Consider the following 57291-nt stretch of genomic DNA (forward strand, 5'->3'; position numbering starts at 1 on the left):
TCGCCGGTGGCGGTCTGTTCGCGGCGCTGGGCCAGGTCAAACGCGACCGCTGTCCGCGCCTGCAACGCCGCGATCGCTGATTTCGCGTCTTCCAGTCCGCGAATCTGATCGATCAACTCGTTGCTGTCCGCGCTGACCCGGAAAGAGCCCAGCACGGCCAGCAGCTCCTGAACCCCAGAGCCACCAGGCACAGGCAATGAAACAGGCACGGCGGAAACCGCCGTAGCTGTTTGGCTCTCTCCGTTCCGCTCCATACCCATACTTTGGCACCACTGCTTTTCGTTAGGGACCTGCCAACATGCCTATGTGGAAAACCCTCGAAATCTTGTTCAGGATCGTCCGAATCGTGCCTCCCTGTGTTCACTCAGCGCAGTGAATTAGGATCAGATGCTAGGGAAACAAGCTTCACGCTTATCGAAGGATCATGGGATGGACGCAAACGGCCACGCTAAGGGCTATTGGTATGGCAAGGACCCCGGGCAGAAAGCCCTTGCCGTTGATGTCCTGAATGCCCTCCGGGATTATCGTGTCTCGGAACAGGCCATGCGTAGGCGGACCCGTTCGGCCATGGGCATGGGTGAAAAGGACCTCTTGGCCTTGCGGTACCTTTTCGAAGCGGAAGCGGCGGGCAAGGTGATGAAACCCAAGGACCTGGGCGATCGCTTGGGCATAACGTCCGCGTCAATGACCACCCTGATCGATCGTTTGGTGGAATCCGGACACATCCGGCGGGAACCGCATCCGTCGGATCGTCGGGCCTTGATTCTGCGGCCTACAGCAGGTTCGGACCAGGAAGTCAGGCACACACTGGGCGGAATGCATCGCCGGATTTTGGACGTCGCAAGCGCGCTGAGCCCGGAAGAAGCACGCGTGGTGATGGACTTTCTTGAGCACATGCGCCAGGCCGTGGACATGATCGACGAAGACCCAACTGATGAACAACCCCAGGGCCCGGAATCCAACTCTTCATGACGTCAGGTTCCACTGCAGGATCAGTATCAGCGTGACCAGGAAACCCGATCCGTAGTTGAGCCAGATGAAACGGCGCCATGCAGTGTTGGTGCGTGCCGCCGTCGTATCCGTGACGTTCCACCAGGGAGCGCAATTGGCGATATATGGGACGGCGATTGCCGCTGCGAGCGGCGCGGGCCACGGGGTGGCGAGCATGGCGAGACCCGCAACAAGCCAGAGTACGACGGCGAGCCGCACCGTTCGCCGGGCACCGAAGACTGTCGCTATGGAAGCGATATTTGCCTGCCGGTCCGGTTCGATGTCCTGGACGGCTCCAAACGCGTGAGCCGCCATGCCCCACAAGAAGAATGCGGCGAGCAGGATCATCAGTCCCGGCGTCATCTCGGCACCAGCCAACGTCAGAGCCACGACGGCGGGACTCACGAAGTGAGTACTCGACGTCAGTGAGTCCAGGACAGGACGTTCCTTGAATCGTAGTCCCGCCACGGAATAGGCGACCACGGCGAAGGCGCTCACAGCGATGCCCAGCCAAGTAGCGGGGCCACCCGCAACCGCCAGCACCACAAGGAATGGCACATTGGTGATGGCGGCGAGCCATAGCATTGGCCGGTGCAACCTCGGTTGAAGCAGGGCGCCTTCAATGCCGCCTTTTCGAGGGTTTTGCAGGTCCGAGGCGTAGTCGAACACATCGTTGATCCCGTACATCGCCAGATTGTAGGGGATGAGGAAATACAGCGTGCCGACCACCAGTACCCAGTTGACCTCTCGGGTGGTCAGGAACATCGCTGCAGCGAACGGATATGCCGTGTTGATCCAACTAATGGGGCGTGACGCGAGCAGGGCTTGGGGGATGAGACCTTTGAGGTTTCTGCGCGGTGCCGCCTCCCGCCCCCGCGTCAACCAAACCCAGAGCCCGGGAAGAACCAGCACGCCCGCCAAGGGGTAGGCGAAGTCCTCTACCGGCGCCAGCCCGATCTTCAGGCCCAGAATGTGTGAGGCGTCGTAGTGGAAGAGCTCCATCCCGATCATCACGGAGTCGAATACAGCCGTCAGCACCGCCAGGGCCCCGAAGGCAAGGCCAGTCGCCTTCCAATGCTGCCTGGCTTCGCTGGAGTTGGCGCCCTTCCGGACACAAACCACGCCCACAACGGCCGCTGCCGCAACGAACACGAGTGAGAGCCATAGGTAAGTCATAGGTTCTTCTTCTCAAGTCGCCGATCCTCAAGCCGCTGATCCTCAAGCCGCCGGTCGCCCTCACGAGGCAGCATGGAGTGGGCAAGCATCTTCCGCGCTCCTGTATAAAGCACCATCGTGCACAGCACCAGGAACAGCAGGAAGACAGGCTCTTCAAGGGGCAATTGCGGTCCGAGCATCACCCCGGTTGCGATTGCGCCCTCACCCCGCAGGAAGATTCCCAAACCGATTCCGGCCAGGTCCCAGCCGAGCAGGAACAAAACCCCGACGGCGGTCACGATCGCCGCAGCTCTGGCGTCGCGCCAGAAGAACAGTCGGAACCGGTGGTCCAGCAGCAGCATGCACATAGTGCCGATCAGCAGCACAGCAAGATAGACCATTCCCATCAGGGCAACCTGCCGGCGGTACGCTTCATGCGGCTGGGGTCGATAACGGTGGGCCCGGGGCTGTTGTCACCGCGAATCCTTTTCAGAACCAGTTCCGCACTGATGAGGCACATGGGCACGCCTACGCCTGGTGCGGTGGTGGCACCGGCATAGAACAGTCCCGTCACCCGCTTGGAAGCATTCTGGGCACGGAACATCGCGCTCTGTCCCAGGGTGTGTGCCGGGCCGAGCATGCCCCCGCGCCAGGAGTTGTAGTCGCGGGAGAAATCTCCGGGTCCGATGGTCTGCCGGACCACGATCCGTTCTCGGAGATCAGGAATGTTGGCCCATTCCGCGATCTGGTCGACGGCGGCGTCGGCAGTCCTCTCGATGAGGGAGTCGCCCGCGCCGTCCGGCCCGCCTGATCCGATCCCGGGGTCCGCGGGTATGGGGATCAGCACAAAGAGGTTCTCGTGCTCCGGCGGGGCAACGCCTGGGTCTGTGGCGCTGGGTTTGCAAACATAGATGGAAGCGGGATCCGGGATGCTGGGCTGATTGCCGAAGATCGACTGGAAGTTCGCTTGCCAGTCCCTGGTGAAGAACAAGGAGTGGTGCGGGAGTCCGGGCAACCGCCCCTTCACACCGAGCATCACCAGCACGGCACCAGGGCCGCTGGTTCGGCGCTGCCACCACGTGGCCGGATAACTCTGGTCCTCAGCGGCCAACAGGGCAGTTTCCGTATGGTGCAGATCCGCACCGGAAACCACGATGTCGGCAACGCTGAAATGCTCACTGCCGTGCTTCTCCCGCCAGCGGACGCCGGTCACCTCGCGTTTGGTGGTTCCAGGCAATCGACGACGGCGGCCCAAGCCGCCCAGATGCCCCTTGCCTCCGGCCCGGGCTGCTTCGCGGGTGGTGATCTGGACGACCTCCGCGCCGGTCTGGATGCGTACGCCAGCTTCACGTGCCAACGCTTCGAGACGCTCCACGAGCTGTGTGAAGCCCCCCATGGGGTACTGGACGCCGTCGCCAAGATCCAGTGCGCTCATCAAGTGGTACATGGCCGGCGCCTCAGCAGGATTGGTGCCCAGGAAGACGGCCGGGTAACCCAGGACCTGACGCAGCACAGGGTGGTGAAAACGCTGGGAGACAAACTTTTCCAGCGGAGTGAGCAGGAGGCGGGCCAGCTCCGGCAGGGCGCGCAGGATCTCGGGCTGCAGGAGTGATTGCAGCTTGGTGAAGGGGTTATAGAGGAAGAAGCGTTCAGCCATGTCGGAGGTGTGCTTTGCCGAAGCCAGATAGGTTGCGAGGCGCTGTGCGCTCCCTGGTTCAACCCGCTCGAACGTCCGCATGACTTGTTCACTGCCCAGTGGGATAGTGAGCGGATCCTGCCGCCCGTTGTCGTGCTTTGGTTCAGTGAACACACGGTAGGCGGGATTGAGTGTTTGAAGATCGAGCTGTTCCGCTGTGCTGGTTCCCAGCAGGCCGAAAAAGTGGTCAAAGACGCCAGGCATTAAGTACCACGACGGTCCGGTGTCGAAGCGAAAACCGTTCCGCTCCAACGTTCCGGCTCGCCCTCCCACGTGGTCGAGCCGCTCCAGAAGTTGCACCTCATGCCCTTCCCGCGCCAGGAGGGCGGCGGTGGCAAGCCCAGCAATGCCACCACCGATCACGACTGTCCGGGTCATTCGCGGCCGCATCATCATCGGGGCTCCAGCCAGGTTGCTGCGACTGCCCTGGCCGCGAGTCCTGCCTTGAAAACGTCAGGGACACGCACGCGGGACCGGTAGAGCTCGTCAATGTTTGTCTGTTCTATGCGGCGCGTCAGGGCAGCAAACAACGCCAGCGCACTTCTGACTGCGGCCCGGGCGTCATGCGGAAGAAGGGGAATGACGGCGTTGGCATCGTCCAATTGGGCGCGGATCGTCTTCACCCATTCCAGACGATCCCGGTCCTCAAGGTGGTCTGCCACACCCAGATAGTTGCGGCCCAGCCGGGCCGTGTCATCGGAGAGGTCGCGCAGGAAGTTGATGTTCTGGAAAGCAGCGCCCAACCTGCTGGCGCCATACCGCAAAGCCGCGGCATCGCCGTCGTTGATGTTCTCCCCGCGCATGAAGACGCGAAGGCACATCAGCCCAACCACCTCGGCGGAACCGTACACGTACCCCTGATGAGCCCCGGCATCAAAGCGGAGAGGAACGGCGCGCGTTGGCGTGCGCTCGCCGAGGTCCGTGCGCATTGAGGCGAAAAAGGGGTCAATCAGGGACTCATCTATCCCCGCAGCCCGTGCCGTCTGGGCGAAGGCGTGGATGATGAGATCGCTGCTGTAGCCGATCCGGAGCGCCCTATGGGTTTCATCGATGAAGTGGTCCAAGGCGTCGTTTTGCTGTTGGTGGCTCAGGCCGGCTTCGGCAGTGACGCCGTCAACGAGTTCATCGGCCACACGCACCAAAGCGTAGATGTTGCGAACATGCTGCCGGTGGCGGGGTCCAAGGATCCGGGTTGCGAGCCCGAATGAGGTGGAGTAGGCAGCAATGACCTGGTTTGCGGCGCGTTCGGCCGTCCGCGTGAAATGCGTGAAGGACGTCTCGATATCGATGCTCATGATTGGCGTCCTTCCAGTTGTGCGGCGAGATCGATCAAGACATTGCGTGCGGCTTCCGGAATGTTTGCTGCGTGACGCCTTAGGATTTCGTGGAAATCTGCCAGTTGCTCCTGGATCAGGCCTTGGACGAAGGCCTCGGCCCCGCAGTCGCTGAGCTGCCGCCGTACGTGTTCCGCCTGCGGGCCGCTGAGTTCGGACCGGCCAAACCAAGGCTCAATCGCCGGCCAGGCGCTGGTCATTCGCGCATAAGCAATGATGGCTGTTTGTTTGCCTTCACGTAGATCGGAAAAGGGATCCTTGCCGTGCTGGCGGGGATCCCCGAAGGTGGACAGGAAGTCGTCCTGGAGTTGGAAAGCCAGACCAAGATGGCGGCCCGCCGTGGCGAGGACCGATTCCATGGAAGGTTCAGCACCAGCCAGGGCGGCGGCCGCGCGAAGCGGAAGTTCGAAGGTGTAGGTGGCGGTCTTGTAGCCGCACATCAGGAGGATTGTCTCGAGTTCGGGGGCGATGACGCCGTCGCCCAGGCCAACATCTAGTTGCTCTCCGGCCACTGTCTCGTTGATCGTGTGTTCAAGAAGATCGAGGAGCCGGAGACGCAGAGGGTGGGGCAGGTTCGCCCTTGCGAAGGCCTGATGGGTGGCGGCCAGCAACAGATCGCCCATCAGGATTCCGCCCGTGCGGGCCCAATGGAGTATTGCCAGTTCTCCGGGCTGGCTATCGGCGTGGGGGAGTCCGGCTTCCGTCAGGAGGGACCCGATCAGGTTTGGCCTGCCGCGGCGGACGAGGTCGCCGTCGATCACGTCATCATGCAGGAGGAAGGCGTAATGAAGGAGCTCGACGGCGGCCGCGATGCTGATGGCGGTCTGCCGGTCTGGATGATGATCGGGGCGCATCCGGGGCTCTTGCAGGGCGTCGTACATTTCCATGAGGAGCAGCGGGCGGACGAATTTCCCGCCGAGCACGTTCTCGCCGGCAATGGCCCAAAGCCGGGCAAAACGGGGACCGTAGGGGGCCGCTGCAAGGGCTCTGCCGGACATAAGTCCACCCAGTTCGTCCTCGATGGCGGAGCAGAGATCGGTTCTGCTGCGGTCAGTCTTGATGCGCGTGGCACTGGACGTGACAGTCATGCTTGTGCTCCGAGCGCCAGGGCCTGGGCCTCGACGAGCCGGGGAAATTGCAGTGCCAGCCATGGGCTGAAGGCAGCAGGAGTCCTGTCCAAGGCTTCTGCAAGGAGTCCCGGCGACATCCAGGCGTAGTCAGACACTTCCAGCGGATTTGGCCGGAGCGTTCCCAGGACCCGGGCCACGTAGACAGGGCAAAGCTCATTCTCGACGATGCCCGAGGGGTCCACGGCGCGGTAACGGAAGTCAGGGAGAATCAACTCGATCCGCCGCACGTCCACTCCCAGTTCATAGTGCGCGCGACGGAGAACAGCGTCCTCGGGGTCCTCGCCGGGAGCCGGATGCCCGCAAAAGCTGTTGGTCCACACCCCTGGCCACGTCGTCTTCTCGGGGGAGCGGCGTGTGAGGAGGAGCTCGCCGAGGTCATTGAGCAAGTAGCAGGAAAAGGCAAGATGCAGTGGAGTTTGCTGGGTGTGGACTGCTGCTTTGGAGGTTTCGCCGATGGGCCTGCCGGCGTCGTCGAGAAGGACGACCATTTCTGTCGCGTTCATTCTTTGCCTTCCTCCGGCCCCTCGAACGTGGAGATCACTCCATTATTGCTAGACAAGCTAGCTAGAAGGCTACCATGTATGCAGTTAGGTGTAACATACTCAGAATGAACAGACCGGATGAAATCGAAGCCTCGGTTTCCACCGGCATGTACGACATGGACGTCAACGATCCCGGGCGTGAACTGGTAGACCGTGAGGGGCTATCCCGTGACGATGTCCGGCAGATCAGCCAACTCATGGCCTCGCTTGAAAGGTTGCGTGAGGCCGAACAGCGGCTCTCCGAAACCTCGCTGAAAATCATGAAGGTCAACCACTCGGATATGCGGGCCCTGCACTATCTGATCGTTAGCGCCAATAGTGGAGTCATTGCCACCCCGGGCGCCATTGCTGCACATCTGGGCATTTCGACGGCGTCCACCACCAAACTTCTTGACCGGCTGGAACGCGCGGGGCACATCGCAAGACAAGCGCACCCCACGGACAGGCGGGCCCTTGCGATCGCGATCACCCCTGAAACGCACGAGACGGCCATGCGGACCGTAGGGCGCCAGCAAGCCCGGCGTTTTCTGGCCGCCGCCCGCCTGACTCCAGAGGAGCGTGAAACCGTGATGCGCTTCCTGGATGACATGGCCAGGGAGCTTTCTGTGGGGGACGGTGCGGTTTAGTGCTTTAGGAATGGCCGGTGATAGTCAGTGTAATGAGCACTATGTTCAGCCCGACGATCAAAGTTGCACTCGTCCAGCCTGCTATCTTCAATGGCTTGGAGTCCGCATGGATGCCCATGACTTCCCGCTTGCCGGTGAGTCTTATGAGCGGGATCAGCGCGAAAGGAATACCAAAGCTCAGCAGGACCTGGCTCAGCACCAGGGCCAGGGTGGGCTCAACGCCTGCTCCCAGAACGATCAATGCCGGAATGAGGGTGATCACGCGGCGGGTCAGCAAGGGGATGCGTACTTTTAGCAGGCCGCCCATGATGGTTGCACCGGCATAGCAGCCTACCGATGTCGATGCGAGGCCGGAGGCCAACAAGCCGATTGCGAACACGACGCCGATAGCCGGACCAAGTGCCGACGTCACGGCCGCATGGGCACCGGCAATCGTGTCTGTTCCCTCAATGCCCCGGAGGCTGGAGGCGGCCAGCAGGAGCATCGAAATGTTCACCACACCGGCAAGCAAAAGGGCGCCCACAACGTCAACGCGGGTTGCGCGGATCAGCCGCGTCCGCACCGCCGGGTTTTCAGAAAAGCCGTGCCGATCCCGGGCCAAGGCCGAGTGCAGGTAGATTGCATGCGGCATCACTGTGGCACCGAGCATGCTTGCTGCCAACAGGACTGTATCGGTGCCCTCAAAGCGGGGGAGCAAACCGCCCAGTGCGCCTCCGGCGTCCGGAGGGTTGACGAACAGGCCGGATACAAACCCGACGGCAATGATTCCCAGCAATACCAGGATCGCGTACTCGAAGGAGCGCTGGCCGCGGCGGGACTGCAGCGCCAAGAGCATCATTGATGCGAGGCCAACGATGATGCCGCCAGCCAGCAGGGGTAGCCCGAACAAGAGATTGAGCGCAACCGCACCGCCAATCACCTCGGCCATGTCCGTGGCGCCGGCTACGATCTCGGCCTGCGCCCAGTAAAGACGCCGGCGCCTGGTGCCAAGCCGCTTGCCGAGAATCTCCGGAAGGCTCAGGCCGGTAGCCAGGCCAAGCTTCGCTGATTGGTACTGCACAAGGACTGCCATGGCGTTGGCTGCAACCAGCACCCACACCAGTAAATATCCGTAATTGGCTCCGGCCGTCAGGTTTGCGGCCACATTGCCGGGATCGACGTACGCGATCGCCGCCACGAAAGCAGGGCCAAGCAGGAGTAGCCGCGACCATAGCTTTGCTGGTGCGGGTCGTCTTTGCAGGGTGGGGACGGCCAATGTCTTATCCTCGTCTTCGCGGAGATCTGTTCTGAGGATAACCGAAAGTTAGGCATGCCGAAAAGTGTTCTTTAGGCGCACCGCCTCGGAGGCATCAGTACGGAGGCCTCAGTACCTAGGCCTCAGCACAGGAAGTTTCCGGGGTCAGTACAGGAAGATGGGCAACCAGTCGCGGTTGTGCGCATGGACCAGCGCCAGGAACAGGACGAAATCGAAGAGCAGATGAACTGACACCACGTAAGTGAAGGACTTCGTCAGCTTGAACGTATAGCCCTGCAGCAGCGCGAACGGGAAGGTAAGGAGGGGACCCCACGCCTGGTAACCGATCTCCCACAGGAAGGACGAGAAGATCACGGCTTGCAGGAGGTTGGCCAGCCAGTCGGGGAAGTGTTGGCGCAACAGCGTGAACGTGGTGCAGATGAAGAACAGTTCGTCCCAAATGCCCACGGAGTTCACTCCGAGGAAGAGGCGCCAGAAGATGGTGGGATCGGACGCGTCCGGCCAATTGTGGTAGACGCCCGTCCGAATGAGGTAGGCCGGGAGAATGAAGTATCCAAGGGCTACGACGCCTACCAGGTAAAGCTTCGCGGCGAGCGGCCATGGACGGCCTGTGTTGACCGGAAATTTGATGATCTTTTCGTTGTACACGTAACGGGATACAAGCCACGGAACCAGCACGGCCAAAGCAAGGGCGCCACCCATGAGTGCCATGTGTCCGATGCTGAGATCCGCGTTCAGGGGTACCAGGCTGATGATGACCATTCCGCCTGCTACCACTGCCAGGTGCCGCATCAGGCCGTGGTCGATGAACACAGCGGTGACAATGCTGGCCGCCACGAGTGCGTAACCGAGAAAGTCATTGCCCAGGGCGAAAAGTGGAAGCCCGGACAGGGATAGCAGCCCCGCTGGCAAAAGCTTCCAGGTGAGCGCGGTCCGGGATTCCGTGGAAATCGACATCACACCTCTAGCATCCCAGTGCTGGCTGCCGCACGACACGGTTTTCCTGGACTGCATCAGGCCCCTAACTGGAACGCGGAGTTTCTCTGTAAGATTCGTGGCAGGGCCCATGCTTTTTCGGGTTCAGGTCATGTCTGGCTTAGCCAGCGGGGGATACTCATAAAGGAATATTCAATGGCTCAAGAAGCGGGCTCTTTTCCACCGGGCGGCGGTGCTGACCACCCATCAGCGGAGGACGTCGAGGCGTCCACCTCTGCCCGGGACATGACCATGCGCGAACAGGTGATGGACATCATCGATGCCATCCTCGGTGATTCCGATCCGAAGAGTGAAGGGCCCAGGAACAAGCTCCGCCAGCTCATGGAGGCTCGTCCGGATGATCCCCAGGGCGCTTTGCTGGAGCACCTGCTGGAAACACGGAAGGTTCCGGCCCCGGAGCCGGCGGTTCCGCTTCTACGGGAAGTTTCCAGTGTCCACCTTGAGTCCTCCGATGCGGCGCGCACGGTGACCGTTCCCGTCAGCCAGGAGGTTCGGGAAGACATCCAGGCAATACTGGCGGACAAGCTTTTGTTGACGGCGTTCCAGCCGGTCCATGCACTGCCTGACGGAAATGTGGTGGGCGTCGAAGCGTTGACCAGGTTTGTAGGTGAGGATGGCGCGGGCGCGGATGTCTGGTTCCGCGAGGCCGCGGAAGCGGGCCTGGGGACTGAATTGGAGATTGCAGCCCTCCACTGCGCGCTGACTGCAGCCAAGGACGTCCCCCATGACATGTATGTTGCCTTGAACCTCACTCCGGCGACCTCCCGTGACCCAAGGGTACGGAACCTGCTTGCTGCTGCGTCGCTGGCGCCGGAACGGATCATCGTGGAACTAACGGGCAGCCTGGAACCCCTGGAAGGCCAAACGCGCGACGACGGACTCGGCCAGTTGCGCTCGCTCGGCCTGCGTGTTGCTGTCAGCGCTTCCGGGGCAGGTTTCGTTTCCATGGACCTCTTGAGCGAGCTGAGCCCGGACATCATCAAACTCGACCGCCATCTCATTGAAGGTATCGAAGGCAGCGAAGGACAACGGATCCGTGCCAGGGCAGTGGTCGAGCTTGCCCGGGAAGTTGGAGCTGCGGTGGTTGCGGAGGGCATTGAAACTCCCTCAGAACTCAAGGAAGTCACGGCCTTAAAGGTGACTGCCGCCCAGGGATATTTGCTCGGACGCCCCTCGGTTCACCCCCTGGACTGGTCGGCATGGAGCATCCGCGCGCAGGCTGAGGCCCAGCCGACGGGCTAGTTTCGTCAGGGTTCGCGATCACTGTTCGTGCGGATCCGTCCCCACGTACGTCCCCGGCGGCATCCCGGCGCCAAAAACAGGCCCGGGATCCGGCCGCTTGGGGTGTCGGTTGTCCTCGGCCAGCCTTTGCGTGAGACGTTGAAGAACCCAGGGAACCAGGTGTTCCCGCGCCCACACGATGTCGTCCGCCCTCGCCTCCCGCCACGTGCGTGGAGGCAGGGCCTTGGGAACCATCGGCTCCAAAGTGTGGGGGACATTGAGGGTATCCAGCACCATCATGGCGATAGTGTGCTGGCCCAGCGGTGAGAAATGCAGCCGGTCCGGATCCCACATTTGCGGGTTGGTGAGCTGGCGCAACGCCCAGAGGTCGGCGATCACGGCGTCATGGCGGGCGGCGATGATGCGCATGTTTTCGTTGAAGATGGCTACTTTGCCACGGGCATGTCCGAGCACTGGGGTTGCACCCCAGTCGGGGCCCGCGAACAGCAGGATTGTTGCGCCTGTGTCCGCCAGGACTTTCACGCCGGAATCAAGTTCGAGGGCGAGTTTGTCGGGATCGCTCCGGTGGAACAGCAGGTCATTTCCACCGGCGTTGAGCGTAATGAGATCCGGCTGCAGGTCAAGGGCCGGGTCCACCTGCTCTTCCAGGATCTGGTGGAGCAGCCGGCCGCGCACTGCAAGGTTGGCGTACGCGAAGTCCTCGTGGCCGGCGCTCAATTCTTCAGCGACCCTGTCTGCCCAGCCCCTCAGACCGCCGGGGCTGCCGGGCTCCGGATCGCCTACCCCTTCAGTAAAGGAATCGCCCATCGCCACGTAGCGGCTCCACGGGTGCAGGCGGGTCCCGAATCCGGCGGGACCACCCTGCGCCGGACTTCCATTCCGGCCACGACCGTCGGCGCTGGGCGCGTTCATTCCCCCATATTGCGCTCTCCCGCGGCGCAACGCCATGGGTTGTGCGGATCGGTAGTAAGTGTGCTTACCATGCAGGTTCGAGCGGGTTGCGTGGAAGGGCAAGAAATCATGCCGATGTGGCTGCAGGCGCTGATGTGGGGAACTGTTGCCGGAGGGGCGTTGGTCCTTGGATCCGGAATCGCCTGGCTATGGAAAGTCCCGCCAAAGGTTGTATCAACCATCATGGCCTTCGGCGCAGGCGTGCTGATTTCGGCACTCGCCTTCGAGCTCGTCGATGAGGCGGTGGAGGGCGGCGGCCTGTTGCCGACGATCGGAGGATTCCTTGCGGGGGCTGTGATCTTTGTCGGTTCGAACGTTCTCCTGAACCGTGCAGGCGCCAAGCACCGCAAGCGCTCCGGCGGACGGCAGCCCTCCGAGAAGGACTCGCCAGGCAGCGGCACGGCCATTGCGGTTGGCGCACTCATCGATGGCGTGCCCGAATCGGTGGTCCTCGGGCTTGGGCTTCTCGCTTCAGGCACCGTCAGCCCTGCCATGCTCGCCGCAGTTTTCATTTCCAATGTTCCTGAAGGGCTGTCCAGCACGGCGGGGATGAAGAAGGCGGGGCGCAGCCGGGTCTACGTTTTTGGAACGTGGACCGGGATAGCCGTCTTCAGCGGGCTTGCCTCCCTGCTGGGATATACGGCGCTGGAGAATGCACCCGAGGCCCCTGATCGCCTTCATCACCGCCATCGCCGCAGGCGGCATACTGGCCATGCTTGCCGACACGATGATTCCTGAGGCCTTCGAGGAACACCACAACCTGACCGGATTGACTGCAGCTGTAGGCTTCCTCACCGCATTCACCATCCACCGCACGGGAGGTTGAGGGGGCGGCACGGACGGGTGATAAGCCGCTAGGCAGAAGAACGACGGCGGGACGCACCTATGGCGCGTACCGCCGTCGTTCTGTCAGAAGCGGATGTGTACTGCGAAGCTGGCCTCGGGGTGGCCGGTGTAACGTGATGCGGCGTTGCGGGCAGCCTCCGGTATATCGATGAAGCTCCGGGCTGTAGTTGTGAGCCCCGGGTAGTCGTCGAATGCCAAGGTTAACCGGCCGTCAGCAGCGTGCTTGATATGCACCGTGATGACTGTTTTTGGTGTCTCCGGCGGAAGCCCGGCTGTGGTGAGCGAGTAGTAGGGCGTGGTTCTTCCGCGGATGTCGGCAGGAACGTTTGCCCGGATGGATCCTTCTTCCTCCAGTTCGGAGAGGCGGGCCTTGACGGTATCTTTGCATGCCGTGACGCCGTGGGTGATGTCTGATACTTTGCTTGCGCCATTGCGAGCAAGGTAGTTGAGGATTTGGCTTCTGGTGAGTTGGGTTCGGGTGGGGGCTTTGATGGAAGTCGTTGTCATGGCCGTATCCAAGCGGTCGACTTTTTTGTCATCATTTCCTATGGTCAGGCACCCCGCGGGGCGCAATGAGACGGGGCGGATTCGTCTTTGAACCCGTCCGAACGGTGTGGTGGGCTGCGTTGTTCGATCCAGGGCTTTAGGGCGCCGAGACCGGTAGGACAGCCCCAAGCGATCCTTCTACGCCATGAAGGTGCCGCATCATGGCGATCCCGGCATCTTGAGCCGAGCCATTTTCGATGGCTTCAAAAATGGCCGCGTGCTCGAGTCCGGATTCCTTCCTCCGGTCCACAACCTGGTTCAAGGTGCTGGACTGGTTGGCCATGGCCTCCTCGATGTCTGAAAGCATCGACGCGAAGACGCCATTGCCACTGCTGCGGGCGATGATCGCGTGGAACTCGGAGTTGAGGATGACCCACTGTTCCAGATCATCTTCTTCATCCATGGCCCGCAGGATTTCCCGGAGTGATTCCACATCCTGCTGGCTGCGGTGTTCCGCGGCCAAGCTGGCGGCCGGCACTTCAATGTGAGGCCGTGCCTGCAGGAGTTCGCGCGCCGAGTATTTGCCCAGTTTCAGGTCCTGGCCAACTTTGTCGGCGATGACGAAAGTGCCCTTGCCCGTCCGGGTTACGGTCAGGCCCAAGGCGTTTGAAGACTTCAGGGCCTCGCGCACCATGGTCCTGCTGACGCCGAACTGCTGCGCCAACGTGGCTTCCGAATCCAGGCGCGAACCTACTGGAAGGCTGCCGTCTTCGATGGCAGCCCTCAGGGTGGCAAGCACCGCCTCGGCGGCACCGACCCTAACGACTTTGGTTTGTCCAGCAGTCCAGCTGTCCAACAGGCTGATCATGGAACGAATATGGCATGGCTCACAGAGCGGGGCAAGTTGTTACGCGGGGAGTTGCACTGCTTGACGGGAACTCCGGCTGGGTGCAGGAACCAGGAGGCGCGGGCGCTGCGACTGATCCAGCTGAAAGCTAGGGCAACTTTACGAAGCTGCCGAGACTCTCCCACGTATGCGTCTGATTGTTGAGGACCGTTGTAGCGGCACCGGAACCTTTGGCTTCCCTGAGGCCGTACTGGTATCCGGTAATCAAATATTCGTGCAGGTTTCCATCAGTGGAAGACTCCGGTAGGAGGAGTGCCAGATATTCTTTGCCCACCTCAACATCGATGTCGTCCATGATCTTTGCTTGAACGTACTTCGTGTCGCCTGGCTTCCCGCCGTGATTCAAGCCGAGTATCTTGTCCTTTTGTGCCTGATTGAGGCTGCTCCAGTAATCCTCGTAAGTTACGGTTCCGCCGGCGCGGGAATATGTTACTCGTGCACCTGGCTTGGCGTCACCCTTATAAACTTCGCGAATCGTCATCTTGCCAACGGTCTGCGGGAAGACACTTTGGTTCGAAATGGGGCTGAATGTGCGTCCGCCGTCGATTGACTCGATATAAACGCGCGCAACGATCGGATAGTTGTTATATCCGTAAAGGGGATCCCCGAGATCCCATAGGAAATCAATGCCTGTCACCACCTCCTCAATTTGGTCAAGAGGGATATTGGCATAGGCATCCTTGGGTTGCATTGATGCAGTCACTCCAGGCTGCTGATTTAATTCTTGCCCGCGCTTCGGCGCTTCGGACGCGCAAGCTGTGAGGCCGACCATTATCGCCAGTCCCGCACATGCCAATGATGGTCCAAGCTTGTTCATTCGGCAGTTCTTCCCTTGGACTGTGGATGATAACCAGCAGGATTCAAAGCTTCCGTTATTGCCCAACCTGCCACGGTAGCAACGCGTGTGCAAAATCGACGAAGCGCCAGTTCTGCCAAGCAACCTGGCCGCTGGTTTCCCAACAATGTCGCTAGTTGCCGTTCCCCATCAGCCGCTGCATCTGCTCACCTGCATCGCTGCCGGGCGCCGGTGTGTAGACCACGATGTGGAGATCCGGCCTGTCAGACGGAGAGACCTGGTGGTGCTCCAGCTGCAGTACGCCCACCGCCGGGTGATGGAACAGCCGTTCCCGGGACTCGAAGCCCAGGATGTCGTAGCGGTCCCAGCTTTCCTGGAACTCCGGGCTGGCTTGCTTAAGCCGTTCAACTTGGAACTCAACATCGGGATCGCCAAGTCGCTGACCGGTCTCGGCGCGGAACTCGGCAAGGAACCGCTTGCTGGTCACGTCCCAATCGGGGAGAAGGTCACGGACGTACGGATCCGTGAACACGAGCCACAACAGGTTCCTATCGGAGGCGTCGAAGGTTCCAATGTTCGGGTACAGGGCCTCGTAGGCCCTTGTTCCAGCCGGCAACGCCCCAGTCCGGCGAAAGTGCATAGGCCGGGTTGGGATCCAGGGCGTCCAGTAGCCGTTGCACGTGCGGGGGAGCATCAGCCGCAACGGGCCCCTTTGGCATGGCGGACGAATAGCCGCCTAAGGACAGAACGTAGCTGAGGCCTGTGTCGGATAGATGCAGCGTGCGGGCTACGGCCTCGAGCACCTGCCGGGAAGGGCTGATATCCCGTCCTTGCTCAAGCCAGGTGTACCAGGTGACGCTGACTCCGGACAGGAATGCGATCTCTTCCCGGCGGAGGCCGCGCTCCCGGCTCCGCCCCACTGGAGGAAGACCATAGTCTGAACGCAGGGCTTGGTTCCGGCGCGTCCTGAGGAAAAGTCCCAGCTCCTTGCGCCTCTCATCTTTCACTCGTCCAACACTATTACTCTGGTACTTTTACTACTAGTAGCAACACCGTCTTCCGCGCCATAGCGCACCAAAGCAGGATGGTATACATGCCTGCACTTCGCTCCAGAACAGTTACCCACGGCCGCAACATGGCCGGTGCCCGCGCACTGCTGCGCGCGTCCGGCGTCGCCAACACGGACATCGGTAAGCCGATCATCGCCGTCGCCAACAGCTTCACCGAGTTCGTTCCCGGCCACACCCACCTTGCTCCCGTGGGCCGGATCGTCTCCGACGCGATCCTCGCCGCCGGTGCAGTGCCGCGCGAATTCAACACCATCGCCGTGGACGACGGCATCGCCATGGGCCACTCGGGCATGCTCTACTCCCTGCCGTCCCGCGACCTGATCGCAGATTCCGTTGAGTACATGGTCAACGCCCACTGCGCCGACGCACTGGTCTGTATCTCCAACTGCGACAAGATCACCCCGGGCATGCTCATGGCAGCCCTGCGCCTGAACATCCCCGTGGTCTTCGTTTCCGGCGGCCCCATGGAGGCCGGCCGAGTGACCCTCACAGACGGGTCCGTGCGCTCCCTGGACCTGGTGAACGCAATTGCCGACGCCGTGGACGAATCCATCTCCGATGAAGACATCAACCTCATCGAAGAAAACGCCTGCCCCACCTGCGGCTCCTGCTCGGGCATGTTCACGGCCAACTCCATGAACTGCCTCGCCGAGGCCATCGGCCTGGCCCTGCCCGGCAACGGCTCGGTGCTCGCGACCCACACCGCCCGTAAGGCGCTGTACGAGAAAGCCGGCGCCACAATCGTCGAGCTGGTGAAGCGCTATTACGACGGCGACGACGACTCCGTACTGCCGCGCTCCATCGCCACTGCCGAGGCTTTTGACAACGCGATGGCACTGGATATCTCCATGGGCGGCTCCACCAACACGATCCTGCACCTGCTGGCCGCGGCCCAGGAAGCGGGCGTGGACTACGGGCTGGCCGAGATGGACGCCAAGTCCCGCCAGGTGCCCTGCCTGGCCAAGGTGGCCCCGAACGTGGCCGGAGACAAGACCTACTACATGGAAGATGTGCACCGCGCCGGGGGCATCCCCGCACTGCTGGGTGAGCTGAACCGCGGTGGCCTCCTGCACAAGAACGTCCACTCCGTGCACTCCAACGATTTGGACGGCTGGCTGGACGACTGGGACATCCGCGGCGGCAAGGCCACCGAGGAGGCCCAGGCCCTGTGGCATGCAGCTCCCGGTGGCGTCCGCTCCTCCACGGCTTTCTCGCAGTCAAACCAGTGGACCTCCCTGGACACCGACGCTGAGGGTGGCTGCATCCGTTCCGTGGAGCACGCCTACTCCAAGGACGGCGGCCTGGCGGTGCTGCGCGGCAACGTAGCAGTGGACGGCGCCGTGGTGAAGACCGCAGGCGTGGACGAGTCCATCTGGACCTTCGAAGGCCCGGCAGTTGTGTGCGAGTCGCAGGACGAAGCCGTGGAAATGATCCTGAACAAGACGGTCAAGGAAGGCGACGTGGTGGTCATCCGCTACGAAGGCCCCAGGGGTGGCCCGGGCATGCAGGAAATGCTCTACCCGACGTCGTTCCTCAAGGGACGCGGCCTGGGCAAGAAGTGCGCCCTCATCACGGACGGCCGCTTCTCGGGCGGAACCTCCGGGCTTTCGATCGGACACATCTCCCCTGAGGCCGCCTCCGGCGGTGCCATCGCACTGGTTGAGAACGGTGACATCATCAGCATCGACATCACGACGCGCTCCCTCCAGTTGCAGGTCTCCGACGAAATCCTCGCCGAACGCCGCGAAAAACTTGAAGTCAACGGCGGTTACAAGCCGAAGAACCGCGACCGCCAGGTGTCGCCTGCGCTTCGCGCCTACGCCGCCATGGCATTGTCGGCGGACAAGGGCGCCGTGCGCGACGTCTCTTTGGTGGAAAACCTCTAGGCTACGTTCCGGCCGGGTCCCGCAGCCGGGACCCGGCCTCCGCATAGCTGTCCAGAAGCTTCCGGGCGCGGCCGCCGTCGGCGCCTTCAGCTGCCAGCGCGGACCGCATGTCTTCCAGCTTCTTTTCCGCGGCAGGGGAGGGCGGAAGTAGCGGGATGTCCGGGTCAGTCAGGACCTCCAGGACTGCAGGGCGGTCCAGCGAGAACGCGTAATCCCACGCATCGCCGAGCTTGGCCGGGTCCTCCACCCGTATTCCGGCCAGGCCCAGCAGCTCCGCATAGGCGGCATAAGGAAAATCCGGGATCTCCTGGCTGGCGTTGAACCGCGGTTCGGCTTCGTTTTCGCGCTGCTCCCAGGAGACCTCGGCAAGGTCGCGGTTGTTGAAAACGCACACCACGAACCGGGGATCGGACCAGTTGCGCCATCGATGCGCCACGGTGATCAACTCCGCAATGCCCAGCATCTGCATACCGCCATCGCCGGCAAAGGCCACCAGGGGCCGGTCCGGGTATGCAAGCTTGGCAGCCAGGCCGTAGGGAATCGCGCATCCCATGCTGGCGAGCGTGCCGCTGAGATGGGCCGGGACTCCCGGCGGGAGGGTCAGCTGGCGGGCGTACCAGTAAACGCAACTGCCGACGTCGATACTCAACTGTGCGTTGTCCGGAAGCCTGCCGTTGAGTTCGCGGACCACGAGTTCCGGGTTCACGGGATCTGCGGGTATGTTGGCGCGTTCCTCTGAAAGGTGACGCCAGGCGCGGACCTGCGTTTCGACGTCGGAACGCCACTTGGCCCTTGCGCTTTCCGGTTGGTGGGGCTGCTGATCGATCCGCTGGGTGAGCTCGGCCAGCGACGCGGCCGCATCGCCTACCACTCCAACCTCCACGGGGTAGCGGTTGGCGACCTTCCGGCCATCAATGTCGATCTGGACAGCTTTGGCAGTCCCGGGCTTTGGATAGAACTCCGTCCAGGGATCGTTGGAGCCGATAATCAGCAGTGTGTCGCAGTTGTCCAGGACGTAGGCGCTGGCAGAAGTGCCGAGGTGGCCCATGGTGCCGGCAGCGAAGGGCAGCGTCTCGTCGACGTACGGCTTTCCCAGCAGGCTGGTGGTGATGCCGGCCTGCAGCTTTTCGGCCAGCGCTTGGACCTCGGTCCGGGCACCCCGCGCTCCCTGGCCCACCAGGAAAGCTACCCGCTCACCTTTGGAAAGGATCTCGACGGCGGCATCCAGGTCTTCCTCGCGGGGCATCACCCGTGCAGGGTGCCATACAGGGGCGGTGACAACGATTCCGTGCTCATGTTCGAGCTCGGGTGCCTCGGCGGACTGGATGTCGTGGGGGATGATCACGACGCAGGGGGACTTCGTCTCCAGTGCTGTGCGGAACGCGCGATCCAGGAGCATGGGTACCTGTTCGGGAGAGCTGGCGAGCTGTGCAAATTGTGCGGCAACGTCCTTGAACACGGTCAGTAGGTCGATTTCCTGCATGTAGCCCGAGCCCAGGACGGAGGTGCTTTGCTGGCCAATGATCGCCACCACTGGAACGCCGTCCATTTTGGCGTCGTAGAGTCCGTTGAGCAGGTGGATGGCACCCGGACCCTGCGTCGAAGTCACCACCCCGACGCCGCCGGTGTATTTTCCATGCCCCACGGCCATGAAGGCGGCTGCTTCTTCGTGCCTTGCCTGCACGAATTCCACCGCATCCTGGGCTCTGCGGAGCGCGCCCATGAAGCCGTTGATGCCGTCCCCGCTGTATCCGAAGACCCTGTCTACGCCCCACGCTTGAAGGCGTTCAACGATGAGATCCGAAACTGTCCGCTGGGCCACGCCGGAAATTCCCTTCGCTAGGTACTATCGTCAATTGTTGACAATTGCTACGCTTGGTTCACTACCTGAAACCGGGCTTCGCATCCGCTGAAAGCCCCTTGAGTGAAGGACCTCCCATGAAAAAGCGACGCCCCGCTACCCTGGCTCCAGAGCCCGTTGAAACATCGCGCACCGGGCACCACTGCCCCAAGACCGGATGGTGGTCTGTCGCGGGAGACCCACGGGCCACGCGCCTCATTATCAAGGGTGAGGTCATGCCTGCCCTGCACGGCACCCCGGCTCTCTGGATCATGCGCGAAGCAGCCGGCATCGTGGGCGAAACAGCCGCCCGTCCCGCAGCCGATTTGATGCCAACCTCATAGCAGTCAGCCCTTCTTCCGAAGGCCGGCCTGCTCCACAAGTTCGGTCAACCAGGGCCGGTGTCCTCTATGGAAGACCATCCCTTCCGGAAGCCCCTGCACGGTGGGAACGGAATCCGCGATATCGATGGTTACCCTGCCCCCACCCATGGGCGCATTGGTGATATGCAGGTCCCCGTAGGACGCCGGCAGTTGGGGATCCATCCAGAACCCGCCACGGGACACATGGGCGTCGTATCTCATCAGGCTGGTGACCAGCTGGATGGGCGAAGTGGCTGCCCACGCCTGCGGTGAGCACGCGGTGGGATACGGAACGGGCTCGCTGTATTGCTCCCGGCTGAAGCCGCAGAACAGCTCCGGCAGACGGCCCTCGGAGTAGTCGGCAGCTTCGAGCAGTGCCGTCGAAATTCGTTGGGCCTCTTCCACGAACCCGTAGCGCATCAGGCCGGCGGCAATCACGGCGTTATCATGCGGCCAAACAGAACCGTTGTGGTAGCTGGCCGGGTTGTAAGCGCCCATGTCGGTTCCGAGGGTGCGCACTCCCCAGCCACTGAACATCTCAGGAGACATCAGCCGTTCGGCCACGAGCGGCGCCTTGTCTTCGTCCACCAACCCCACCCACAGGCAGTGGCCCATGTTCGACGCGCAAGCGTCAACCTGCCGTTTCCTTCCATCCAGAGCGATGGCGTAATAGCCCCGGTCCGGCATCCAGAATTGCTCGTTGAACCGGACTTTTAACTCCGCTGCCCGATCGGCTAGTTCCCGCGCCAAAGGTGCGTCTCCGGCGTCGTACGCTATCCACGCCCGGGCCATGTACGCGTCATAGACGTACGCCTGAACCTCGCAGAGAGCGATAGGCGGCTCCGCGAGGCGCCCATCCGCAAAATTGATGCCGTCCCACGAGTCCTTCCAACCTTGGTTGATCAGTCCGCGGTCATTGAGCCGCTGATACTCGACGAATCCATCGCCGTCCCTGTCGCCATAGTCCCGGATCCAGTCCAGGGCCCGGTCCGCGTTGGGCAGCAAGGCCGCAATGGTGTCCTTGGCGAACCCCCACCGGCTGACCGAACCCAGCAACACGACGAACAGCGGAGTGGCATCGATGCTGCCGTAGTAAACGGATTTGCCGCCGAGCGACAGGCCGCTGGAGACGTCCAGCCTGACCTCATGCAGGATCTTCCCGGGCTCTTCCTCGCTGATGGGATCCACCACCTTGCCCTGCCGGTCAGCAAGCGTTTGCAGAGTGCCCAGGGCGAGGGAAGGATCAACGGGCATGGCCATCTCCGAAGCCCAGAGGGAGTCGCGGCCAAACAACGTCATGAACCACGGCGCTCCTGCTGCCACAACCACCCTGTCCGGGTGCGTGGGGTCTTCAATGCGGAGGGCGCCAAGATCGTCATAGCTGCGCCGCAGCGTCCTCTCGATGGAGTGGTTGCCCATGTGCAGCACCGGAATTTTGGCCACCCATTCCTGGCGACGCTGATCGCTGCGGGATAGTTCGCCGACGGCGGGACGCACCACAGGCGCCGCAGGCGCCCCTCCCTCGGTTCCGGGAGCAATGGTGACCACGGTGCTCCAGTGCCCGCGTGGAGGGATAGTGGTCCGGTGCCTGAGGCCCTCGCGGGTTGCCTCGGCAATATCGGAACTTACGACGACGGACTTCCGGACATCCTGCCAACGGGAGCGGATGGTCAGTGTGTTGTGGTTGTACTCGCGGGACTCCTCCCACTGCCTCTGGACCCGCGCTTCCTTGACTTCGAAAACGTCCGCGAAGTCCGCGCCCACTGCGAATTCGACCAAACATTCCACGGGTTCCATCGAATGGTTGCGGACGGTCACATGCTCCACCATTCCCACGCCTACTTCCCGCAAGCGCTCCACGATCAGCGGCGTATCCGCATACCCGTCAGACCGTGTGACGCGCCCGGCAAAGGCTGCCCTGTAAGGCTCTTTTGTCTGGGCGGTCAGTGGCTCCAGCGACTGGCCGTTGATGGTGAGGATCCAATCGGACAGGACCCGGGTGTCCTGGAAAAACATGCCGTGGGGATGGTCCGGGTGAATGTCCCCATTGGGCAGGGAGATGCAGAAAGACGTGCCTTCCACCAAGGTGACAGTCCCTGCGCCGAGGGGTCCGGCTGCTGTATCCGCATTCCATCCAGCCACTGTAAGGCTCCTCTGAGAACCAAGGGCGGCCAGTCCCTGTACCGGGCTCCCGGCTGTCCTGCTACATCGTCACCTCGACGGTACTCTTGCCTGGCTGCCGGGGCTAGGGCCTTGATGCCTGTTGCTTTGCGCTGTGAATCCGGGGGCTGTCAGCCTTGCGAGGCGACCAGAAGATCGTAGTCATCATCGATGTGGAAAAGCCGCCGTTCGCCGATGCGGTCTATGACCCAGATCGTTTGTCCGTCCGCTGTCCGATCATCCACGGTGCCCCTGTGGTACTCAAAGCCGCGCAGGCTGAGGGAAACTACATCTCCGGCTTCCAGGGAGTTCCAGAGCGATATCCTCCGGCTTTGCGCGCTGCACGCGGCAGGAGTACTTTCCAGGCTGCTTTTCCAGATGAGTTTCATGGGGAGTGTTCTCCTTGGTGACGGGGGCCGGCGTGGATGAGAGGGCGTCAGGGTGAATATTTCTCCATTAAGCCTATCGTCGATTGTTGACAATTGCTAGGATAGAAACTGTGCTTTCCAAAGATGGCAGGCACGTTCAAAAGGGCGCAGTCCCAGAAGGAGAATCCATGATCAAGGCCACTGTCATGAGCGACGCAACAACGCAGGACCCGGGGGAGCACATCCCGAAAGCAACCACCAGCACACCTGGCCAGACTGAGGTCTCGTTCCGCCTGTGGGCCCGCGACGGCCACAAGACCGGCATCTGGGAGGTTACGCCGGGCGTGTTCAAGAGCACCCGCCCGGGTTACGACGAAATCTGCCAGATCCTCAGCGGCAAGGGGACCATCACTGAAGAAGACGGAACCAGCTTCGACATCGGCCCCGGAACGTTGTTCGTCACTCCGGCAGGATGGACAGGCACCTGGACCATCCACGAGACGCTGCGGAAGATGTGGGTTGTCACGGACGTTCCCGCAAACTAATTCCATAAAGGAAGGGCCCGGTTCACAATGAACCGGGCCCTTCCTTTATGGGGACTTTCCTAAGCAGTAATTCCCGTTGCTTCCGGGCTGGCAGTGAGGTCCTCCACGGCCTTCTGCATGTGGCGTTTGATAGCCTGCTGAAGTCCGCCATGGTCACGCGCCTCAAGAAGGTCCAGGATCATCTGGTGTTCCTGCACCAGCGCGTCAATGCGGGGATACGCCACCTCCAGGCTCAAAATGCACATCCTGGATTCCGCGGCAAGCGTCTCATAGATACGTATGAGCCGCGTGTTTCCGGTGCCTGAAACGAAGGCGGTGTGAAACTGCATGTCGAGGCGGGCAATGGCCTGCCAGTCGGAGGCTGCAACCTGCTTGGCCATATTCCGGATGATGCCCTTGAGCTCCCGGCACGTGTCCGCCACGTGCTCCGGGTCCGAGTCCAACAGCGTGTTGGCAGCGGCCAACTCCACGGCTTCGCGAACGGCGTAGATCTCCTTGACGTCCTGCGTGGAAAGCTCAAGCACGAAGACGCCGCGGTTGCGCTTGCTCACGAGGATGCCCTCCTGGCATAGCCGCTGGAGTGCCTCGCGGAGCGGACCCCGCGAAGTGTTCAGCTGGCTGGCCAACGCAGACTCATTGACCTGCTGTCCAGGGCTGAACGCCCCTTGGACAATGAGCTCACGCAGCTGGTCAGCGATCAGCTGTGCCGTGGGCCGGCCTTCCAATACGAACATTCCCTCCGGTGCCGCCATTGACATCCCCTCATTCCATGCTTCGGCAATTTGAAACTGCTAGACCGCTATTGCGGTGTACTTGTACTCCAGGAATTCTTCGATTCCAATTTTCCCGCCCTCGCGTCCGAGTCCGGATTGCTTGACGCCGCCGAACGGTGCCGCGGGGTTGGAAACCAGGCCGGTGTTCAGTCCGACCATTCCCACTTCCAGTTCCGCAGAGAACCGCAGTGCCTTGTCCATGCTCTCCGTGAATACGTACCCCACCAGGCCCCCACTCGGTATCGTTGGCCAGGCGGAGGACTTCGTCCTCACTGTCGAACGCGGTGATCGCGGCGACGGGGCCGAAGATTTCCGTGCTCATCAGTGCGGCGTCCATGGGCACGTCCACCAGGACGGTGGGGGTGTAGAAGTAGCCGGGGCCTTCCGGACGGCTTCCGCCGGTCAGCACACGTGCTCCCTTGGAGACCGCATCTGCAACGAGGCTTTCGACCTTTTCCAGGCCCTTCTGCTCGATGAGGGGCCCGACGTCGGTGCCAGTCAGAGCGCCGTTGCCTACCTGCAATTCTGACATCTTTTTGGAGAACTTCTCGCCAAATTCCTCTACCACCGAACGGTGGACGAAGAAGCGGTTGGCTGCCGTGCAAGCCTCGCCCATGTTCCGCATCTTGGCCTTCATGGCACCGTCCACGGCTTTTTCGATGTCTGCATCGGCCAGGACGATGAACGGGGCGTTACCGCCTAGCTCCATGGAGGAGCGCATCACGTTGTCGGCCGCCTGCTTCAGCAGGACCTTGCCCACTTCGGTTGAACCGGTGAAGCTGATCTTGCGTGCGATGCCGCTGTCGGTCCAGGTCCGAACCACCGTGGAGGCGGTGGACGTCGTCACAACATTCAGCACGCCGTCGGGCAGACCGGCCTCCTTGAAGAGGGCGACCAAGGCCAGCGACGTCAGCGGCGTCAGCTCAGCAGGTTTAAACACCATGGTGCAGCCGGCAGCGACCGCGGGAGCGATCTTGCGGGCACCCATGGCAAGCGGGAAGTTCCACGGAGTGACCAGGACTGAGGGGCCAACCGGTTCCTTGGTGATGAGGATGCGGGTATTTCCATCAACGGAGGCCGCACTGTCACCACCAATACGGACAGCTTCTTCCGAGAACCAGCGGAGCATTTCGGCGCCGTAGGCCACCTCGCCCCTTGCTTCTGCCAACGGCTTGCCCATCTCCGCGGTCATGATGGCTGCGAGCCGGTCCGTGTTGGCAATGACCAGCTCAAAGGCGCGGCGGAGAATATCGCTTCGTTCGCGGGCCGTGGACTTTCCCCAGGCAGCCTGGGCACGTCCGGCTGCCTCGATGGCCAGGGCAGCGTCTTCAGGACCGCCGTCGGCAACGTGGGCAATCACTTCGTTCGTAGCAGGGTTCTCAACGGCGAAGGTGGCACCACTGGCTGCCTTCTGCCACGTTCCGTCAATGAACAGGTCCGTTGGGATGGTGGTGGGATCAAAGGAGGTGGTCATGGTCGCTCTTTCAGTGATCAGGGGGCTAGTGATCGGGGCTAGGAGGTGGCCGTCTTGAGCGCTTGCGTGAACTTGGACAGGCCTTGCTGAATTTCATCGCTGCTGACATTCAGGGCGGGGATGAGGCGAATGACGTTGCCATGCGGACCGCATGTGAGGAGCAGGAGCTCTTCCTTGATGGCGGGCCTGTTGGACGGCGAGGGCAGTCGCCGCATCCGGGGTGTTGTCGGCGGCGGTGAATTCGACGCCCTGCATCAAGCCGCGGCCACGCACATTGCCGATTCCCGCGAATTCCGTTTTCAGGTTGTCCAGTCCTGCCCGCAGTTCGTCACCGCGCAGCAGGGCGTTCTCCACGAGGTTCTCCCGCCGGATCACACCCAAAGTTGCGACGCCGGCTGCTGCCGCGACTGCGTTTCCGCCATAGGTTCCACCCTGGGAACCAGGCCACGCCTTGCCCATCAAGTCGGCGGAGGCGGCGATTGCGGAGATGGGGAAGCCACTGGCAAGACCCTTGGCGGTGATAACGACGTCGGGGCTTATTCCTGCCCAGTCGTGTCCCCAGAACTTGCCGGTGCGGCCGACCCCGGCCTGGACCTCGTCCAGGATGAGTATGATGCCGTGCTTGTCGGCGCGCTCACGCAGGCCTTGGAGGAATGCGACAGGCGTTGGGATGTACCCGCCATCACCCAGGACTGGCTCGATGATGAAGCCGGCGGTATCGCTGGGGGCGCTGATGGTCATCAGAAGGTGGTCGAGTTCCTTCAAGGCAAATTCGACGGCGGTGGCTTCGTCCCAGCCGTATCGGTACCAGTGCGGGAACGGGGCAACATGCACTCCGCTCATGATGGGGGAGAACCCGGAGCGGAACTTGGTTCCCGCGGTAGTTAAGGAGGCGGCCGCTACGGTGCGCCCGTGGAATCCTCCTTGGAAGGAAATGATGTTGGGGCGACCGGTTGCCATACGGGCCAAACGGATGGACGCCTCGACTGCTTCGGAGCCGGAGGTTGCGTAGAAGACGCTGTCCAGGCCCTGGGGCAGGACGCCTCCCAGGAGTTCCGTGAGCTCCAGGAGGGGCTTGTGCATCACGGTGGTGTACTGGGCATGGACAATTTTGCCCACCTGTTCGCGGGCTGCGGCCACTACGTCCGGGTGGCAATGGCCGGTGCTGGTGACGCCGATTCCGGTGGTGAAATCCAAGTATTTCTTGCCGTCTGTGGCGTGGATCCAACTACCGGACGCGTAGTCCACGACCACTGGAGTGGCCTGCTTCAGGATGGGGCTAAGTGTTGCCATGGCTTCATACTTTCTTAGTAACTGTAGATTGTCAACAATACGCGATTCGCGGGCCGTTAGCCCGCGAATCGTGTGGTGGTGCTTACTTTTTGAACCGCTGTGGGCGGACGAAGTCCATCCCGTCGAAGCCGCCCTTGCCAAGTGCTTCGCTGGCAGCAATCTGGCCGTAGCCGGAAGCCATTTTGAAGCCGGCGCCAGAGAAGCCCGTGGCGGAGTAGATCCTGCCCTGCTCAGTGAAGAAGCCCAGGAGGGGTTGCGAATCCGAAGTGAACAGATCCGGGAAGGCATCCGAACGGACGATGCTGGGGACCAGGTCCGGGAAGAATTCCGTCACCGTCTCAATGGTTTCCGCAATCTCCGCCGTGGTCAGCTCCCTGGGCACTGAGTCCGCGGAGGGGGTTGGTGCCCCGCGGCCATCGAGGGTGGCTTTCACAGTGACACCGTCCACCGCAGGCGCCCCATACATGGAGCGGTCACCGGAAATCCTGATGAAGATGGGGAACTTCTCCGGGGTGAACCGGGTTGCGTCCCGGGCGACGAACCAGCTCAGGAAAATCCTGCGGGTATCCGTGTGCGCCTTCAGATAATCGGGCATGAGCTGCCGGGACCACCCACCGGAGGCGATGATCACCCGTTCGAACGTCCAGGACTGTTCGCCGGAGGTGACCACAACGCCGTCGTTGGTTTCGGTGATGCTGCTGACAGGAGTATTGCTGAGGACCGTGGCCCCGTTGGCCTGTGCCGCTGCAACCGCCGCTGTAACTGCCCGATCCGTGCGGAGTGCGCCCCCGAAGGGATCGTAAACGGCGACATCGTCAGCCCGGAGATTGTGCTGCGGGTAGCGTTCGGCCATCTCCTCCCGGCTGAGGATCTGGTGGCTCGCTCCGTTGATGCGGGTGGTCTCCAGCAGCTTGGGAATGTATGGTCCATCAGCAGTACCGATGGAGAGTCCGCCGCAGCGGGTGAGGATGTCCTGTCCCGTTTCTGCTTCGAGCTCGGCCCACAGATCCCGGGAGCGTTCCAGGATGGGGTAGTAGTCCGGCCTTCCCCTGTAAAGCATCCGGAAAAGCCGGGTGTCGCCACCCACCGCACTTCTGCCATGGCCCGGGGCGTGTGCTTCAAAGCCGACCACGGAATCGGACAGCCGTGAGGCCTGCCAGAGCGCCATGCTTCCGATGCTGCCCAGGCCGATGACGGCGAGTTTTCCATCCATCGCTTACAGCACCTGCTTCAGGAAGGCCTGGGTGCGTGCTTCCTTGGGGTTCTTCAGGATCTCCCGGGCATCTCCACGTTCCACCACGTAGCCCTCATCCATGAAGATCAGGGAATCGGCCACTTCGCGTGCGAAGCCCATCTCGTGGGTGACTACCACCATGGTCATGCCCTTCTTGGCGAGGTCCTGCATGACACCGAGGACTTCCCCTACCTTTTCGGGGTCAAGGGCGCTGGTGGGTTCGTCGAACAGGATGATTTCCGGATCCATGGCCAAAGACCGGGCGATGGCGACCCGCTGCTGCTGTCCGCCGGAAAGCTCGGCCGGGTAGCGGTCACCGAAAGCGCCGAGGCCCACGCTGGTGAGCAGTTCCTGGGCGCGCTTGGAGGATTCCTTCTTGTCGGCACCCTTGACCAGGACCGGACCGGACATGACATTCTCGCGGGCAGTCATGTTCGGGAACAGGTTGAACTGCTGGAAGACCATGCCTACCCGTGTACGTTGCTGGGCAAGCTTCTTAGGGGGCAGCGCGTGGTAGGCGTGGTCGGTCTCGTAGTACCCGAAATCGTCGCCGTTGACTTTCAGGATTCCGGAGTCCACGGTCTCCAGGCCGTTGATGCAGCGCAACAGCGTGGACTTTCCGGAGCCGCTGGGTCCGATGATGCAGCAGATTTCACCGCTGGCGATATCGAGGTCGATATCGTGGAGAACGGTCTTGTGCCCAAAGGACTTACGAATTCGGCGGGCGTGGATTGTGCCGTCGGTGCTCATCGTGCGATGCCTTCCGGTGCGGTCAGGGTGACTTTCTTGGACTTGCGGGGGACCCGGGCGGAGGTGTGGGAGTACTTCTGTTCGAGCTTGGACTGCGGGTAGCTCAGCAGCAGTGTCATCACCAGGTACCACAGGCTCGCCACGATCAGCAGCGGGATGGTCTCGTAAGTACGTGCGTAGATGAGCTGGGCGCTCTGCAGAAGTTCCGCAACACCCAGGACACTGACCAGGGATGTTTCCTTGAACATTCCAATGACCTGGTTGCCGGTGGCCGGAATGATCGATGGCATGGCCTGAGGAATGATGATCTTGCGCATCTTCGTAGACGCGCTCATTCCCAGGGAGTCCGCGGCTTCAATTTGTCCCTTGCCCACCGAGGAGAACCCTCCGCGGATGATTTCTGCCATGTACGCGGCTTCATTCAACGTCAAACCGACCAAGGCTGCGGTGATCGGACCCATGAGTGCATTCGTGTCGATTGCGGTGCCGATGTCGGTAAACGGGATCCCGATGGTGAGGTTCGGGTACAGGGCTGAGATGTTGAACCAGAAGATCAGCTGGACCAGGACCGGTGTACCGCGGAACAGGGTGATGAACGCCCCTGCCGTGGCCGCGATCGGCTTGACGCTCGAGGACCTCATGATCGCAATGACCAGGCCCAGGAGGGTACCCAGGGCCATGCTTGCGAGCGTAAGGAAGATGGTGAGCATCAGCCCGCGGAGGATCGATTCGTGGGTGAAGTACTTGGCCACCACGTCCCACTTGAAGTTGGGGTTGGTGGAGACCGAGAAGAGGATGCCCGCGCCAAACAGGATGGAAACCACCCAGGCGACGTATTCAAAAGTGCTTCTGCGGCGAAGGCGGGGCTTGAGTGCCGGATCAATTCCGTTCATTGTCGGTTTGCTTCCGTTACTGATGGTTTGCACCATGGGAGCACCTCTCCTAGTTGAGTTTCGCATCCGTGATGGCTCCGGCATCGAGGCCCCAGGTGGAGAGGGACTTCTTGTATTCCGGGCTGTTCAGGACCGACTGGATGGCGGCCTGGAGGGCGGGAGTCAGGGCAGATCCCTTTTTGACACCGATTGCGGTGAGGTCGCTGGATCCGACGTTGATCTGGGGGGTCAGGATGGTGAACGATTTGGGCTGCTGCTTCTCGGCCCAGGCGAGGGAGGTTGTGTCGTAGAGGATGCCGTCAATCCGCTTGGATGCCAGCTGTGTCAGGGCCTCCTGGACGTTGGGCAGGGTCACGGCGTTGATCGCGGGCTGTCCCTTGGAAGTGCAGGTCTGCTCCGAGAGGGCCGGGAGTCGCTTGAGCTGGCCCGTCGAGCCCTGGGTAACGGCAATGTTCTTACCGCACAGTGTCTCGTTGCTGAGCTTCAGCGGGTTACCTGCGGCCACGGCCACTGAGTTGCCGGCCTTGAAGTAGTCGATCATGTCCAGGACCTTCAACCGCTCAGCGGTCTTGGACATGGTGGTGGCGGTGAAGTCGTAGCGCCCGCCGTCCAGGCCGGGGACGATCGTGTCGAACTTGGTGTCCTGGAACTTCAGCTTCAGGCCGAGCTTCTTTGCTACCAGGCGGGCAATGTCCGGGTTCAGGCCGATCGGCGTCGAGTTGTCTTCAGCGAGGAACGTCGTCGGTGGGTAGTGCAGGTCCATGGCGACCGTCAGTTCGCCCTTGTCCTTATAGGACGCCGGCAGGAGGCTTACGGCCTTTTCGTCGGGCTGGACGCCCTCGGAGATGTCTGTAGTGTTCGTGGTCTTGCTCGCGTCCGGGGAATCGCTGCTGTTGGCTGTTCCACCACAGGCGCTCAGGGCGAGTAGTACGGCAAGTCCTGCGGCTGCAGTCTGGGCCTTGTTACGAATCTTCATGGTGCTTCCCTTCGAGGGAGTCGGTCACTGGGGAGGGAGAAGTTCTAGGTTGCAATGTGATCCGGATCTCTCCGTCATCTAATGCAATGCAACCCCCTCAACAGTAGATTGTCAACAATTGACAGAAAGTTTTTTCAAGCTTCCTCTCTATGAGAATGGTTCTAATTACAGCACTAGAAACTGTTGACAATTTACAATTTGGCGGCCTAGAGTCGAATCATCGGGCACGAACCTTCCAGCCCGCCAGGCACGATTTCGCGGTTCAGCTCGCCTCTTTCGATACCTCCACACACACGGGGCAAGCCCCCTTCCATCTCCCGAAAAGAACGGAAACCCCATGGCAGAGACCAACTTCCGGCCGAAGTACATCTCCTTCGATGTCTACGGCACGCTGATCAACTTCGACATCGATCCCACCACCCGGCGGCTGCTCGATGGACGCATCTCCGAAGAGCAGTGGCCTACGTTCAAGAAGCAGTTCCGTGGCTACCGCTTCGACGAGGTCCTGGGGGACTACAAGCCGTATGAGGCGATCCTGCAGGATTCCTTTGACCGGGTGTGCAAGCGTTGGGGCATTGGGCCCACCGAAGGTGCCGGCGCAGCGTTCGCTGACGCCGTCCGCGGTTGGGTTGCGCACGAGGACGTGCCGGCCCCGCTGAAGCTCATGGGCGACAACTACCAGTTGGTGGCGTTGTCCAACGCGGACGACAGTTTCCTGGATATCAGCATCCCGAAGCTGGGTGCAGAGTTCCACGCGGTCCTGACTGCCGAGCAGGCACAGGCCTACAAGCCGCGCTACCAGGCTTTCGAGTACATGCTCGACACCCTGAACGCCAAGCCGGAGGACTTCCTGCACGTCTCCTCGCACACCCGGTACGACATGCATCCGATGCATGACATGGGCTTCCGTAACCTCTGGATGCTGGACCGTGGCTACGACCCCATTGGCGGGGGCTACGACCTCACCACGGTTAAGTCCCTGGACGAGATCAACAAGCACCTCGGTCTCTAAGCCGGCTTCGAAGCGAAAGGTCATACCGTGAAACTTGTTCCCTACTGGCTCGATACTGCAGAGCCTTCCGGCGATTACCGCCGCACTCCGGTCCCGGAGAACGTTGATGTTGCGATTATCGGTGCCGGCTTTACCGGGCTGTCAGCAGCCCTTGAATTCGCCAAGCAGGGCGCCAGTGTGGCCGTTTTCGAACGCCACACTGTTGGCTGGGGCGCTTCGGGCCGTAACGGGGGAATGGCTACGACCGGTTTGGCCATTGGCTTCAGCACGGCAGTCAAGCGCTACGGAGCTCCCCGTGCAGTTGAGATGTTCCGCGAATACAACGATGCCATCGAAACCATCGAGAAGCTGGTGCACGACAACGGCATCGACTGCGATTTCAAGCGTTTCGGCAAGCTCTCCCTGGCGTTCCACAAGTCCCACTACGATGGCTTCCTGAAGTCCCAGGAGCTGCTGGCAAACCTGGTCGATCACCACGTAAAGGTCATCCCCAAGTCAGAGATCCACAGTGAAATCGGCACGGACTTCTACCAAGGTGCCATGATGGATCCGCTGGGTGCCGGTCTTCACGTAGGGAAGTTCGTGCACGGCCTGGCAAAGGTGGCAATCGACAACGGCGCAGTCATTTGCGAGAACGCATCGGTCACCGAGCTGAACAAGGTCTCGGGCACAGTGCACGATGTCCACACCACCCGTGGCATTACCCGGGCCAAGCAGGTCCTGGTGGCCACCAGCGGCTACACCGGCAACATCACCCCGTGGCTGCAGCGCCGCGTGATCCCGGTTGGCAGTTTCATCATCTGCACGGAGCCTCTGTCCGAAGAGGTGGTGAACCGCATCCTGCCGAACAGGCGCCAGGCCTCTGACAGCAAGATGCTGACGTACTACTTCCGGATCACGCCGGACAACAGGCTGCTGTTCGGTGGCCGGGCCCGGTTCGCTTTGTCCAGCCCGGATTCGGACGTCAAGAGCGCCGAAATCCTGCACAAGGCCATGACTGAGCTCTTCCCGTACCTCTCCAACGCCAAGGTGGACTACATCTGGGGCGGTCTGGTGGATCTATCCATGGACCAGATGGTCCATGCCGGCCAGCATGACGGCCTGTTCTACTCCCTCTGCTACAGCGGCCATGGCGTTCAAATGGCGGCCCACATGGGTAAGCGGATGGCCCACTACATGGCCGGCGACAAGTCGGCAAATGTGTGGGAAGACCTGAAGAACCCGCCGGTTCCCGGCCACTTCGGCCCGCCATGGTTCCTGCCGTTCATTGGCGGAGCCGCGAAGATCATCGACCGTATCAAGTAGACATTCCGCTAGCCAGGCAAGGTAAAGGTTCCCATGAGTTCATCAACAACCGTCGCTGGAGCGCGCCTAAAAACAGCTGAGGAAACGGCCTACAGGCGGGCAAGCGTTGCGGCGCTTCCCGGAGGCGCGTTCCTCGAAGGCCTTTGGGTGACCGCAGACAGGATCCTGGAAGTACGCGACCCTGAAGACGGCGTGCTGTTGGGCACTGTGTGTTCTTCAACCCCGCAGGATGTCCGCCGGGCGGTTGCCCACATTCACCGCCACCTCCTGGACGATGAATGGCCTCTTCGGGAACGCCGCGAGGCCCTGGAACGGGCTGCAGTGCTCCTGGCTGAGCAGGCAGTACGGTTTTCGGAGATCATTGCCGCCGAGAGCAGCAAGACCATCAGCGAGGCCGAGCGTGAAGTGCGCCGGTGCATCGAGACGTTGCGGCTTTCCGCGGCAGCGTCGAGCGAACTCGTGGGGGAAACTCTCGGCTTTGAGGACAGCATGGCGGGAGCCAACAAGATCGGCTGGTACAGCCGCAAGCCTGTTGGCATCATCGCCGCCATTACGCCCTTCAACGATCCGCTGAACCTTGTGGCACACAAGCTGGGCCCGGCGCTGATCGGAGGCAACGGCGTCGTACTTAAACCCTCGGGCCGCACGCCGCTGACCGGGCTGGCTTTCGTTCAGCTGTTGCTTGAGGCCGGTGTTCCGACAGGTCGCATCGCCGCGATCGTGTCGGGACCCGGGGTGTCCGAAGCGATCGTGACCGACCCCCAGGTGGACCTCATCTCTTTCACCGGCGGGCCGGCCACGGCCGACCGCATTGCTGCCGCCGCGGGAGCAAAGAAGATCCTTTCGGAACTGGGCGGCAACAACGCTACGATCGTCTGCGCCGACGCTGAACCGGCAGCTGCTGCTGAGGCGATCGTCGCCGGGGCATTCGGGGTGGCCGGCCAGAACTGCCTGTCGGTCCAGCGCGTTTACGTCCACATTTCGCTGTTCGAAGAAGTCCTTGAAAAGGTACTCGCGGGGACCAGCGCACTCCGCGTCGGAGCGAAGATGGACCGCAGCACCGATATCGGCCCGCTCATCAGCGAAGCGGAGGCCCGGCGGGTGGAGGCATGGGTGGAGGAGGCCAAAGCGGCCGGCGCCACTGTCCGTGCGGGCGGTCAGCGCCACGGCGCCTTCTACCAGCCGACCGTTCTCACCGATGTGCCGGCAGACGCCCGCGTCATCATTGAGGAAGTGTTTGGCCCCGTGGTCAGCATCATGCCCTTCATCCAGATCTCCGACGCCATCCACGCGGCCAATGCCTCCGAATACGGGCTCCAGGCCGGTGTCTTCACAGAATCCATTGACCTGGCACTGGCAATTGCCGACAAGCTGCATGTCGGGGCGGTGGTCATCAACGAGACAAGCGACGTCCGGATCGATTCCATGCCCTTTGGCGGGTTCAAGAAGTCCGGGGTGGGCCGTGAAGGCGTCAAGCACGCAGTCCGCGAAATGACCGAGCCCAAGAGCACCATTATCAAACTGGCGGAGCCCGCCACCCGCTGGCAGCAGCTGACGGGCACCTCAGAACGGAACGCATCATGACTACCCACAAAATCGCGGTCATCGCCGGCGACGGTATCGGCAAGGAAGTCGTCCCTGCGGCCATCGAAACCCTTGAGCGAATCGCTGCGATCCACTCCATCAACCTGAAATTCACGCACTTCGACTGGGGATCTGACTACTACGCCCAGCACGGCCGCATGATGCCGGTGGACGGCCTGGACCAGCTCGCTCAGCATGACGCCATTTTCCTGGGTGCCGTGGGCTCCCCGGAGGTCTCCGATGCTGAATCGCTGTGGGGGTTGCTGATTCCCATCCGCCGCGAATTCCAGCAGTACATCAACCTGCGGCCGGTAAAAACGCTCGACGGCGTGAAGTCGCCCCTGGCGAACAAGGAACCGATCGATATCCTCATCGTGCGTGAAAACAACGAGGGGGAATACTCGGAGGTCGGTGGGCGCATGTACCGCGGGCTGCCCCACGAAACCGCTGTCCAGGAAACCATCTTCACCCGCCTGGGAGTGTCCCGGGCAGCGCACTACGCCGCCTCGCTCGCGTCCTCCCGCAGGGGCCACCTGACCTCGGCCACCAAGAGCAACGGCATCATCCACACCATGCCGTTCTGGGACGAGGTAGTGGAAGAAACCACCCGCCTCTACCCTGACGTGACGCTCACCAGCGAACTGGTGGACGCCTTGGCAGCGCACCTGGTCCTCAAACCCTGGACCCTGGACGTCATTGTCGCCTCCAACCTGCTGGGCGACATCCTCTCGGACCTGGGCAGCTCGGTCACCGGCTCCATCGGTGTGGCTCCCAGCGCGAACCTGAATCCCGACGGTGATTTCCCATCCCTCTTTGAGCCGGTGCACGGATCTGCTCCGGACATCGCAGGGAAGGGGCTGGCAAACCCGGTGGGCCAGATGTGGTCCGGCGCGATGATGCTGCAGCACCTGGGCCACCCGGAAGCCGCCGAGCACCTGCAGCAGGCATTCGAGGCAGTGTTGCGCGAGGGCCTCGGGACCCGCGACGTGGGAGGCCCGTCGTCGACGTCGGAATTCACCGCCGCTGTTTTGGCCGCTATCGATGTGATTGATGTGGCTGGCTCGATCGAGACCAGTGCGGCGACCAAGCCCGCGGGAGCGCCGGCGTCGTCATGACGGTTACCCCTGGACGCAAGAGGCCTGTTGTCGCGGCACTGTATCGGGAGGCTTTGCCGCCCCGGTTGGAGGAGATCGAAGCCCTGGCCGAGGTCCGGCTGACCAAGGCGGAGGGACTGGCTGAAGCGTTGGACGGTGCGGATGTCCTGTACCAGTGGCATTCCTTTTCCCCTGCCTTGCGGGAGAACTGGGACGCAGCGTCATCGCTGAAGTGGGTCCATGTAACAGCAGCGGGCGTTAGCCAACTTCTGTTCGACGAGCTCATCCAGAGCGACGTGATCTACACGAACTCCCGTGGAGTCCTGAGCCGTGCAATTGCCGAATTCGCGCTGGGTTTCGTCCTGGACGTTGCCAAAGACTCGCAGGGCTCGTTCAAGCTTCAGCAGCAGCAGCGCTGGCAGCACAGGGTCACCCGTAAGATCCAGGGTCAACGCGCCCTGGTGGTGGGCACCGGTTCCATCGGGCGGGAAATTGCGTCCCTTTTTCGTGCAGTCGGCCTGCAGGTCAGCGGCGCCGGGCGAAGCAGCCGTCCGGGAGATGAACTGTTCGAGCACATCCATTCATCCCGGGACCTGGCCGGGATCGTCGGCGACGTCGACTACCTCGTCCTGGCAGCGCCACTAACCGGGGACACCAGGGGACTCGTGGGCGCTGACGTCCTTTCCGCCATGAAATCCACCGCGCACCTCATCAACGTGGGCCGGGGGGAACTGGTTCGCACCGACGCGCTGGTGGAAGCCCTGGCCTCCGGATCCATTGCCGGTGCAGCACTGGACGTAGTCCATCCCGAACCGCTTCCCGCCGGACATCCTTTATGGAGCATGGACAACGTCATCATCACACCCCACATGAGCGGCGACACCGAGGACTACCTCGATGACCTGGGGCAATTGTTCGTGGACAACCTGCGACTCTTCAGTCAAGGCCAACCCCTGCTGAACATCGTGGACAAAAGCCTGGGTTTCGTCCCTGTGTCTTGATCCTGTTTCCCGTTTCCCAGCTTTATTTTCCTAAGGAACTTTGCCATGAGCACCTCAACGACGACGCTCACCCAGATCAACCATTTCATCGACGGCGCCGAGTCCACGGGCGAGGGCGACCGCACCCAGCCGGTATACAACCCGGCGACCGGGCAGGTCACGGCTGAGTTGCGCCTGGCGAACGAGGCTGACCTGAACACTGCGGTGGCTGCTGCGAAGAAAGCTGCGGAGTCTTGGGGTGATATTTCCCTGGCGAAGCGCACGGCGGTGTTGTTCAAATTCCGTGAGCTGGTCGCGGCCCATGTGGATGAACTTGCTGAGCTGATCACGGCCGAGCACGGGAAGGTCCTCTCCGACGCCAAGGGTGAGATCGGCCGTGGCCTGGAAGTGATCGAGTTCGCCTGTGGCATCCCGCAGCTGCTCAAGGGTGACTACTCGGACCAGGTCTCCACCGGAATCGACGTGTTTTCCTTCCGCGAGCCCCTGGGCGTCGTTGCCGGTATCACGCCGTTCAACTTCCCGGTGATGGTGCCGCTGTGGATGGCCCCGATGGCCATCGCCACCGGCAACGCGTTCATCCTCAAACCCTCCGAGCGTGACCCGTCCGCGCCGATGCTGCTGGCCAGGCTGTGGAAGCAGGCCGGGTTGCCCGATGGGGTGTTCCAGGTCCTGCACGGCGGCAAGGAAACCGTAGACGGCCTGCTGACCCACCCGGACGTGGACGGCATCTCCTTTGTGGGTTCCACCCCGATCGCCCAGTACGTCCATGAGACCGCCACCAAGCACGGCAAAAGGGTCCAGGCCCTGGGCGGTGCGAAGAACCACGCCATCGTGATGCCCGACGCCGATCTGGACAACGCCGCGGACCACCTCGCCGCTGCCGCGTTTGGTTCCGCGGGGGAGCGGTGCATGGCGATCTCGGTTGCCGTGGCTGTGGGGGACGCTGCGGAGTTGCTGGTGAAGAAGGTTCAGGAACGTGCCCTGGCGGTGAAGGTCGGCAACGGTACCGAACCCGGCGCGGAGATGGGCCCGGTCATCACCCCGGCCTCGAAGGAACGCATCGTCAGGATCGTCACCGAGGCCGAAACCGCCGGTGCGGCGATGGTGGTGGACGGCCGTGACCTGGTGGTCCCGGGCCACGAAGAAGGGTTCTGGGTCGGCCCCACCGTGATCGACCACGTCAAGACCGAAATGAGCGCCTACACCGAGGAAATCTTTGGACCCGTCCTGGTGGTGGTCCGCGTCGCCGACCTGGAGGAAGGCATCGCGCTGATCAACGCCAACCCGTACGGCAACGGCACCGCGATCTTCACCTCCTCCGGTGCGAACGCCCGCAAGTTCCAGCGCTCGGTCACGGTCGGGATGGTGGGCATCAACGTGCCCCTGCCCGTCCCGGTGGCCTACCACTCCTTCGGCGGCTGGAAGAACTCCCTCTTCGGCGACAAGCACATCTACGGCCCCGAAGGCGTCTCCTTCTACACCCGCGGCAAAGTCATCACCTCCCGCTGGCCCGAACCCACCCACGCCTCCGGCGCCTCCTACAACTTCCCCTCCAACTAACAGCCGCGTTCCGGGGGCCAACTGCCGAAAGAAGGATGACATGCCTACTACCGTGAAGGCCTATGTGGCCTCGTCTGCTGCCTCGGCACTCACTCCCGGCACGGTGCAGCGGCGCGATCCCGGCGATTTCGATGTGCTGATTTCCATCAAGTACACCGGAATCTGCCACTCCGACATCCACGCCGCGCGCGGAGACTGGGCCAGCAACTACCCCCTGGTGGTGGGCCACGAGATCGTCGGAGTGGTGGAAGCCGTCGGTCCAAAAGTCACCCGCCATGCCGTAGGGGACCGGGTGGGGGTGGGCTGTTTCGTTGATTCCTGCAGGGAATGCGTCAATTGCCGGGCAGGGGAGGAACAGTACTGCCTGCAAGGTGCAACGAGCACGTACAACTCTTTCGGCCGTGACGGGCAGCCCACCGCGGGCGGTTACAGCACAGGAATCGTCGTGGATGAGAACTACGTCCTCCGGATTCCCGATGGCCTGCCCCTCCAGGACGCGGCCCCGCTGTTGTGTGCGGGAATCACCATGTATGCGCCGCTGCGTAACTGGAAAGCCGGGCCAGGCAAGCGCGTGGCCATCATAGGCATGGGCGGTCTGGGCCATATGGGGGTGAAGATCGCCGCGGCCTTGGGAGCCGAAGTCACGGTACTCAGCCAATCGCTGAAGAAGCAGGAGGACGCCGTCAGGCTCGGCGCCACCAGCTACTACGCAACATCTGAACCCGCCACCTTCGAATACCTGAAGGGCCAGCTGGACCTGATCATCAACACCGTCTCCGCGGACATCGACGTGGATGCGTATCTGTCCTTGCTTGCCTTGGACGGCACCATGGTCCTCGTGGGGCTGCCCTCCAAACCGTTGAGCCAGCGCGCGTGGTCGCTGGTGGAATTCCGACGCAACCTCAGCGGCTCAAGAATGGGCGGAATCCGCCAAACACAGGAAATGCTGGACTTCTGCGCCGCCCACGGCCTCGGAGCAGACGTGGAAGTCATACACGCAAACCAGATCAACGAAGCATTCGAACGCGTACTCGCCAGCGATGTCCGCTACCGCTTCGTCATCGACGCCACAACGTTCTGAGGCACCCTGCTGAAGGGCAAATTATTACGGACGCCAAGAACGCCATTTCGCGGAAATAAAGAGGTAAGGCTAACCTAAATAGTCTTCAATTTCCTCTGTGCTTCCCCGGGCACACTTAACAGGCGGTTCCATTGCGCAAACTCAGCCGATTCGCAGCCCTAGGTCTTGTGGCCCTCCTTGCCCTAACGGGTTGTGGCCTGAGCGGGGCCCAGACGGGTACCGCCGGGAAGGTCGCGGATACCAATCAGCGCATTGTGGTGGACAACTTCCGTGCACCCGTTGCCAACTGGGCGCTGGAATCCGACTCCGCGTACATCCTGTCTCTGTCCGGGTGCCTGGAGACGCTGACCAAGTACGACTCCGCCGAGGGCAAGGTGGTTCCGTTCCTTGCAACCGAATGGAAGCAGGTCTCACCCCTTGAGTGGGACTTCACCCTTCGCCAGGGCGTTAAGTTCCAGGACGGAACCGACCTCACTGCCGAGTCGGTGGCTGCGGCCCTTAACGCCGTTCTCAAGGCCAAGGTCCCTGCCCGGGCATTCAACCCGGGCATTGTCAGCGGTGTCCAGGCCATGGATGCCAAAACAGTTCGTGTGACAGCTCCTGCGGAGAGCCCGCTGGTGCCGTACCGGCTTGCCAGCGTCAACACCGGCATCCTGTCGCCGGCTGCTTACCAGGGCGCCACCGTGGACCCCTTCGGTCACTGCACCGGGCCGTTCGTTCCCGTGTCCGAGAAGGCCAAGCAGTCCCTGACGCTGGACCGCAACAAGAACTACTGGGGCGGCGAGGTGCAACTCGCTGGAGCCGAAGTCCGCTTCATCACCAACGGCGCAACCCGGGCAGCCCAGGTCCAAACCGGTGAAGCTGACATCTCCCTTTCAATCCCTGCCTCGGGGCTCTCCACGCTTAAGAACGCGCCCGAGGTTTCTGTTCTCAAAGCCAACTCGCCCCGCACGGCGACGCTCTACATGAACAACGGACGTGCTCCCTTCAACAACGTCGACTTCCGCAAGGCACTGCGGTCTGCGCTGGATCTTGATGCCCTGGCGGCCAGCGTCTACGAGGGCGCAGCCCTCCCGGCAGCGGGACCATTCGCACCCTCCGAACCGTGGGCAACAGGCAAAGCAAGCGCGCCGAAGCAGAACATTGAGGAAGCAAAGAAGCTCCTCGCTGATGCTGGATACACCGCGGACAGGCCCTTGGAGATCATTGCCATCGTCGAACGGTCGGAATTCGCCGACGTCGCCACCGTGATTCAGGACAACCTGAAGAGCATTGGTGTCCCAGTCACTATCCAGGCCAAGGAATACGCCTCCGCTGAGCCTGATGTTCTGGCCGGCAACTATGACATGATCCTCAGCCAACGGAACAGGCTGATAGATATCGCAGATCCGATCGGCTTCCTCACCGCGGATTACACGTGCAAGGGCAGCTACAACCTCAGCCACTTCTGCAACGAGGAGTACGACTCCACCATTGCCGAAGCGGCCCGGACGTCCAACACCGAGGAACGCTACAAGCTGTATGCCAAGGCCGGCCAGATCCTGGATGACCAGGCCGTGAACCTCTGGCTGGTCAACGAACAAGCAACTGACGCCATCCGCAGCAACGTCCTCTCCTACGTTCAGGACCCGCTGTCCCGTTACGTCCTGACAGCCCAGACCGCAAAGTCCGGCTCCTAGCAGCGAGCCGGGCCCAACGAACCAAACCCCCGCATGATCATGTTCCTTGCGAAGCGGACGGCGACCCTCGTGGCCGCCGTCCTGCTGTCGTCTTTCGCTGTTTTCCTCATCCCCTATGTCACCCCGGGCGATCCTGTCCGCAAGATCATCCGCTCGCGGGTGGCCGGGGATGTTGTGGACGATTCCACCGTCCAGGCCCTCGGCCAAAGCCTTGGCCTCCATGATCCACTCCCTGTCCAGTACTTCCGCTGGCTCGGAGATTTCTTCAGCGGCGACATGGGGCTATCGCACATCAGCCGTACGCCCGTTGTTGACCAGGTAATGCCCGCTCTCGGCATCACCCTCAGCCTGGTGATCGTGGCGCTGGGCATAGCGGTCATGGTTTCGCTGCCGTTGGGGATCGTCGCAGGACTGAAGCAAGGTGGCAAGGCCGACAAACTGATCACCACCATTACCCAGTCCTTCATCGCCATGCCCGAATACTGGCTGGCACCGCTCCTGGTCCTGGTATTCGCCCTCAAACTGTCCTTGCTGCCGTCAGCCGGCTGGAACACCACATCATCCATAGTCCTGCCGGCGGTAACCCTCGCCCTGCGACCCATCAGCTTCTTCACCTCAGCGGTGCGCTCCGGCATGATCGATGCTTTGGAAGCAGAGCACATACAAGCCGCCAGGGCCCGCGGTCTCAGTCACGCCCAGACCGTCATGCGGCACGTCATTCCCAACGGGTTGGTCCCGTTGTCCACTCTTTTCGCCGTATGGTACGCCGGTCTCCTGGGAGGTTCGGTCATTGTGGAGGTCATTTTCGCGATTCCGGGCATGGGACGGCTCCTGTACGACGCCGTGGTGAACAGCGACATTCCCCTGGCGCAGGGCGGTGTTGTCGTGGTCGTTGCATTGGCCGTAGCAATCACCACCCTCGCCGACTTCCTCCATCGGATCCTCAGCCCTAAGGTGAGTGGCGCCCTTGCGTAACCTCTCAGCGGTAGACAAGGCCGCCGTCGTCGTTCTCGCCCTGGTGGTAGCCGCTGTAGCGGCCGCGCCATGGCTGACACCGTTCCCGCCGGACGACCAGGACCTTGCCGCGCGCCTTGCATCGCCGAGCGCCACTCATTGGCTGGGAACGGACCACCTTGGGCGGGACACCCTCAGCAGATTGCTCGACGGCGGCCGCTTCTCCTTGGTGGTGGCGGCACTGGCCACGGTGCTGACTGGACTCGTCGGCCTGGTGATCGGCGTGCTGAGTGCGCGCCGCAAAGGCTGGCTGGACGAGTTCTTCACGCGTACGAATGATGTCCTGCTCGCCTTGCCGGAGATGGTGGTGGCACTGTTTATCGTGGCTGCGATGGGTACCGGATTCTCATCGTTGCTCGTGGCGCTCACGGTCACGGGGTGGACGCCGTTCGCCCGGCTTGCGCGAACGCTTGCCTATGACGTCTCTGCACGCGGATTCGTTGAAGCGGCGCGCGTGGTGGGCTGTTCGCCGTCGTTCATTATTTTCCGCCACATCCTTCCGCACCTGGCAGCGCCGATGCTGGGACAGGCGACGCTGCGGTTCGGGCAGCTCCTGATCAGCGTCGGAGCGTTGTCCTACCTTGGGCTGGGCGTCCAACCGCCGCAATCCGACTGGGGCTCCATGGTGGCAGCGGCCCAACCGTACGCTGAACGGGCTCCGTGGGGGATCATCGCCCCCGGACTTGCCATCTTCCTGGTGGCTCTCTGCGTCACCCTGATTGGCCAACGGGCCTCCCGCCGGGCAGCGGATCCCGTGGATGTCCTTGTAGTGGAGGGCCAGCATGCCTGAGCTCATCATCGAGGATCTGACCGTCCGCAGCACGGCCGCACAGCCTCATGTCCTGCCAGAGCCACCAATCCTGTCCGGCGTCAGCCTGACGGTCCGGCCGGGCGAGTTTGTTGCCCTCGTGGGAGGCTCGGGCTCGGGAAAGACGATGACCGCCAAGTCCGTCCTGCAGTTGCTGCCGGAGCCGCTGCGGATTGAATCGGGCTCCATCCGGCTGGGCCCGCTGGATGTAACGCAGGCGCCGGAAACAGAGCTAAACCGCATCCGCGGGGGCCGGCTGGGCATGCTGTTCCAGCAACCCAAGAGGATGTTCAACCCGAACAAGACCATCCGCAAGCACCTCAAGGAACCCCTGAAGCTGCACGGTGGCCTGGGTGGCAAACCGGCGGACCGGAAAGTACTTGAGCTGCTCGCCGAAGTGGGCTTCGAAGATCCGGAATGGGGCGCACGGGCCTACCCGCACCAGCTTTCCGGTGGAATGGCACAACGGGCAATGACCGCGATGGCGTTGGCCGGCCAACCCGAAATCCTGCTGGCAGACGAGCCCACCTCCGCACTGGACAAGGTGCTGGAAAGCCAGATCCTGGAATTGCTGGACCGTGAGCGCAGGCAGCGTGGGCTCGGCATTCTCTACATCACGCACAACCTGGCTTCCGTGGCAGCCTTTGCGGACCGGGTCCTGGTGATGGACGCCGGGAAGATCGTGGAATCCGGCACCACGGAAGCAGTTCTAGGCAACCCCAAAACTGCCTACACACGGAAGCTCCTGGACGCATCAAACCTGTTGCCCACCAGCATCACGGACGTCACCCCGGAGGGCCGTAGCGTGCTGACCCTGACGAACGTCGTCAAACGCTTCGGGGCCCGGAAGCGCTTCGGCCGCGGCAACGTGGACCGCCCAGCTTTGAACTCCGTTTCGCTCGACCTCAAACGGGGCGAGATCCTTGGTGTGCTCGGCCAATCCGGGTCCGGGAAAAGCACCCTCGCAAGGGCAATCGTCGGGCTGGAAGGGATCAGCGGCGGCAGCATCGCCCGTACCCTGGCGGCAGGCGAGGCCAGTCCGCCAACCGCCGTGCAGCTGGTTTTCCAGGAACCCCACGATTCCTTCGACCCCCGAATGACGCTCCGCGCCAGCCTTGAGGCTCCCCTCCGCCGCAACATGGGGCTCTCGTCCGCCGAGCGGTCACAGCGCCTTCACGACGCCATGAAGGAAGTAGAACTGGAACCGTGCCTACTGGACAGGCGCCCTGGACAATGCTCCGGTGGGCAACTGCAGCGCGTCACGATTGCCCGGGCGCTCCTGTTGGAACCCAAGATTCTCATCTGCGACGAAGCCACCTCGGCGCTGGACGCACTAACCCAGCGAACCATTCTTGACCTGCTGCAACGCCTGCACAGGGACCGCGGATTGTCATTGATGATCATCACCCACGACATGGACGTCGTGCGGCACATGTGCCAACGCGTGGCCGTGCTCTTCCAGGGCCGCCTGGTGGAACTTACCGACACCCACAAATTCTTCGCCGAGCCCCAGCACGAGCACAGCCGGGATCTGGTGTCCGCAGCGATTCCCTGCCGGGGGCTCCACCTTAAGAAGATGCGCGCGGCGAGCTAGGAAAAGATGCGCGCGGCGAGCTGGCAGGTCCCTTGTTAGACCAACGCCGTGGCGTTGGCAGGTGATCCCGTTGCGCCGACGATATTGAGCGGTTTGATGCTCACCAACGCCTCCCACGACCCTGCTGTGCGCATGTGCCGGCAGAGTGGGCCCAGCTTCCACAATTCACCCAGGGGCATGCCGAGTTTTGCAAGCAGTTGCTGGTGCATCATGCCGTGATCGTTCGGTGCGGTGTGCTTGAAGGGACTGCCGGGGACGGCCGGCAGGCACTCGAACGCAAAGTTGTCAGCCGCCACAACCGCAAGCTGGTTGTCCCAGGCCCATGCCACAAACTGTTGGGACTGAGCCACGCCTGAGGCGCGGCGGCTTTCGCGCATCCGGTGCTTTTCTTCAACGTCCAAACCCAGGAACCATTCGCACCAGCCAGTGTGGAGCATCAGGATGTCGCCTCGTCGGAGGCTGACCTTCTGCGCGTCCAACGCTGATTCGATCAGTTCCAAGGGCAGGGGTTCCCCGTTCTCATGGTCTATCGGTGAGCCTTGGGTTCTTCGATGTCCGTCGAGGTCAATAAGGACACCTCGGCCAACGATCGGTTCTTCGGCCCATTCCTGTACTCCAAGGGTCGGGAAACCTGCCTTCACATGGTCATCCGGGGTGCCGTTGTAGAAGCCGACGTCGTCTGCCCTCCGGTGCCTCAGACCGTCGATCTGGGTGGAACCTTGAAGGTAGTAGCCATCCAAATAGTCGTCCCGGTGCGCCGGATGTGATGAGTAGATCGTATGGTGCGGCGCTTTGCGCTTGACGGACATCCCTGGGTCGAAAGCATCTGCGGGATAGTCCAGGCCGAAGGCAATTCCGGCCTGGATGCAGGCACGCGCTGCCAGGAGGCTTTGAGGAGTGATGAAGGACGGCGTACCGCGGGTTGCGTCGGGAAACAGTCCCCACGAGGTGCCCGCCAGTGTTCCCTCCCGCTGAAGCAGATCGGCGAATGTCGGGTAGGTTCCAGCTTTGGAGATGGTCACCGTGTTCGTGCCTCCTGCGGCTGGTCTTGCTTCTGATGGGGTTTGTAACTGAGGAGAAAGCCTGCGATCGCACAGACGGAAGCCGCGACGCACATCGGGTCCTTCAAGAAATCGTTGACTAACGCCAGCCATTCACCTTGCCCTGCAACAAGGGCAACGCCCTGGGCTGTCACGAACACGACTCCGCCCAGAAGCAGCGCTGCCAGTGAGAGGACAAAAATGGCCTGGATGACCTTCTTCATGGGTACGCCTCCTTAGATCGGCAGGATGCCGAGGATGATCAGGACGCCGATGCCTAACAACGGGAGTGCGTAGTGCGTGAGCAATCGGCCGAACGTCTTGATCGGATTGACGTCAGCGATGCCGCAGGCAACGTACAGCGGGGCACCTCCCGGCGGGACTGCAGCTTCACACGACGAGAACACAAGGACGGCAACAGCGGCAGTCGTGGCTGGAACGCCGGCGGCTACCAGCGTGGCAACACCCACAGTCCCGACGGCGGCCATAGTGGCCGTTGCTGACAGCGGCGCGGCAACCGCGATCACGATCAGGCCAATAAGAATCGCGAGCAGCCACACCGGCAGGTTCATCTGGTTCAGCAGGCTGGTCATCTGCTTGGGGAGGCCCGTTGCTGCGAGGGCATTGGCCCCGGCAAAGGCGAATACCACCGTGATTCCGACAACGCCGAACCTTGGTGCGGAGTTCTCCAGGAGCTGCCACCAGCCGCGGCCACCACGCGGTAGGCGCTTCCAGCCGAGGAGGGCTCCGGTGATGATGAGAACTACTGGAATCCAGACGATGACGCTGACCGATTTTGTGATGTCGTCACCACTCCATTGAGACAACGCGGTGGCGATGGCACCGGAGGTAATGATCAACGGTATGGCCACCACAACGAACAGCAGCAAGGTAGCCCATCCTTGGCCGAACGCGGTCCTGACCGTCAGCCTGTGTGCGGAGTCCAGCGGAGCCATCCCGCTCTTGCGGATTAGTAGCCATGTGACAATCAGCCGGTGCAGGAAGCACCATAGGCCTCCGAACAATAAGGGCAGCACAAGATCATTGATGTTCAACAGAGGTCCTACAGTTGCTGACCCCACCAGGACGAACATCGAGGCGCTGAACGGAAACGTGATGCCCATTCCTGCATTGCCAGCCACCAACGTTGCGGCGGAGGGCTTGTCCAGCTTTGACTTTTCCATCCAGGGGATGGTCACCGAACCAACGGTGGCCGCGATGGCTGCCTGATTGTGGACCACTCCTCCAAGGCCGGCGGAGGCCACCGTGGAGACCCATGCCGGGCCGCCTTTGACTCCGCCGATCAAGGAATTCAGAAGATCGATGAGCCGGTCCAGAACCCCGGTCTTGTCCAGCAGGTAGCCCATGAAAACGAAGGCCATGGTGGCATAGACGATCTCGTCGGTCGCAGCCGAGTAGAGTGACGCCCAGCCGATCTGCAAAGCGGCAGAACCCGTGAAGGGAAGCACCACCAGAAAGCCGATGATCATGGCTTCGCCGACGCTGCGCTTGATGAGGGTGGTCCAGAGCAGGATGACGGCCAGGTAGGCGCCGAGTGCCCAGATGCCGATCATTATCCTGCTCCTGTTGGAATTTCTGTTGGTGAGCGGTTCACCATAGTCCTGTCCTGATTCTTCCCGATGACTGCATCAGCGCAAGGCTGGTGCAGTTTCCACCGGCTCGGATGCCATTCGGCGGAGGGCTGCCGCCGACGCAGTGGTCATCTCTGCCGGAACGTGGAGGTCCGACGACAGGTAGTCTGCAGTGTCCTGCATTTCCTTGGAGCGCCGCTGTGCGTGCTTGGCCGTCCCGGTGAGGAACCGATCGATGACTGCCTGGCCATCCCCGGCCAGCTGCCGCGCGATCTGCCCGCGGATCCAGTCTTCAAGACCGGCAGCCTTTCCTGCAGTGACAGCCTCAACCACCACGGAAGCCAGCCCTTTCATCAAGACGCTGCGGAGCAGCTTGTGGGCCATGGCTGCCCCGGGCCCGCCGTCGGCAATTTCGACGTCGGCACCAAGTGGAGCGAGCAGCCCGGCCACCCCACTGGATCCAGGTCCGCTGACCATCAACGGCGTCTTTGCGCCTTGGGTGGGCACAGGGCCAAGGATGGCGACGTCTGCGAAAAGAGCCCCACCCGCCAGCTGTCCGAGCTCCCGCATGACATGTGGTGAGGAGGACGTGAAGTCTGCATAGCAACTTCCGGTCGGCAAGACGGGTAGGCACTCCTGGGCCACGGCCCGGGCCGCTGCGGCTCCGGTGAGGACAAGAACTATGTCCGCGTTCGCGCAGGCGGCTGCCGCCGTGGCGGCCCGGATGACACCGGAGGGGGTGCCAGGCGCGACGGGATCGAACCCGGTCACGGTGTGGCCGGCGGCGACGAGGGCGGCTGCGTATGTGGCCCCGGCCTCACCGAGGCCTATGACGGTGCATGCTGTCATGATCTTCTTGCTTCCCTACTTGGTCCGGTCCGCGATGATGGCGGCCCTACGGTTGGATTCGTCGGCGAACACTGCCTCGGCAGCCTCGGCGACGTTCATTGCCTGTTCCCGTGGGATGATCACCACGCCGTCTGAGTCGCCGATGATGATGTCTCCGGGCATGACGGGAACTCCGCCGAAGGAGATGGGCGTGCCCAATCGGGAAGGGCCGTTCTTGTAGGGACCTGCGGGGGTGGTTGCCCGGGCGAAGACCGGCATTCCAATCTCGCCGAGTGTTTCAGCATCCCGTGCGGCCCCGTCCAAGGCGAACCCGGCGATGCCGAGGTTGATCGCGCGTTCTCCGATGAGTTCACCCAACAGTGCGCGTGATTCGTCGCCACCGCCGGCGACAACGATGACGTCGCCCGGCCCGGGCAAGCTGCAAGGCGCGGTGTATCCCTTGGTTGTCTCCGGGGCGGGTCCAAACAGTGAATGCGGGCCCTGCGATGCGGGCACCTGGCCAAATGGCCTGAATGGCCGAGTCTGCGACCCCAAGGCGGTCCATTGCGTCACCTATGTTCGCGGCAGGCAGCTTGGCAAGGCGTTCGAGCACATCCCGCCCGGGGCGGGGAAAATCGGCGTCGATGTCTTCAAGGACAGGAGTTGTCATGATGGGTGTCTTCCGTGATGGTGTTGGCAGGAAATCAGTCAGTCTTCTGTACGAGGGGAAGGACTTTTTTGAAGTCCTCTTCCTGGCTTGCCCAGAAGTCCCCGTAGTCCTTGCCGGACAAGTAGCTGGTCTGCAGCCCGAGGTCCGCCATCTTCTTGACCACGGTGGGATCCTCGATGGCCTTTTGGATTGCAGCCTCGAGCTTGGTTGCTACGGCCTCAGGCAGTCCGGCCGGTGCGGAGTAGCCGCGGACGGTGCCGGCCGTCAGCTCGTAGCCGGATTCTTTGAAAGTTGGCACATCAGGAAGCGACGGCGCGCGCTCATCAGTCATGACACCCAGTACACGTGCCTTGCCTTGCTTCGAGAGGTCCGTTACGTCGCTAACGTTGGCGACCAGGATGTCTACATGCTTCCCGAGAAACGCTGTGGTGGCCTGTGAAGCGCCTTCGGAGAAGTGCACAGGAGCAAACTCGGCCCCCGTGGTTTCCTGCAATTGCGCCAAGGCGAAGTGCTCGCCGGTCTGAAGCCCGGTGGTGCTTGCCGTCATGGACTTCGGGTTGGCCTTGGCGGCGTCGAGAAGATCCTTCAGGGTCTTGAAGGGGCTGTCGGGCTGCACGGCGATGACGGTTGGGTCGATCACCTGGCGTCCGAGAGGTTGGAAGCTTGCTCGTGTGTACTTCGCGCCGCGGGCGGGGTCGAGGGGCGACACAACAACGGAGGGTGATCCGGTGGCGCCGATGGTGTAGCCGTCGGGCTTGGCGCTGGTCAGTTGTGTGTAGCCTATCTGTCCGCCTGCACCTGGCTTGTTGATGACTTCAACGTTGGTGCCGAGTTCCTTTTCAAGGATCGGTTGCACCAAACGCGCGGCGGTGTCTACTGCTCCACCAGAAGAGAAAGCGACTATGAGTTCGATGGACTTTCCCTTTTTGGGGAAATCAGCGGTGTTGTTAGCGGCTCCGGCGTTGGCGCCGCAGCCGGTAAGGCCAATGAGGGCTGCTGCAGCGAATGCTGCAACGATGTGGGTGCGTGGCATGGTTCTTCTCCTTTGAAGGGGCGGTTCAGGGGGCGGGTGATGAAGTGGTTTTACGTTTCAGGATCTTCGTTGAGCGCTTTGGGCTTACGGAGCTTAAGAAGGGGGCTTAGGACGATGAGGACACCGATGCCGATAAGGACCACGGAGATGGGGCGATTGATGAAGATGCCGAAGTCTCCTTGCGAGATTTCCAATGACTCGCGAAGTGACCGCTCCATCAGCGGACCCAGCACCAGGGTCAGGACCATGGGTGCCAGCGGGATATCCAGATGCCGCAGTGCCAGGCCCAGCAGGCCAAATCCGATCATGACGAACACATCAAAGACGTTGAAGTTGATGGTGTAGGCACCGATGACCATAAAGAGCAGGATCAAAGCCGTAAGGATGGGCGCGGGGACCCGGAGGATGGATGTCCACAGGCCAACAAGCGGAACGTTCAGAAGCAGAAGCAGCACGTTGCCGATGAAGAGGCTGGCGATGATCGCCCACGCAATTTCCGAGTGTTCCGTGAACAGGGTGGGCCCAGGGGTCAGGCCCTGCTGAAGGAAGGCGCCCATCAGCACAGCGATAGTGGGCGAGGCGGGAATGCCAAGGGTAAAGAGCGGGATCAGGGCAGCGTTGGCATGGGCGTTGTTGGCCGTTTCGGGGCCAGCGACGCCCTCGATGGCACCCTTCCCCAGCTGGTCGCGGTGCTTGGAGAATTTCTTCTCGGCGCCGTAGGCAAGTAGTGAGGACACCGAGCCCGTCATGCCGGGGATCAGGCCGAGCCCGAATCCAATACCGGTTCCACGGGCCATGGACGGGGCGCTCCTGCGCCATTCGGTCCGTGTGGGGAGCAAGGACCGCATACCCGGTGCATGAACGGCGGCGGCTTTGGAATCTTTACGGTAGGACAGAATTTCGGAGAGTCCGAACACGCCAACGATCACCGCAACGAAGCTCACACCGTCCAGCAGGTTGTCCGAGCCGAAGGTGAAGCGGGGTGCGCCCGCCACAGGGTCGATGCCCACCATGGAGATCAGCAGGCCCAAGGCTCCGGAGATAAGGGCCTTCACCATGGACTTGCCGGCCAAAGCGACCAATAGCGAGATGCCGACTACCATCAAGGCGAAGAACTCCGGCGGACCAACCAGCAGGCCAAGTTCGCCCAGGGGTTTTGCTGCTGCCACCAGGCCCAGTGTTGCGATGGTTCCGCCCACAAATGACCCGACGGCTGCGATGGTGAGCGCGGCTCCTGCCTTGCCGATCTTTGTCATGGCGTAGCCGTCGATAGTGGTGATCGCTGAGGCCGCCTCACCTGGTGTGTTCAGCAGAACACTGGTGATGGTTCCGCCGTAGGCCGTGCCGTAGAAGATGGCACACAGCATGATGATTGCGCCGGTGGCATCGAGGTTCATGGTGAGCGGGATGAGCAAGGCGACACCGGCTACGGGGCCGATGCCGGGCAGGACGCCGATGATGGTGCCGAGAAGGCAGCCAAGGAAGGCGAAGATCAAGTTCTGCCAGGTCAATGCAGAAGCGAAACCGTTGGCGAGTTCGTTGAGGGTATCCACGGGTCAGAGTCCGATCGAGTTCAGGACGGAAATTCCGGCGGTGGGCAGGGCCACGTTGAGCCCGTAGTTGAAGGCATAGAACGCGCCGAAGCTGCCAGCCGCTGAGATGATCAGCGCGGACACCCACCCGCGGCCGCCGCGAATTTTTAGGTGGTACATGAGGAAAATAAACATGCTCAGCTGGAAGCCGATCAGGTCCATCACCGCCGCGAGAACCGCCAGGCTGATGACGACTGCCAGAACCAGGCCGCGATCCACTCCTGACGCGGTTTCGCTTGGCTCGCGCAGTTCTTGAACGAGCCAGAGTGCGGACATTGCAACCAGCAGACCGCCCATGGCGAACGGGAACATCCCGGGGCCGGGCCCCAGCGAAGTCCAGAGACCGAGGCCGATGGAGCTAACCAGGACGAAGACGCCAACCACCACGAAAGCGCCGATACCAGCCAAGACGGTGGGTGAAACGCGGGTTCGCTGGGGTTTGGCAATAACTGACTCCGTTGTCATGGATTCCTTCTTACGTTGCGTGTTACTTCATTTCATAGAATGAAAGAATATTGCGTCTGAAGAAATAGTGACAGGAGCCACATGTGATGTCAAGCGCAAGAAACTTACATAGAATGAAACAATGACCGTGAGCTCAACCCACTCAGCCAGTCCTGTGGAGGACGGACCCAAGGCCGCGAACATGCGTTCGCTTTCAAGGGCCCTGGAGGTGTTTGCCGAGCTGCAGCGTGCCGAGCGGCCACAGCGATTGAGTGACCTCGCAAGGACGTGCGGCATGAGCCTGCCCACGACGCTGAGGATCCTTCGCGTTCTCCAGGACTTCGGCATGGTCAGCCAGACGGACAAGACCTACCGCGTCGGGCCCGCAGTTCTCCCGGCAGCACGGAGTTTCCTTGAGAATGATCCGTTGGTAGTGGCGGCGCGGCCGATACTTCAGCAAGTCGCCACACAGACGGCTCGCACTGCGTCCCTCTACACACGCCTGGGCTTTGAGCGCATTCTAGTGGCCAGGGTGGATGGTGACTCGCCGCTCCGGTACGACCTCCCCCTGGGTAAGCGGCTTCCCTTGACGGTGGGTGCCGCCGGTAAGATCCTTCTGGCTTCCGCTTCCCCGGAGGAACTGGAGCAAGTCGCGCTGGCGGCCTCGACATCCGGGCATGAGCCCCGTGGGTTCACGGCCGACGAATTGCGGTCCCGGCTCCCCGCGGTTGGCGAGGACTTCGCCTATTCGGCTGACGAGCGTGCCACGGGCGTGTTGTCCGTTGCGGTTGCAGTTCCGAACAGGACCGGCCGCCCCAGTGAATGCATTGCCCTGACCAGCCCGGTGGAATCGGCGAGCGAATCAGACCTGAAGGCCAGTGTTCCGGAACTTCGGCGCGCGGCAGGGCGCCTTTCGGAGCTCCTGATGGGCTCCGTGTACTAGCTCAAGGTTTCGCCACGACTGCTAACACTCATCACGCATACAGCCCCGTCAACAGTTCCACAATCCGTTCGCGCTCCTGAGGTGGATCCTTGGCGGACCACGCGAGGTACACGGGCACGGACGCAACGTCACGGACCGGACGATAGATGATGCCCCGACGTCGATACTGGTGGGCCGTGGACTCGGCAGTCATCCCGCGAGCCGCCCCGCTGCCAATCGTCGTCAGCCAATCGTCCACATCATTAATGGGCACGATGTCCGGCTGCCCCTCCTTCGGCCATAGCTCAAGCGTGGTGCTTCCGGTCCGCAAGTCCATGGCCACGGGTCGCTGGGCTACCTGCGCCAGGGTCACAGAACGCCGTGAGGCCAGCGGATCGTCCGAGGACATGGCACAGTACCGCTTCTCCTCACCAATCCGGACATGTTCGACGCCGGCCGCATCCGGAAGGCGTCGAAGGATAGCGAAGTCGGTGGTTCCATCTGCCAGGCCGCCGGTAGGGGAATTGGAGTGCAGGAGCTGCAACTCCACACCAGGTATTACCACCGCCCATCGGCGCTGGAACTCCATGGTGTGCGCGCCTAAAGCGGACCACGCATAGCCGATCCGGACCTTTCCAGTACCGGACCTGGCCTCCCTTTCGAGGTCGCCCAGAAGTGAGAGGATCCGCCGCGCCTTGGCCACGACGCGCTCGCCGGAGGGGGTCAGGCCGACGCTGCGGGTGGTCCGTTCCAGCAGCCGTACCCCGAGAACTTGTTCGAGCCCGGAGATGTTGCGTGAAACGGCAGCTTGGGACATTCCCAGTTCAATAGCTGCGTCTGTGAATGTACCCTCCTCGACTACTGCCAGAAGGCAGCGCAATTGCCTCACCTCGACGTCCATACCGCCCATCCTATTCATGCGCCCACCGCATAAATAGCATCGTTCATGCATTTAGCGGATACGTTGCCCGAGCGCAGAATTTCACCATGATCGATACGAGGGCAATTGGAGTAAAGCCGTCCCGGAAGGCCGGGGGTGCGGCGACGCTACTGGCCAGCGCACTTTCCAACCAACTTGGCGCCGCAACGGCATCATTCGCCTTTCCGGTCATGGGACCTGTAGGTGTGGTGGCGGTGCGCCAGCTCGTGGCGGCTGCAGTTCTCTTGCCTATCGTCAGGCCGCGGTTGAGGGAATTGCGCTGGCGGCAATGGTGGCCCGTCCTTCTGCTCGCAGTCTCGTTCGGCACCATGAATCTCGGCCTGTATGCGTCCATCCAACGGATCGGGCTTGGACTTGCCGTCACCCTTGAGTTCCTTGGGCCCCTGGCTGTGGCCTTGATCAGCTCGCGACGAAAAAGCGGTGCGGTCTGCGCTGTGGTCGCTGCATTCGGTATCCTGGCCATCACCCGGCCCGAGGCATCCATGGACGTCGTAGGGATCGGCTTGGGGCTCATCGCCGCTTGCAGCTGGGCCGCCTACATCCTCCTGAACCGGACTGTCGGCCAAAGAGTGCAGGGCATCCAGGGCACAGCAGCCGCAACAGGAGTGTCGGCGACTCTGTTCCTGCCTGTCGCCGTCGTGGTTTTCATCAGTCAACCACTGGACGGCCTGGCCGTTCTCTGCGCCGTGGCGGCCGGAATCTTCGCATCCGTGCTGCCTTACGTGGCTGATCTGATCGCGCTTAGGCGGGTCCCCGCGAACATGTTCGGCGTGCTCATGAGCATCAACCCTGTGTTTGCCGCGGTCATTGGCGCCGTGATCCTGCACCAGGACCTGGCCGCGGGGCAGTGGGTGGGAATCGGGCTGATCGTCGCCGCCAATGCCGGGGTGCTGCTGCTGCGGGAGCAGGACCCAACTGAGTCGCATTAGAGCGCGTTTAGAGCCGTCTAAACGCGCTCAGCTGCGACTCAGTTGGGAGAGAACGCCGCGCGGAAGGCTGCCAACGCTGCGTCGCCCGCCTGGATGCCCTGGCCGCCGATTGCATTGGCCTCCATGCCAATCACACCCGTGTACCCGGCGTCGCGGAGTGCTTTGGCGATGGACGGGTAGTTGATCTCGCCGGTCCCTGGTTCGAAACGGCCCGGCACGTCGGCAACCTGGATCTCACCCGTAAAGGGCTGGGCTGAGCGCACCAGCTCAATAAGGTTCCCTTCACCGATCTGTGCGTGGTAAAGGTCCAGCATCATCTTCACGTTGGGATGGTTGACGGCCTTGACCAAGGCGTGTGTGTCCTTGGCGCGTGCCAAGGGAATGCCGGGGTGGTCCAGGATGGTATTCAGGTTTTCCAGGGCAAACACGATGCCGTGCTTTTGGCCCAGTCCAGCCAGCTGTTCCAAGGTTCGCAGGCCGGTCAGCCACATCTCACCGGTAGACCGCTGGAGCGGGCGGACAGCCCGTCCGCCTTCACCGAGTTCGCCAGGGTGAACCACCATGCGTTCGACGCCCAGCTCCAGTGCCGTGGGGATCAGCTTCTCTGCGGAGGCCAGGACTTCATGCGCGGTGGCAGGATCAATGACGCTGCCGCCGAAGTAGCCGCTCATGGAGGAGAACGTGGCGCCGGTTGCGGCGAGGGTCCGGATGTCCCGGCCGCGGGTGTCCCAAAGCTCCACCTCGAAACCTTGATCATGAATGCGGCGTACCCGATCGATTAATGGCAGCTCGCCGTAGACCATCTCGGCGCAGACCGCCAGGCGGAAGCTCATGCTCCGTGCCCTACGGCCTGAAGCTGTACTGCCGCCTGAAGCTGTGCTGTTGGATGCGTTTCGGCTGGACGAAGGTCGGCAATCGAGGAAACATCAACGGGAAGCCCCGTCCGGGCTGACGTGAAAGCGGCCAGGGCAACCGCCAAGGCGTTGCGCGCATCCACGCCACCGGGGGCAGCTACAGCGGCGGGCGGGTTTGCCGGCGTCGTGCGTTCACTTGCTCGCCCGCGGCGTGCGGCGACGTCGTCCGCGAAGTGGGCCAGCTCTGCCGTATAGGCATCGTGGAAGAGATCGATGTTCAGGCGGGTGGTGTCCGAGCCAATGCCGGCGGCTGTGTGGCTGGTGGCGTTGGTGGCCTGTGGGCTGCCTGCGGTGACCATGCCGGCAGAGCCAAACACTTCGCCGCGGACGTCGTAACCGTACAGGGCGTTGAAGTTGGCTTCGGCTACAGCGATGGCGCCGTTGCTGTACGTGACAGTGACGACCGCAGTGTCCAGGAGGCCGCCGGCCTTGGCCTCGGGAGCAATCAAAGCATCTGCGACTGCATGGACTTTCACGGGGACGGCGCCCGGATTCAGCCAGTTCAGGGTGTCGAAATCGTGGATCAGGGTTTCCAGGAAGATGGTGCCGGGGGCGATCCTCTCCGGGTTGCTGATGCCGGCTTCGGTGCCGGGATCGCGGGTGAGGGAGCGGAGCAGCTGCGGGACTCCGACGGCACCGTCGTCGATCAGCTTCCGGGCGGCGGCGAAATCCGTGGAGTAGCGGCGGTTGAAACCGAAACGGAGCACGACGCCGGCACTTGCCGCCGCTTCAATGGCGGAGTCGAGTTCGGCGATGGTCCGTCCGCCAGGCTTCTCGCAGAACACGTCCTTACCGGCTTTGGCGGCAGCGGTTATCAGTTCGGAATGGAACCGCAGGGGAGTGGCGATAAGTACGGCGTCCACATCGGGATCGGCGAGGACGTCGGCAACATCGGTGCTGATTTTGGTGACGCCGAGGCGGCTTGCCAACGTTTCCAGGGCTGGCAGGACCGGATCAGCAATGGCTTCCAACCGGGTGTTGGGAATCCTCCGGGCGATGGATTCGGCATGGAATTTGCCGATCCAGCCGGCGCCGATTACAGCGATGCGGACAGGCCGGTCCTCGATGACCGGGTGCTGAAGATACGTCATTGTTGTTCCTCGATTCACGCGTCTAGATCGTTCTAGTGAACCAATGGTTGCATGTTCGGGGCGCTGCCGTCTAGATCGTTCTAGATGCCTCTTGTGCCTGGTTAGATGGCATCGTTCCGCCGGGCACGTGCATGGGGAAGATGACGCCCGAAGGCCAGCCTGATGAGCGGGGTCAGCAAAAGGAGCAGCAGGACGCTGCCAACGCCAACAATGCCAGTGAGGAAAACCAGGCCGGCCATGAACAGGAGGTGGATGTCGGTGCTATCGGCAAGCGGTAGGACGGCCGATATTGCCGATACCTGGTTGAGGGTGTTCATGTGTGGCTCCTGACGCGCATCGGTTGCTCGTTCGAACACCCTTTAAGTGCGGTGAGGAGAAGAAAAATGTCGCCGTTGCGGCAACACGTTCAGGGCTGCAGGATCACGAAGCCCGCAGGGGCATGTCCTGGGCCAGTTTCACCACAATCTTCTTGTCATTGCCGGGGTCCGAGGGGTCGTACCAGAGCATGGTCTCCTGACCATCAATCACGGGATCAGCGGCATTGATCAAGAGGGGACGCTGCACCCATCGTTGGACGCCACTTGAGTCGTGAAAGGTAAATGTCACCGTGGTGAGGATCCGGGCGCTGTCGCGGAACGCCACATAGCCTTTGTCGCTGACTCTCGCGGACGTCATGATGCCTGTGCTCATGACACCGGCCTCACGTTCGGAAACAAGCCGCCTTTTCTGCGCTGCCATCACCCCAAGGAGCACAAGAAACAGGGACACGACGAGGCAGCCCACGCCTATCCACGTCAGGATGGCAGGGTATTCGAGACCGACCGCGGCCACCGCCACACCGGTTGCCGCACCAAGCCACATCAGCGCTCCGCCCAAAGTGAGCCCAAGTTTGCGGTGCTTCATCACGATGGCTGTCCAGGCGATGGAGCTCAGGACAATCAGGGGGATGCTGGAGATGATGGCGGCCAGTGCCGGGCCGGGAGGCTCC

52 protein-coding genes and 5 pseudogenes (2 of these 57 running past the window's edge) are annotated in these 57291 nt (G+C 62.0%); 20 read left to right on the forward strand and 37 right to left on the reverse strand.

What is annotated here, in order from left to right; translation table 11 throughout:
- A protein-coding gene (locus LDP01_RS19870) for an HNH endonuclease (protein WP_224094818.1) crosses the window boundary here: on the reverse strand, positions 1-254 show its 5' portion. The gene continues 1261 nt to the left of window position 1, outside the view; the window shows 254 of its 1515 coding nt (coding positions 1-254); its start codon is at positions 252-254; its stop codon lies off the left edge, out of view.
- A gap of 175 nt (positions 255-429) precedes the next feature.
- Between LDP01_RS19870 and LDP01_RS19875 the strand changes: the two genes are divergently transcribed.
- Positions 430-972, forward strand: a complete 543-nt coding sequence (locus tag LDP01_RS19875; RefSeq protein WP_224094819.1) for a MarR family winged helix-turn-helix transcriptional regulator — start codon at positions 430-432, stop codon at positions 970-972.
- Here LDP01_RS19875 and LDP01_RS19880 read toward each other — a convergent pair.
- From LDP01_RS19880 to idi, 6 genes are read right to left on the reverse strand one after another with little or no spacing between them, the layout of a single operon-like run.
- Complete coding sequence (locus LDP01_RS19880) at positions 967-2166, reverse strand: prenyltransferase (protein WP_224094820.1); 1200 nt, start codon at positions 2164-2166, stop codon at positions 967-969. The two genes, LDP01_RS19875 and LDP01_RS19880, sit on opposite strands and share 6 nt — an antisense overlap.
- The gene (locus LDP01_RS19885) at positions 2163-2552 is read right to left on the reverse strand and encodes a lycopene cyclase domain-containing protein (RefSeq protein WP_224094821.1); all 390 of its coding nucleotides are present in this window, start codon (positions 2550-2552) and stop codon (positions 2163-2165) included. The genes LDP01_RS19880 and LDP01_RS19885 overlap by 4 nt, the downstream gene beginning before the upstream one ends.
- On the reverse strand, positions 2552-4219 hold the full coding sequence (gene crtI, locus LDP01_RS19890) for a phytoene desaturase family protein (protein ID WP_224094822.1): 1668 nt from the start codon (positions 4217-4219) through the stop codon (positions 2552-2554). The genes LDP01_RS19885 and crtI overlap by 1 nt, the downstream gene beginning before the upstream one ends.
- Before the next feature lie 14 nt (positions 4220-4233).
- Complete coding sequence (locus LDP01_RS19895; protein ID WP_224094823.1) at positions 4234-5136, reverse strand: phytoene/squalene synthase family protein; 903 nt, start codon at positions 5134-5136, stop codon at positions 4234-4236.
- Positions 5133-6263: a polyprenyl synthetase family protein gene (locus LDP01_RS19900; RefSeq protein WP_224094824.1), complete on the reverse strand. Its 1131-nt coding sequence runs from the start codon at positions 6261-6263 to the stop codon at positions 5133-5135. Before LDP01_RS19900 ends, LDP01_RS19895 begins: the two co-directional genes overlap by 4 nt.
- Positions 6260-6808 carry an isopentenyl-diphosphate Delta-isomerase gene (idi, locus tag LDP01_RS19905; protein WP_224094825.1) on the reverse strand — a complete coding sequence of 183 codons (549 nt, stop codon included), beginning with the start codon at positions 6806-6808 and terminating at the stop codon, positions 6260-6262. The genes LDP01_RS19900 and idi overlap by 4 nt, the downstream gene beginning before the upstream one ends.
- Positions 6809-6912: 104 nt before the next feature.
- On the opposite strand from idi, the gene LDP01_RS19910 reads away from it, so the two are divergent.
- Positions 6913-7473: a MarR family winged helix-turn-helix transcriptional regulator gene (locus tag LDP01_RS19910; RefSeq protein WP_224094826.1), complete on the forward strand. Its 561-nt coding sequence runs from the start codon at positions 6913-6915 to the stop codon at positions 7471-7473.
- A gap of 4 nt (positions 7474-7477) precedes the next feature.
- On the opposite strand, the gene LDP01_RS19915 is transcribed toward LDP01_RS19910, so the two are convergent.
- Positions 7478-8728, reverse strand: a complete 1251-nt coding sequence (locus tag LDP01_RS19915) for an Nramp family divalent metal transporter (RefSeq protein WP_224094827.1) — start codon at positions 8726-8728, stop codon at positions 7478-7480.
- A 144-nt stretch (positions 8729-8872) separates the two neighbouring features.
- The gene (locus tag LDP01_RS19920; protein ID WP_224094828.1) at positions 8873-9688 is read right to left on the reverse strand and encodes a CPBP family intramembrane glutamic endopeptidase; all 816 of its coding nucleotides are present in this window, start codon (positions 9686-9688) and stop codon (positions 8873-8875) included.
- Positions 9689-9859: 171 nt separating this feature from the next.
- On the opposite strand from LDP01_RS19920, the gene LDP01_RS19925 reads away from it, so the two are divergent.
- A complete protein-coding gene (locus LDP01_RS19925) occupies positions 9860-10966 on the forward strand; it encodes an EAL domain-containing protein (RefSeq protein WP_224094829.1) in 1107 nt (368 codons plus the stop codon).
- Between the two features lie 18 nt (positions 10967-10984).
- On the opposite strand, the gene LDP01_RS19930 is transcribed toward LDP01_RS19925, so the two are convergent.
- On the reverse strand, positions 10985-11878 hold the full coding sequence (locus tag LDP01_RS19930) for an SGNH/GDSL hydrolase family protein (protein WP_224094831.1): 894 nt from the start codon (positions 11876-11878) through the stop codon (positions 10985-10987).
- Positions 11879-11986: 108 nt separating this feature from the next.
- Here LDP01_RS19930 and LDP01_RS19935 point away from each other — a divergent pair.
- Positions 11987-12743 (forward strand): annotated as a pseudogene (locus LDP01_RS19935) (ZIP family metal transporter).
- A gap of 83 nt (positions 12744-12826) precedes the next feature.
- Here the strand turns inward: LDP01_RS19935 and LDP01_RS19940 are convergent.
- The 4 genes and pseudogenes from LDP01_RS19940 to LDP01_RS19955 form a co-directional block, all read right to left on the reverse strand.
- Positions 12827-13270 carry a helix-turn-helix domain-containing protein gene (locus tag LDP01_RS19940; RefSeq protein WP_224094833.1) on the reverse strand — a complete coding sequence of 148 codons (444 nt, stop codon included), beginning with the start codon at positions 13268-13270 and terminating at the stop codon, positions 12827-12829.
- A gap of 136 nt (positions 13271-13406) precedes the next feature.
- Complete coding sequence (locus tag LDP01_RS19945; protein ID WP_216922849.1) at positions 13407-14114, reverse strand: FadR/GntR family transcriptional regulator; 708 nt, start codon at positions 14112-14114, stop codon at positions 13407-13409.
- Positions 14115-14244: 130 nt separating this feature from the next.
- Positions 14245-14973, reverse strand: coding sequence for a hypothetical protein (locus LDP01_RS19950; RefSeq protein ID WP_224094835.1), 729 nt, complete (start codon positions 14971-14973; stop codon positions 14245-14247).
- A 151-nt stretch (positions 14974-15124) separates the two neighbouring features.
- Positions 15125-15959: pseudogene (locus LDP01_RS19955) on the reverse strand (helix-turn-helix domain-containing protein).
- Positions 15960-16045: 86 nt separating this feature from the next.
- Here LDP01_RS19955 and ilvD point away from each other — a divergent pair.
- On the forward strand, positions 16046-17908 hold the full coding sequence (ilvD, locus tag LDP01_RS19960) for a dihydroxy-acid dehydratase (RefSeq protein WP_224094837.1): 1863 nt from the start codon (positions 16046-16048) through the stop codon (positions 17906-17908).
- A gap of 1 nt (position 17909) precedes the next feature.
- Here the strand turns inward: ilvD and LDP01_RS19965 are convergent, their stop codons facing one another.
- On the reverse strand, positions 17910-19730 hold the full coding sequence (locus LDP01_RS19965) for a thiamine pyrophosphate-requiring protein (RefSeq protein WP_224094839.1): 1821 nt from the start codon (positions 19728-19730) through the stop codon (positions 17910-17912).
- Between the two features lie 116 nt (positions 19731-19846).
- Here LDP01_RS19965 and LDP01_RS19970 point away from each other — a divergent pair, with 116 nt between their 5' ends.
- Positions 19847-20092: a hypothetical protein gene (locus LDP01_RS19970; RefSeq protein WP_224094841.1), complete on the forward strand. Its 246-nt coding sequence runs from the start codon at positions 19847-19849 to the stop codon at positions 20090-20092.
- A 3-nt stretch (positions 20093-20095) separates the two neighbouring features.
- Here the strand turns inward: LDP01_RS19970 and LDP01_RS19975 are convergent, their stop codons facing one another.
- Both LDP01_RS19975 and LDP01_RS19980 read right to left on the reverse strand, forming a co-directional pair.
- Positions 20096-22252 carry an amylo-alpha-1,6-glucosidase gene (locus LDP01_RS19975; RefSeq protein ID WP_224094843.1) on the reverse strand — a complete coding sequence of 719 codons (2157 nt, stop codon included), beginning with the start codon at positions 22250-22252 and terminating at the stop codon, positions 20096-20098.
- 149 nt (positions 22253-22401) lie between these two features.
- The gene (locus LDP01_RS19980) at positions 22402-22659 is read right to left on the reverse strand and encodes a hypothetical protein (protein ID WP_224094845.1); all 258 of its coding nucleotides are present in this window, start codon (positions 22657-22659) and stop codon (positions 22402-22404) included.
- A 167-nt stretch (positions 22660-22826) separates the two neighbouring features.
- Here LDP01_RS19980 and LDP01_RS19985 point away from each other — a divergent pair, with 167 nt between their 5' ends.
- The gene (locus tag LDP01_RS19985; protein ID WP_224094847.1) at positions 22827-23183 is read left to right on the forward strand and encodes a cupin domain-containing protein; all 357 of its coding nucleotides are present in this window, start codon (positions 22827-22829) and stop codon (positions 23181-23183) included.
- 59 nt (positions 23184-23242) lie between these two features.
- Here LDP01_RS19985 and LDP01_RS19990 read toward each other — a convergent pair whose 3' ends face one another.
- The 7 genes and pseudogenes from LDP01_RS19990 to LDP01_RS20020 all read right to left on the reverse strand — a co-directional run bounded on the left by LDP01_RS19990 (position 23243) and on the right by LDP01_RS20020 (position 30576).
- Positions 23243-23935, reverse strand: a complete 693-nt coding sequence (locus LDP01_RS19990; RefSeq protein WP_224094848.1) for a GntR family transcriptional regulator — start codon at positions 23933-23935, stop codon at positions 23243-23245.
- Positions 23936-23974: 39 nt separating this feature from the next.
- A pseudogene (locus LDP01_RS19995) lies at positions 23975-25430 on the reverse strand (NAD-dependent succinate-semialdehyde dehydrogenase).
- Positions 25431-25468: 38 nt separating this feature from the next.
- A pseudogene (locus tag LDP01_RS20000) lies at positions 25469-26723 on the reverse strand (class-III pyridoxal-phosphate-dependent aminotransferase).
- A gap of 82 nt (positions 26724-26805) precedes the next feature.
- Positions 26806-27936 (reverse strand): FAD-dependent oxidoreductase, encoded by a 1131-nt coding sequence (locus LDP01_RS20005; protein WP_224094849.1) that lies wholly within the window; start codon positions 27934-27936, stop codon positions 26806-26808.
- Positions 27937-27939: 3 nt separating this feature from the next.
- The gene (locus LDP01_RS20010) at positions 27940-28707 is read right to left on the reverse strand and encodes an amino acid ABC transporter ATP-binding protein (protein WP_224094850.1); all 768 of its coding nucleotides are present in this window, start codon (positions 28705-28707) and stop codon (positions 27940-27942) included.
- Positions 28704-29600 (reverse strand): amino acid ABC transporter permease, encoded by an 897-nt coding sequence (locus LDP01_RS20015; protein ID WP_224094851.1) that lies wholly within the window; start codon positions 29598-29600, stop codon positions 28704-28706. The genes LDP01_RS20010 and LDP01_RS20015 overlap by 4 nt, the downstream gene beginning before the upstream one ends.
- A gap of 49 nt (positions 29601-29649) precedes the next feature.
- The gene (locus LDP01_RS20020; RefSeq protein WP_224094852.1) at positions 29650-30576 is read right to left on the reverse strand and encodes an ABC transporter substrate-binding protein; all 927 of its coding nucleotides are present in this window, start codon (positions 30574-30576) and stop codon (positions 29650-29652) included.
- 337 nt (positions 30577-30913) lie between these two features.
- Between LDP01_RS20020 and LDP01_RS20025 the strand changes: the two genes are divergently transcribed.
- The 11 genes from LDP01_RS20025 (at position 30914) to LDP01_RS20075 (ending at position 44308) form a co-directional block, all read left to right on the forward strand.
- Positions 30914-31588, forward strand: a complete 675-nt coding sequence (locus LDP01_RS20025) for a haloacid dehalogenase type II (RefSeq protein WP_224094853.1) — start codon at positions 30914-30916, stop codon at positions 31586-31588.
- A 27-nt stretch (positions 31589-31615) separates the two neighbouring features.
- Positions 31616-32893 (forward strand): NAD(P)/FAD-dependent oxidoreductase, encoded by a 1278-nt coding sequence (locus LDP01_RS20030; protein ID WP_224094854.1) that lies wholly within the window; start codon positions 31616-31618, stop codon positions 32891-32893.
- Between the two features lie 33 nt (positions 32894-32926).
- Positions 32927-34477: an aldehyde dehydrogenase family protein gene (locus tag LDP01_RS20035; RefSeq protein WP_224094855.1), complete on the forward strand. Its 1551-nt coding sequence runs from the start codon at positions 32927-32929 to the stop codon at positions 34475-34477.
- Positions 34474-35592, forward strand: a complete 1119-nt coding sequence (locus LDP01_RS20040) for a tartrate dehydrogenase (protein ID WP_224094856.1) — start codon at positions 34474-34476, stop codon at positions 35590-35592. Before LDP01_RS20035 ends, LDP01_RS20040 begins: the two co-directional genes overlap by 4 nt.
- The gene (locus tag LDP01_RS20045) at positions 35589-36572 is read left to right on the forward strand and encodes a D-2-hydroxyacid dehydrogenase (protein ID WP_224094857.1); all 984 of its coding nucleotides are present in this window, start codon (positions 35589-35591) and stop codon (positions 36570-36572) included. The genes LDP01_RS20040 and LDP01_RS20045 overlap by 4 nt, the downstream gene beginning before the upstream one ends.
- A 45-nt stretch (positions 36573-36617) precedes the next feature.
- Positions 36618-38132 carry a CoA-acylating methylmalonate-semialdehyde dehydrogenase gene (locus tag LDP01_RS20050; RefSeq protein ID WP_224094858.1) on the forward strand — a complete coding sequence of 505 codons (1515 nt, stop codon included), beginning with the start codon at positions 36618-36620 and terminating at the stop codon, positions 38130-38132.
- Between the two features lie 40 nt (positions 38133-38172).
- Positions 38173-39213: an NAD(P)-dependent alcohol dehydrogenase gene (locus tag LDP01_RS20055; protein ID WP_224094859.1), complete on the forward strand. Its 1041-nt coding sequence runs from the start codon at positions 38173-38175 to the stop codon at positions 39211-39213.
- A 131-nt stretch (positions 39214-39344) separates the two neighbouring features.
- On the forward strand, positions 39345-40892 hold the full coding sequence (locus tag LDP01_RS20060; RefSeq protein WP_224094860.1) for an ABC transporter substrate-binding protein: 1548 nt from the start codon (positions 39345-39347) through the stop codon (positions 40890-40892).
- 33 nt (positions 40893-40925) lie between these two features.
- A complete protein-coding gene (locus LDP01_RS20065; protein ID WP_224094861.1) occupies positions 40926-41867 on the forward strand; it encodes an ABC transporter permease in 942 nt (313 codons plus the stop codon).
- Complete coding sequence (locus LDP01_RS20070; protein WP_224094862.1) at positions 41851-42696, forward strand: ABC transporter permease; 846 nt, start codon at positions 41851-41853, stop codon at positions 42694-42696. The genes LDP01_RS20065 and LDP01_RS20070 overlap by 17 nt, the downstream gene beginning before the upstream one ends.
- Positions 42689-44308, forward strand: coding sequence for an ATP-binding cassette domain-containing protein (locus LDP01_RS20075; protein WP_224094863.1), 1620 nt, complete (start codon positions 42689-42691; stop codon positions 44306-44308). Before LDP01_RS20070 ends, LDP01_RS20075 begins: the two co-directional genes overlap by 8 nt.
- Before the next feature lie 35 nt (positions 44309-44343).
- On the opposite strand, the gene LDP01_RS20080 is transcribed toward LDP01_RS20075, so the two are convergent.
- From LDP01_RS20080 to LDP01_RS20115, 8 genes and pseudogenes are all read right to left on the reverse strand, one after another.
- Positions 44344-45324: a cyclase family protein gene (locus LDP01_RS20080; protein WP_527249112.1), complete on the reverse strand. Its 981-nt coding sequence runs from the start codon at positions 45322-45324 to the stop codon at positions 44344-44346.
- Positions 45325-45326: 2 nt separating this feature from the next.
- On the reverse strand, positions 45327-45572 hold the full coding sequence (locus tag LDP01_RS20085) for a hypothetical protein (RefSeq protein WP_224094865.1): 246 nt from the start codon (positions 45570-45572) through the stop codon (positions 45327-45329).
- A 12-nt stretch (positions 45573-45584) separates the two neighbouring features.
- The gene (locus tag LDP01_RS20090) at positions 45585-46922 is read right to left on the reverse strand and encodes a TRAP transporter large permease subunit (RefSeq protein ID WP_224094866.1); all 1338 of its coding nucleotides are present in this window, start codon (positions 46920-46922) and stop codon (positions 45585-45587) included.
- Positions 46923-46997: 75 nt separating this feature from the next.
- The gene (locus tag LDP01_RS20095; protein ID WP_224094867.1) at positions 46998-47789 is read right to left on the reverse strand and encodes an NAD(P)-dependent oxidoreductase; all 792 of its coding nucleotides are present in this window, start codon (positions 47787-47789) and stop codon (positions 46998-47000) included.
- A 15-nt stretch (positions 47790-47804) separates the two neighbouring features.
- Positions 47805-48438, reverse strand: a pseudogene (locus tag LDP01_RS20100) (RraA family protein).
- Positions 48439-48472: 34 nt separating this feature from the next.
- On the reverse strand, positions 48473-49471 hold the full coding sequence (locus tag LDP01_RS20105) for a tripartite tricarboxylate transporter substrate binding protein (RefSeq protein ID WP_224094869.1): 999 nt from the start codon (positions 49469-49471) through the stop codon (positions 48473-48475).
- 50 nt (positions 49472-49521) lie between these two features.
- Positions 49522-51024 carry a tripartite tricarboxylate transporter permease gene (locus tag LDP01_RS20110; protein ID WP_224094871.1) on the reverse strand — a complete coding sequence of 501 codons (1503 nt, stop codon included), beginning with the start codon at positions 51022-51024 and terminating at the stop codon, positions 49522-49524.
- A gap of 3 nt (positions 51025-51027) precedes the next feature.
- On the reverse strand, positions 51028-51528 hold the full coding sequence (locus LDP01_RS20115) for a tripartite tricarboxylate transporter TctB family protein (protein ID WP_224094872.1): 501 nt from the start codon (positions 51526-51528) through the stop codon (positions 51028-51030).
- Positions 51529-51649: 121 nt separating this feature from the next.
- Between LDP01_RS20115 and LDP01_RS20120 the strand changes: the two genes are divergently transcribed.
- Positions 51650-52450 carry an IclR family transcriptional regulator gene (locus LDP01_RS20120; RefSeq protein WP_224094873.1) on the forward strand — a complete coding sequence of 267 codons (801 nt, stop codon included), beginning with the start codon at positions 51650-51652 and terminating at the stop codon, positions 52448-52450.
- 31 nt (positions 52451-52481) lie between these two features.
- Here the strand turns inward: LDP01_RS20120 and LDP01_RS20125 are convergent, their stop codons facing one another.
- Complete coding sequence (locus tag LDP01_RS20125) at positions 52482-53330, reverse strand: LysR family transcriptional regulator (RefSeq protein WP_224094874.1); 849 nt, start codon at positions 53328-53330, stop codon at positions 52482-52484.
- An 86-nt stretch (positions 53331-53416) separates the two neighbouring features.
- Between LDP01_RS20125 and LDP01_RS20130 the strand changes: the two genes are divergently transcribed.
- Positions 53417-54298: an EamA family transporter gene (locus LDP01_RS20130; protein ID WP_224094875.1), complete on the forward strand. Its 882-nt coding sequence runs from the start codon at positions 53417-53419 to the stop codon at positions 54296-54298.
- A gap of 38 nt (positions 54299-54336) precedes the next feature.
- Here LDP01_RS20130 and LDP01_RS20135 read toward each other — a convergent pair whose 3' ends face one another.
- The 4 genes from LDP01_RS20135 to LDP01_RS20150 form a co-directional block, all read right to left on the reverse strand.
- On the reverse strand, positions 54337-55131 hold the full coding sequence (locus tag LDP01_RS20135) for a TIM barrel protein (protein ID WP_224094876.1): 795 nt from the start codon (positions 55129-55131) through the stop codon (positions 54337-54339).
- Positions 55128-56303: a Gfo/Idh/MocA family oxidoreductase gene (locus LDP01_RS20140; RefSeq protein ID WP_224094877.1), complete on the reverse strand. Its 1176-nt coding sequence runs from the start codon at positions 56301-56303 to the stop codon at positions 55128-55130. The genes LDP01_RS20135 and LDP01_RS20140 overlap by 4 nt, the downstream gene beginning before the upstream one ends.
- A 101-nt stretch (positions 56304-56404) precedes the next feature.
- Positions 56405-56620 (reverse strand): hypothetical protein, encoded by a 216-nt coding sequence (locus tag LDP01_RS20145; RefSeq protein WP_224094878.1) that lies wholly within the window; start codon positions 56618-56620, stop codon positions 56405-56407.
- A 103-nt stretch (positions 56621-56723) separates the two neighbouring features.
- On the reverse strand, positions 56724-57291 hold the 3' portion of the coding sequence (locus LDP01_RS20150) for a hypothetical protein (protein ID WP_224094880.1). Its footprint extends 80 nt past the window's final position; only the last 568 of its 648 coding nucleotides appear in the window; its start codon lies beyond the right edge, outside the window; the stop codon is at positions 56724-56726.

The organism is Arthrobacter sp. StoSoilB13 (genome assembly GCF_019977255.1).
GTDB lineage: Bacteria > Actinomycetota > Actinomycetes > Actinomycetales > Micrococcaceae > Arthrobacter.

Coding starts and splice junctions, on each gene's coding strand:
- LDP01_RS19990 (WP_224094848.1), bottom strand. CDS start 23,935: ATGGCGGCACCGGAGGGAATGTTCGTATTGGAAGGCCGGCCCACGGCA.
- LDP01_RS19985 (WP_224094847.1), top strand. CDS start 22,827: ATGATCAAGGCCACTGTCATGAGCGACGCAACAACGCAGGACCCGGGG.
- LDP01_RS20005 (WP_224094849.1), bottom strand. CDS start 27,936: ATGGATGGAAAACTCGCCGTCATCGGCCTGGGCAGCATCGGAAGCATG.
- LDP01_RS20140 (WP_224094877.1), bottom strand. CDS start 56,303: ATGACGTATCTTCAGCACCCGGTCATCGAGGACCGGCCTGTCCGCATC.
- LDP01_RS19885 (WP_224094821.1), bottom strand. CDS start 2,552: ATGGGAATGGTCTATCTTGCTGTGCTGCTGATCGGCACTATGTGCATG.
- LDP01_RS19895 (WP_224094823.1), bottom strand. CDS start 5,136: ATGAGCATCGATATCGAGACGTCCTTCACGCATTTCACGCGGACGGCC.
- LDP01_RS19940 (WP_224094833.1), bottom strand. CDS start 13,270: ATGACAACGACTTCCATCAAAGCCCCCACCCGAACCCAACTCACCAGA.
- LDP01_RS19925 (WP_224094829.1), top strand. CDS start 9,860: ATGGCTCAAGAAGCGGGCTCTTTTCCACCGGGCGGCGGTGCTGACCAC.
- LDP01_RS20075 (WP_224094863.1), top strand. CDS start 42,689: ATGCCTGAGCTCATCATCGAGGATCTGACCGTCCGCAGCACGGCCGCA.
- LDP01_RS20135 (WP_224094876.1), bottom strand. CDS start 55,131: ATGAGCTTCCGCCTGGCGGTCTGCGCCGAGATGGTCTACGGCGAGCTG.
- LDP01_RS20050 (WP_224094858.1), top strand. CDS start 36,618: ATGAGCACCTCAACGACGACGCTCACCCAGATCAACCATTTCATCGAC.
- LDP01_RS19950 (WP_224094835.1), bottom strand. CDS start 14,973: ATGAACAAGCTTGGACCATCATTGGCATGTGCGGGACTGGCGATAATG.
- LDP01_RS20105 (WP_224094869.1), bottom strand. CDS start 49,471: ATGCCACGCACCCACATCGTTGCAGCATTCGCTGCAGCAGCCCTCATT.
- crtI (WP_224094822.1), bottom strand. CDS start 4,219: ATGACCCGGACAGTCGTGATCGGTGGTGGCATTGCTGGGCTTGCCACC.
- LDP01_RS20090 (WP_224094866.1), bottom strand. CDS start 46,922: ATGATCGGCATCTGGGCACTCGGCGCCTACCTGGCCGTCATCCTGCTC.
- LDP01_RS20095 (WP_224094867.1), bottom strand. CDS start 47,789: ATGACAGCATGCACCGTCATAGGCCTCGGTGAGGCCGGGGCCACATAC.
- LDP01_RS20020 (WP_224094852.1), bottom strand. CDS start 30,576: ATGAAGATTCGTAACAAGGCCCAGACTGCAGCCGCAGGACTTGCCGTA.
- LDP01_RS19930 (WP_224094831.1), bottom strand. CDS start 11,878: ATGAACGCGCCCAGCGCCGACGGTCGTGGCCGGAATGGAAGTCCGGCG.
- ilvD (WP_224094837.1), top strand. CDS start 16,046: ATGCCTGCACTTCGCTCCAGAACAGTTACCCACGGCCGCAACATGGCC.
- LDP01_RS20145 (WP_224094878.1), bottom strand. CDS start 56,620: ATGAACACCCTCAACCAGGTATCGGCAATATCGGCCGTCCTACCGCTT.
- LDP01_RS20015 (WP_224094851.1), bottom strand. CDS start 29,600: ATGAACGGAATTGATCCGGCACTCAAGCCCCGCCTTCGCCGCAGAAGC.
- LDP01_RS19900 (WP_224094824.1), bottom strand. CDS start 6,263: ATGACTGTCACGTCCAGTGCCACGCGCATCAAGACTGACCGCAGCAGA.
- LDP01_RS20045 (WP_224094857.1), top strand. CDS start 35,589: ATGACGGTTACCCCTGGACGCAAGAGGCCTGTTGTCGCGGCACTGTAT.
- idi (WP_224094825.1), bottom strand. CDS start 6,808: ATGAACGCGACAGAAATGGTCGTCCTTCTCGACGACGCCGGCAGGCCC.
- LDP01_RS19910 (WP_224094826.1), top strand. CDS start 6,913: ATGAACAGACCGGATGAAATCGAAGCCTCGGTTTCCACCGGCATGTAC.
- LDP01_RS20085 (WP_224094865.1), bottom strand. CDS start 45,572: ATGAAGAAGGTCATCCAGGCCATTTTTGTCCTCTCACTGGCAGCGCTG.
- LDP01_RS20125 (WP_224094874.1), bottom strand. CDS start 53,330: ATGGACGTCGAGGTGAGGCAATTGCGCTGCCTTCTGGCAGTAGTCGAG.
- LDP01_RS19970 (WP_224094841.1), top strand. CDS start 19,847: ATGAAAAAGCGACGCCCCGCTACCCTGGCTCCAGAGCCCGTTGAAACA.
- LDP01_RS20065 (WP_224094861.1), top strand. CDS start 40,926: ATGATCATGTTCCTTGCGAAGCGGACGGCGACCCTCGTGGCCGCCGTC.
- LDP01_RS20025 (WP_224094853.1), top strand. CDS start 30,914: ATGGCAGAGACCAACTTCCGGCCGAAGTACATCTCCTTCGATGTCTAC.
- LDP01_RS20055 (WP_224094859.1), top strand. CDS start 38,173: ATGCCTACTACCGTGAAGGCCTATGTGGCCTCGTCTGCTGCCTCGGCA.
- LDP01_RS20115 (WP_224094872.1), bottom strand. CDS start 51,528: ATGACAACGGAGTCAGTTATTGCCAAACCCCAGCGAACCCGCGTTTCA.
- LDP01_RS20130 (WP_224094875.1), top strand. CDS start 53,417: ATGATCGATACGAGGGCAATTGGAGTAAAGCCGTCCCGGAAGGCCGGG.
- LDP01_RS20120 (WP_224094873.1), top strand. CDS start 51,650: ATGACCGTGAGCTCAACCCACTCAGCCAGTCCTGTGGAGGACGGACCC.
- LDP01_RS19880 (WP_224094820.1), bottom strand. CDS start 2,166: ATGACTTACCTATGGCTCTCACTCGTGTTCGTTGCGGCAGCGGCCGTT.
- LDP01_RS20010 (WP_224094850.1), bottom strand. CDS start 28,707: ATGAGCACCGACGGCACAATCCACGCCCGCCGAATTCGTAAGTCCTTT.
- LDP01_RS19980 (WP_224094845.1), bottom strand. CDS start 22,659: ATGAAACTCATCTGGAAAAGCAGCCTGGAAAGTACTCCTGCCGCGTGC.
- LDP01_RS20040 (WP_224094856.1), top strand. CDS start 34,474: ATGACTACCCACAAAATCGCGGTCATCGCCGGCGACGGTATCGGCAAG.
- LDP01_RS19875 (WP_224094819.1), top strand. CDS start 430: ATGGACGCAAACGGCCACGCTAAGGGCTATTGGTATGGCAAGGACCCC.
- LDP01_RS20035 (WP_224094855.1), top strand. CDS start 32,927: ATGAGTTCATCAACAACCGTCGCTGGAGCGCGCCTAAAAACAGCTGAG.